The organism is Microbacterium sp., assembly GCF_035554235.1.
Lineage (GTDB): Bacteria > Actinomycetota > Actinomycetes > Actinomycetales > Microbacteriaceae > Microbacterium.
In genome coordinates this window covers 1-51,520 of the sequence record NZ_DATMIO010000255.1, presented here as the reverse complement: position 1 = coordinate 51,520, position 51,520 = coordinate 1, and the positions used below count along the sequence as shown (strand labels likewise).

Sequence of the window (51,520 nt, the reverse complement as noted above, 5' to 3'; positions counted from 1 at the left end):
CGGCGGGCACCGAGTCGCCCGACCCCGAGCAGCAGCGCCTGCTGCTGCTCTCGGTCAGCGGCGTGGCCGCCGGCCTCCAGAACACCGGCTGACCCGCCCCCTCCCTCCCTGCGCGAAACTTCACTTGCGCACCTTCATCGGGCTCGGGAAGGTGCCTAAGTGAAGTCTCGCGCAGGACGTCAGCGGATCTGGTGGTCGGTCGCGTGCCGCGCGAGACTGCGACCGTAGCGCTCGGTGAGCTGAACCATGAGGTCGGGCGTGTCGCGGTCGATCCCGAAGACATATCCGGGGAAGTCGAGTTCCTTCTGCGCCGCCCAGATCTCGTCGTGCCGATCGGGCGACAGCAGCTGCACCGGATCGCCGACCGCGACCCAGCCGATCGGGACGACGGTATCGGGCGCAAGCACCGTCCGCAGGTGCACGACGCTGTTGATGCGCACTTCGCAGCGGTCGCCGATGCGGGCGCCGTTGAAGACCCGCGTGCCCGTGGCGAGGAAGACCTCCTCACCCACCGTCGCGCCGCTGATCGTGGCGCCGGGCCCGACGAGCGTGTGGTCGCCGATGTGCACCGGGTTCGCAGCGCTCCCCCGGATGACGGCGTTCTCCATCACGATGACGTTCTCGCCGAGCGTGATGGGTCCGCCCTCGGCCGTCACGACGGCGCCGTGCAGCAGCTGGCAGTCCGCGCCGATCGTGACGTCGCCGCTCACGACGGCCGTCTGCGCGACCACCGCGTCGCGATGGATGCGGGGCCTGGCCCCGAGGTGCTCGAACTCCACTGTTCCTCCTCGATCAGCGTCAGCGTAGCGCGCAGGATGCCGCGGCGTTCACTCTCCGCCGGCGGGCGCCGGGGTCGGTGCGGGCTCGGGGAACAGCTGGTCGAGAAGCTGCAAGACCCACGCGATCAGCGCGGCGTCGCCCAGCGGCTCGCCGTCCGGCCGCGGCATCGGCACCACCAGCGCCTCACCCCCGGCCAGCAGCTTCGCCGCGGGGTACAGCCGCTGCAGGCGCACCCGCAGCGAGTCGGCGAGCGGTGCGGGCGCGACCCGGAGGTTCTGGCCCATCGCCACGAGGTCGGCGAGCCCGGCCCGCGCCGCGCGCCGGCGCAGCCGCGCCACCGCGATGAGCCCGTCGACCTCCGCCGGCGGATCGCCGTAGCGGTCGGTGAGTTCGTCGACGACCAGGTCGATCGCGTCGTCCTTCGCGGTGGCGGATGCTGCGCCCGAGAGCTTCTGGTAGGCCTCGAGGCGCAGTCGCTCGCTGTCGATGTAGGTCTCGGGGATGCGCGCGTCGACGGGCAGCTCGAGCCGCAGCTCGGTCGGCCCCTCGACATCCTCACCCCGGAAGGTGGCGACCGCCTCGCCGATCATCCGCAGGTACAGGTCGAAGCCGACGCCCGCGATGTGGCCCGCCTGCTCGGCACCGAGCAGGTTGCCCGCGCCGCGCAGCTCGAGGTCCTTGAGCGCGACCTGCATGCCCGATCCGAGGTCGTTGTTCACCGCGATCGTCTGCAGACGATCGGCCGCGGTCTCGGACAGCGGCTTGTTCTCGTCGTACACGAAGTAGGCGTACGCACGCTCGCGGCCGCGGCCGACGCGGCCCCGCAGCTGGTGCAGCTGGGCGAGCCCGAACTTGTCGGCGCGGTCGATGATGATCGTGTTCGCGTTCGAGATGTCGAGACCGGTCTCGACGATCGTGGTGCACACGAGCACGTCGAACTTTCGCTCCCAGAAGTCGTCGACGACCTGCTCGAGGGCGTGCTCCCCCATCTGCCCGTGCGCGACGGCGATGCGCGCCTCGGGCACGAGTTCGGCGATGTGCGCGGCGACCCGCTGGATGGACTGCACCCGATTGTGCACGAAGAAGATCTGCCCCTCGCGCAGCAGTTCGCGGCGGATCGCCGCACCGATCTGCTTGTCGTTGTTCGGGCCCACGAACGACAGGATCGGATGCCGGTCCTCCGGCGGGGTCTGCAGCGTCGACATCTCGCGGATGCCGGTGACCGCCATCTCGAGCGTCCGCGGGATCGGCGTCGCGCTCATCGCGAGGATGTCGACGTTCGTCTTGAGCTTCTTCAGCGCGTCCTTGTGCTCGACACCGAAGCGCTGCTCCTCGTCGATGATCATCAGGCCGAGGTCCTTGAACACGATCCCCTCGGTGAGGATGCGGTGCGTTCCGATCACGAGGTCGACGGTGCCCTCGCTCAGCCCGTCGAGGGTGTCGCGGGCCTCCTTGTCGGTCTGGAAGCGCGAGAGCGCCTTGACCTTGACGGGGAACCCGGCGAAACGCTCGGTGAAGGTCTCGACGTGCTGCTTCACGAGCAGGGTCGTGGGAACGAGCATGGCGACCTGCTTGCCGTCCTGGATCGCCTTGAACGCGGCCCGCACCGCGACCTCGGTCTTGCCGAACCCGACATCGCCCGAGAGCAGACGGTCCATCGGGATCGGCCTCTCCATGTCGGCCTTGATCTCGTCGATGGTCTGCAGCTGGTCGGGGGTCTCTGCGAACGGGAACGCCTCTTCGAGCTCACGCTGCCATGGCGTGTCGGGGCCGAAGGCGTGGCCCTTGGCGGCCATCCGCGCGGAGTACAGCTTGACGAGCTCGACCGCGATGTCGCGCACCGCCTTGCGCGCCCGGCCCTTCGCCTGAGCCCAGTCGCTGCCGCCCATCTTGGAGAGCACGGGAGTCTCGCCGCCGACGTACTTCGAGAGCAGGTCGAGCTGATCGGTCGGAACGAAGAGCTTGTCGCCCGGGTACCCACGTTTGGAGGGCGCGTACTCGATCACGAGGTAGTCGCGCACGGTCTTCACCGCGTTGCGTCCGCCGGTGGACACCTCGCGCTGCGTCATCTCGACGAAGCGGCCGATGCCGTGCGTCGCGTGCACGACGTGATCGCCGGATTTCAGCTGGAGCGGGTCGACGACGTTCTTGCGGCGCGATGCCAGCTTCTTGACGACCCGGCTGTCGCCGCCGATCGTGCGTCCGTAGAACTCCGCCTCGGTGAGCACGGCGAGCCGCGCGTGCTCGACCTGGAACCCCTCCTCGATCGTGCACTGCACGACGACGGCGATGCCCGGCTCGGGTGCGGCGGTCAGGTCGTCCTCGATGCGCGCGGCGAGACCCCGCTCGGAGAGCACGTCGCGGGCGCGCTCCACGAGACCCGCTCCGGATGCCGCGACCACGACACTCCAGCCGCTGCGGAGCAGGCTTCCGACGTGGGCGGTCGCCCCGTCGACGTTGCCGTGGAACGAGGGCACGGCGGTGCCGGGAACGCGGACGGCGGCCGTCTCACCGGGCGCCTGGTCGGTGTCGGCGGCGCCGCTGTCGAAGGGGTTGAGGGTCCACCACACCGCCCCCCGCTCGTGCGCGTCGTCTCGGAGGCGCGGGATCGTGAGGAAATCGCCGGCGCCGAGGTCGATCGGCGCCTTGGCGCCCGACGTCGCCGCACTCCACGCGGCTTCGAGGAACTCGCGGTTCGTGTCGCCGAGGGTGATCGCCCTCGAGACCGAGCGCTCCGGGTCGACGAGCGCGACCGCGGCCCCCTCGGGAAGGTAGTCGGCGAGCGAGACCAACGGCCCCGCGACGGCGGGAGTCAGGGACTCCATGCCCTCGACGGCGATGCCCTCGCCCATCCGCTCGAGCATCCCCGCGATCGCCGGAAACTCGTGGCGGAGTTCCCGAGCGCGCTGCCGCACCTCCGGCGTGAGGAGCAGCTCGCGACTCGGCGCGAGCTCGACCGAGGGGATGTCGCCGGGGAGGGAGCGCTGATCGGCCACCTGGAACGCACGGATCTGATCCACCTCGTCGCCGAAGAACTCCACCCGGCAGGGGTGGTCGGCCGTCGGCGGGAAGACATCCAGGATGCCGCCGCGCACGGCGAACTCGCCGCGGCGGGACACCATGTCGACGCGCGTGTACGCGAGCTCGACGAGGCGGTCGGAGACCTGCGCGAGATCGTGCCCCCGTCCCCCGACCGACAACCGGATCGGGACGATCTGCGACAGCCCCCGCGCGAGCGGCTGCAGCGCCGAGCGCACGGAGGCGGTGACGATGAGGGGGGACTTCCCGTCCCACGAGCCGATGGCGCTGAGGGCGGCGAGTCGGCGGCCGACGGTCTCGGCGCTCGGGCTCAGCCGCTCGTGGGGCAGGGTCTCCCACGCCGGGAAGTGCAGGAGCGTCGCTTCGGGGACGAGGGCCGCCAGGGCCGGACCGAGCGATTCCGCGCGGCGCCCCGTGGGGGTGATGGCCAGCAGGACCGGCGGACGGCCCGACTCCGCGCGCCGTCTCAGCAGGGCGGCGAGCAGCGGAGCGTCGAGCCCGTCGACGAGCGCGAACTCCGCATCGACGGATGCCGCGGTCAGCGCGTCGCGGAACGATTCTGCCCTCTCGAGCCCACGCACGATCCCCGAGACAGTCACCGAACGAGTCTAGACACTTCAGCCCGTCGCGCCGTGCCCGGGGCCGCGTCGGGCCCCCACCTAGGATGGGACCCGTGAGCGACCCGCAGCCCCCCTACGGCCATCCGGGATCGCCCCCGCCCGCGCACCCGTACGCCGCACCGTACGTCGTGCCGCAGCATCCGCAGTTCGCGGCCGCGGCGACCTACTCCGCCCCGCCCTCGCGCGCGCTCGGCGTCGTGGCCCTCGTGCTGGCCCTCGTGACCCTCGTCGCGGCGCCCCTCGTCGCGGGCATCGCCGCGTTCCGGATCGGCCTGGGCACGGGGCGCGATGTCGCGCTCCTGCCCGCGACGGCCGAGTGGAACTGGCGCGTCCTCTCACCCGTGCGCGACTGGGTGCTGCTCGGCGAGATCTCGTTCTGGGTCGGGACGGTGCTCGGCACGTGGGCGCTCATCCAGGGCATCGTCGCGATCGCGAAGCGACGCGGCCGCGGCCAGGGCATCGCGGCGGTCGTGATCGCCGTGGTCGCGCTGGGCGCCTTCGTCGTCGTGGCCTGGACCGCGCTGTTCCTCGGCTTGACCTCCGGCGCGTCGATCGGCGCCTAGCGCGAGTGCGCCCGCCCCGGATCAGACGCGTGGGGCGTGGAACCGCTGCTGTGCGGCCACGAGCCCCTCGCCGATCAGCTGTTCGACGGCATCCGCGGCCTCGCCCACGATGATGGGCAGCGACGCACGCTCGGCCGATCCGAAGGGATGGAGCACCCAGTCGGCGGGATCCTGACGACCGGGCGGCCGCCCGATGCCGACGCGCACGCGCGGGAACTCCGGAGTACCGAGCGCCTTGGCCACGTCGCGAACGCCGTTGTGTCCGCCGGGGCCGCCGCCCACCTTGAGCTTGATCGTGTCGAAGGGGATGTCGAGTTCGTCGTGAACGATGACCACGCGCGCGGGCGAGACGTCGAAGAAGCGCGCGAGCCCGGCGACGGGGCCGCCCGAGACGTTCATGAAGGAGTTCGGCTTGGCGAGCACGAGCTTCGCGGACCCCGGTCGCAGCCACGTCTCGGCTATGCGGGCGTTCGCCTTGTGCGATGTGAAGCCCTCGCCACGACGAGCCGCGAGCTCGTCGACGACGAGCTGTCCGACGTTGTGCCGGGTCGCCTCGTATCGCGGTCCCGGATTGCCGAGGCCGACGACGAGCCAGGTCTCCGCCACGCGCGTGCCCTTTCTGCATCGTCCGCCGGCCGAGGCGCCGTGGCGGACAGGGCCCGCCCACGACGAAGCCCGCCCCCACACTAATGCGGGAGCGGGCTTCGAGGGCGAAGGCCGATTACTCGGACGCGCCCTCCTTGGCCTCTTCGGATTCCTCTGCCTGCTCGGCGGCGACCGCGGCATCGGCCTCGGCGATCTCGTCCTCGGCGGCGAGGGTGTCGGTCGGCACCGAGATGGCGACGATCAGCGTCTCGGGGTCGACGACCAACGATGCGCCCTTGGGCAGCGTGAGGTCGGCGGCGGTGATGTGCGTGCCGTCCTCGAGACCGTCGACGTCGACCTCGATGCGCTCGGGGATGTGGGTGGCCTCGACCTCGAGAAGGACGGTGTTCGCATCCTGCGCGGCGATCGTGCCGGGGGCGGACTCACCGATGAGCGAGACGGGCACGTCGACCTGGATCTTCTCGCCCTTCTTCACGACGAGCAGGTCGATGTGCTCGATGACCTGGTGCACGGGGTCCTTCTGGACGTCCTTGACGAGCGTGAGCTCGTGCGAGCCGGCGACGTCGAGCTCGAGCACCGCGTTAGCGCGACGGATGAGCAGCGACACCTGGTGGCCGGGCAGCGCGACGTGCTTGGGCTCGGTGCCGTGGCCGTAGATGACGGCGGGGATCTTGCCTGCCGCGCGGAGGCGGCGGGCGTAGCCCTTGCCGAAGTTCTCGCGAAGCTCGGCGTGGACCTTGTTGTCGTCAGACATGGGGTTCTCCTTATGGGCGTGCAGCAGAAAATGCGCCGCACCGTGGTCTATGGGGTTTCGACTCGAACGCAGACGCGTGAGGAAAGCCTGGAAGCCCACTTCACCGCGTCGATAACGGATGCCGGAGCCGACGGTTTCGTCTTGTTCCGGATCCCTCGCCGAGGGTCGATCTCCTATCCTACCCGACGGCGCTTCTGATACCCGACCGCGCGTGGACGAGGCGCCGCGCCGCCGACGCGGTAGCGTGAAGTCACGCGCTAACGACCCAGGAGGACACATGTTCGACGACGCGCTTCTATCGCATCTGCTCGTCTGGGCGATCGGCGGCCTCGCGGCCCTCGGCGGCCTGCTCACCGTCGCCGCATTCTGGTCGATGGGCCGAGCGGCTTACCGCAAGGACTGAGCGCTCGCGCGGTGCGCGTCGTTTGCGTCGTCACACCGCAGCGTCGTCACACCACTGCGTCGTCACACCGCAGTGTCGTCACACCACTGTGTCGTCACACCGCTGCGTCGTCACACCGCTGCGTCGTCACACCGCAGGGGCTGCGCTCCGTGACGCGATAACCTGGGAGCATCCCCTGCGATGATCCGAGGAGTTTGCGCGTGCCCGAGAACGACCTTCCCACCGAGGAGCCGAACCACACGACGGGGACGAACGTCTCCACCGATCGTGCGGACGCCCCCGATTCCGCCCCCGCCCATGAGGGCGCCCCGGCGCCCGAGGATGTCCCACGTCCGGCGCCGGAGCCGACCGGTCCCGACGCCGCGGCGCAGTCGGTCGCGAACATCGGTGTCGTCGGCCTCGCGGTGATGGGCTCGAACCTGGCCCGCAACCTGGCGAGCCGCCAGGGCAACACGGTCGCGATCTTCAATCGCTCGTACGAGAAGACCGATCACCTGGTCTCCGCGCATCCCGAGGCGGGCTTCGTGCCGGCCGCGTCATACGACGAGTTCGCGGCGTCGCTGCAGAAGCCGCGCACCGCGATCATCATGGTCAAGGCCGGCGCCGGCACCGACGCGGTGATCGATGCGCTCGTGGACGTGTTCGAGCCCGGGGACATCATCGTGGACGGCGGGAACGCCTTGTTCACCGACACGATCCGCCGCGAGAAGGCGGTGCGCGAGACCGGCATCAATTTCGTCGGCGCCGGTATCTCCGGCGGCGAAGAGGGGGCGCTCACCGGTCCCTCGATCATGCCCGGCGGCTCGGATGAGTCGTGGGTCACGCTGGGTCCGATCCTGCGCTCGATCGCGGCGGTCGCCGAGGGTGAGCCGTGCGTCACGCACGTGGGTCACGACGGCGCCGGGCATTTCGTGAAGATGGTGCACAACGGCATCGAGTACGCCGACATGCAGCTGATCGCCGAGGCGTACGATCTGATCCGCCGCGGCACCGGGAAGACCCCCGCCGAGATCGCCGACGTCTTCGCCGAATGGAACAAGGGCGAGCTCGAGTCGTATCTGATCGAGATCACCGCCGAGGTGCTCCGCCAGCAGGATGCCGGAACGGGACAGCCCCTGGTCGATGTGATCCTCGACCAGGCCGGCGCCAAGGGCACCGGCGCCTGGACCGTGCAGACCGCGCTCGATCTGGGTGTGCCCGTCTCCGGCATCGCCGAGGCCGTGTTCGCCCGTTCGCTGTCGAGTCATCCCGAGCAGCGCGCCGTCGCCGGCGATCTGCCCGGCCCCAGCGAGGAGCTGACCGCTGACGACGTCGACGCGTTCATCGAGGACGTCCGGCTCGCCCTGTACGCGTCGAAGATCGTCGCGTACTCGCAGGGGTTCGACGAGATCCGCGCCGGCGCCGCCCAGTACGGCTGGAGCATCGACCTCGGCGCGGTCGCCAAGATCTGGCGCGGCGGCTGCATCATCCGCGCCCAGTTCCTGAACCGCATCTCGGATGCCTACGCAGCGACCCCCGACCTGCCCGTGCTGCTCACCGCCCCGTACTTCGTCGAGGCCCTGCAGCGCGCCCAAGGCGCATGGCGACGCACCGTGTCGACGGCCACGATCGCCGGCATCCCCGCCCCCGCCTTCTCCTCATCGCTCGCGTACTACGACGGCCTCCGCGCCCGGCGCCTTCCCGCCGCGCTCGTGCAGGGTCAGCGCGACTTCTTCGGGGCGCACACCTACAAGCGCATCGACAAGCCCGGCACGTTCCACACACAGTGGTCGGGCGACCGCAGCGAGATCGAAGCCGAAGACACCCACTGAGGCGAAGTGACGCTGACGTGCCGCCGGGCTTCCCCGGCGGCACGTTGCGTTTCAGGCCGGCGCTACGTTGTGGTTGCGTGAGAAGACGTTGCCCGGATCCCACTCGCGCTTCACTTTCGCGAGGCGCGCCGACGTCTCTGGCGAGTACATCTTCGCCACGACCGATCCGTCGACCGCCTGCGTGAAGTTGCCGTAGACACCACCGCCGCGCGCCTCGATCCGCGCCCACTCGTCCTCGACGGCCGCCCGCTGCTCCGTCGTCGTGCCGGGGAGGTCGAACGCCCCCGCCATTGCGAACCACGTTGCGCCCCGCGGGGAGAACGCGGTGGCATCGTCTGGGACGTCACCGTACGCGCCGCCGAGCGATCGCAGGAACAGCACGGAGGCAGGGTTGCTCTCGCGGAATGTCGCAAGCGCGTCGAGCACGTCGTCGTCGGCGTCCGTCAGGAGCGTGTTGCCCCCGATGAAGCCGGGCATGGGCTGGTTCGGATCGAACTCCGGCATCTCGAGCAGGATGTCGGGGTACGGCCGCACACCGAGGTCGTTGACCTCGACGCCGGACAGCGCGAGCACCGGGCCGAGGGCGGCGCGGGCAGCGTCCACGTCGTCGCCGATCCAGCATGCGGTGATCGTCGCGCCCGCGGGCGCGCTCGGATCCATCGCGGGCACATCAGCATAGGTCACGGTGAGTTCGCGGGGCGCGCCCCGCAGGGTGTCGCGGAGCGCACGAAGCACGGGCCGGGCGTCTCCCTGCAGCGAGAGCTCGCCGAAGACCACCGCCGGCAGCTCGTGCGCGCGGTAGTCGAAGCGCGTGACGACCCCGAAGTTGCCGCCGCCCCCGCGCAAGGCCCAGAAGAGCTCGGGGTGGCTGGCGGCGGAGACCTCGACCACGTCGCCGGCGGCGGTGACCAGCTGCACCCCCGTGAGCTGGTCGGCGGCCAGCCCCCAGGCGCGCACCATCCAGCCGATGCCCCCGCCGAGCGTGAGGCCGCCGACGCCGACCGACGCGGTGTCACCGGAACTCACGCCGAGCCCCGCCTCCGACAGGGTCCCGGCCACGGCGCCCCACGTCGCGCCGCCACCGACACGCACGAGGGTGCCGTCGATCTCGATGTCGGTGAGTTCGCCGAGGTCGATCGTGAGGCCGCCCGCGACCGTGCCCCACGCACTGTGACCGCCGCCGCGAACGGCGACCGCCACCCCCTCCGCGCTCGCCCATCGGACGGCGGCCGCGACATCCGCCACCGACGCGGCGCGCACGATGAGCGCCGGCTCGCCGATTCCCGAGTGGAAGAGGCGCGCGGCATCCCATCCGTCCTCCGCCGGGGCGATGACGCGCCCCGCGACCTGTTCTCGCAGTTCTTCGATTCGCATGGCGAAGAAACTACTCCCCTCCGCCGACGTCAGAGCCAACCCCTCCTCTTGAACACCACGTAGAGGGTCACACTCGTCGTCGCCATCAGCAGAAGCGCGAGCGGATAGCCGAACCCCCAGTGCAGTTCGGGGATGTTGTCGAAGTTCATGCCGTAGATCGTCCCGACGAGGGTCGGGGCGAACAGGATGGCCGCCCAGCTGGAGATCTTCTTGACCTGATCGTTCTGCTGCAGCCCGAACTCCGTCATCCGCCGCATCTCTTCGTTGCTCTGCTGCTCCACGAGGGTCGCGTGCACGGTGAGGGCGCTGCCCAGGGTCTGCCGGAAGGCCTCGACCTTTTCGACGACGCGCCGCGCATGATCGTCCACGTCGCGAAAGGCAGGCGCCTCGGGCTTGCCGGTCGATTCCACGACGATCGCCTGCATCCGCTCGAACACGTCGACGAGCGGGGAGGTCGCGTGCTGGAGTTCGATGACCTCCCGCTGCAGGCCGAAGATGCGCTTGGACACATCGGGATCGCCCGAGAAGAGCTCGTCCTCGATCTCATCGATGTCGTTCTCGAGGCCGACGATGACCGGAGCGTACTGGTCCACGACGTCGTCGCACACCGCCCAGACGACGGCGAACGGACCCTGCGCCAGCACCTCCGGCTTCGCCTCGAGCCGCCGGCGCACCGCGGCGAGGTCGGGGTTCTCCGCGTGCCGCACGGTGATGACGAAGCCGGGACCGAGGAAGACGTGGACTTCCCCGAACTCGACGGTCTCGGTGTCATCGAGGTAGCGTGCCGGCTGCAGCACCAGGAACGTCTTGTCGCCGTAGCGCTCGAGCTTCGCCCGCTGATGGCCCGTGAGTGTGTCCTCCACCGCGAGCGGGTGCAGATCGAGGAGCGCGGCGATCTCGCGCATCTCGCCTTCGGTCGGGCGGTACAGGCCGATCCACGCCATGCCGCCACGGGCCCGCGCATCCGTAACGGTGTCGACGACAGATCCGCTCGACACCCGCTTTCCCTCGACATAGACCGCGGCATCGACCAGTGGCATGAGCCCACCATAGATGCGCGCGGGACCGTAGATGCGCGCGGGGCCGCGCGTTCACAGCGGAGCCATAGCCGTCTCCATAGGAATCTCATAGGAAAGCCCGCACAATGGGCTCATGGCATCGTCTCCCGCCCTGCATCGCCCCGACGGCTCCGCCCTCCGCATTCTCGTCGTCGACGACGAGCAGATGCTCACCGACCTGCTGTCGATGGCGCTGCGGATGGAGGGGTGGGAGGTGCGCACCGCGGGGTCGGGCTTCGAGGCGCTGCAGGGCGCGCGCGAGTTCGCACCCGATGCCCTCGTGCTCGACATCATGATGCCCGACCTCGACGGCATGGCCGTGCTGCAGCGCCTGCGGCAGTCGGGCAACGACGTTCCCGTGCTGTTCCTGACGGCGAAGGATGCCGTGAGCGACCGCGTCGCCGGACTCACCGCGGGCGGCGACGACTACGTGACGAAGCCGTTCAGCCTCGAGGAGGTCGTCGCGCGCCTGCGCGGCCTCATGCGCCGCGCGGGATCGGCGTTCTCGAGCGATGCCGAGCCGATCCTCCGTGTGGGGGACCTGAGCCTCAACGAGGACAGCCACGAGGTCGAGCGCTCCGGCGATGCCATCGAGCTGACGGCCACGGAGTTCGAGCTGCTCCGCTTCCTCATGCGCAACCAGCGGCGCGTCGTGTCGAAGGCCCAGATCCTCGACCGTGTCTGGAACTACGACTTCGGTGGGCGCTCCAGTGTCGTGGAGCTCTACATCTCGTACCTGCGGAAGAAGATCGACCACGGGCGCGAGCCGTTGATCTCCACGGTGCGCGGCGTCGGGTACATGATCAAGGGTCCCCAGTGACCGAGGCGCGCGCGGCTCGTGGACGCCCCGCCTGGACGCTGCAGACGCGCCTGATGGTGACCGTCATCGGCATCGTCTCCGTCATCCTCGTCATCGTCGCCGTCGCGACGAGCGCCATCCTGGGGCAGGTGCTCGAGACCCGCCTCTCCGAGCAGCTGCGCTCGACGATGGATCGCGTCAAGATCGCGGGCGGGCCCGGCGGCGCGTTCGAGGGACCCGATGTCAACGCGAAGACGATCCTGGAGTCCTCGCCCCAGCAGGCCGGCTTCCTGCTGATCGTGAAGCCCTTCCTCACTCCCGCCAGCGGCGCGTTCGTCGCGGACGACCTGACCGTGACCGCGCTGACCGACGAGCAGCTCCAGGCCCTGGCCGACGGCCTCGACGGCCCCGGACCGACCACGGTGGAGATCGACGGCGTCGGCTCGTACGTCGTGCTCGCCGATGCGATCGATAACACCGTGGCGGTCGTGGGCCTCGCGCGCACCGAGGTGCAGCAGACGATCGCCCGCATGCTCACCACGATCGGGCTGCTGACGGCGGGCGGGCTGCTCGTGCTCGCCGCCGCGACGGCGTTCGTCATCCGGGTCGGTCTTCGTCCCCTCCGCTCCGTGGCCGACACCGCCACGCGCGTCGCGAGCGTCCCCATGGACCAGGGCGCCGTCTCCATCTCGGCGCGCGTGCCCGCCGACCAGGCGGATGATCGCACCGAGATCGGGCAGGTGGGCGCAGCTCTGAACACCCTGCTCGATCACGTGGATGCCTCGCTCGATGCGCGTCAGCGCAACGAAGAGCGGATGCGGCGCTTCGTCGCCGACGCGAGCCACGAGCTGCGCACTCCCCTGGCCTCGATCCGCGGCTACTCGGAACTCTCGCTGCGAGCGCTTCGGCGGGCGGAGGGACCGGTCTTCGAGGGCAGCGAGTCGGCGCTCGAGCGCATCCAGGCGCAATCGATCCGCATGACCCGGCTGGTCGAGGACCTCCTTCTGCTCGCCCGCCTCGACGAGGGGCAGGACCTCGTCTACGGCTCCGTGGACCTGACTCAGCTCGCCCTCGAGGCGGTGGGCGATGCCCGGCCCGCGGGACCGGATCACAGCTGGCGCGTCGAGGTCTCGGACGAGCCGGTCGTGCTCGCGGGCGACGCCGCTCGGCTTCATCAGGTCGTCGCGAATCTTCTCGCGAACGCCCGCATCCACACGCCAGCGGGCACCGAGGTGACCGTCCGGGTGTTCCGCGACGGCGCCGACGCCGTGCTCACCGTGCACGACGACGGGCCGGGCGTCGATCCCGCCGTCCAGGCGGATCTGTTCGAGCGCTTCGCGCGCGGGGACCGCTCCCGCGCACGGCAGACGGGGGGCACCGGACTCGGGCTCTCCATCGCGAAGGCGATCGTGACCGCGCACCACGGCACGATCGAGGTCGACAGCGCACCCGGCGACACGACCTTCACCCTGCGGCTGCCGGCCCGGCCGCACGCGCCCGTCGTTCCCTGAGGGCCCGCCCGCGGACTCAGTACCCGGCGAACGCGTCGGTCGTGAGCGACCGGGCCTTCTCCAGCGCGGGGGCGAGCTCGGCGATGAGCCCGGGAGGGCCGGAGATGTACGCGTGCCGGGCAGACAGGTCGGGGACGACCCGCTGCAGGCCCTCGGCGTCGAGACGCACGCCGCGGGCCCAGTGCCAGTTCGACGGCAGGTTCTCCGGCTCGTCACGGGTGAAGACGACGACCGGGATGCCGGCGGCCGCGATGTCGTCGCGGAAGACGAGCTCCGACGCCTGCGACGCGACGTAGACGAGGACGATGTCGCGATCCTCCTCGGTCAGCAGCATGCGCCGCAGCTGTGACACGAACGGCGTCACCCCGATGCCCGCGGCGACCATGAGCACGGGCGCGCCGGTGTTGTGCGGCAGCAGGAAATCGCCCCACACGCCCGTCACGGCGAGATCGCCCCCGGGGGTCACCGCGGCGAGGGCCTTCTTGTAACTCGAGGGATGCTTCGCCCCGCCCTCGCGGAAGGCGATGCGCAGCATCGGCAGGTCTTCGGGTGCCGAGGCGATGCTGAACTCCCGCCGTGTGCCGCGGGCATCCGGCCGCCGGTGCGGCACGTCGAGCTCGAGGTACTGCCCCGGGGTGAAGCGGACGGGCCGCTTCGTCGTGAATTCGAGCTGCTGCACGGTCGGCGACAGGGCGCTGCGACCCGACAGCGTGAGGCGCACGGCGCCGCGCACGGCGAACGCGAATGCGAGCAGGTTTCCGATGAGCAGCGCGCGCTCCTGGCCGAGCGTGAAGGGACCGAGGTCGATCGGCCAGCCCACCAATACGCCGACGAAGCAGGCGACGGCGAGCTGCTGCCACCGGCGCGGCGGCATCGTGAGCGGCTCCGACAGCATGAACGCCCCGAGAAACAGCACCGGCGATTGCAGCAGCGCCAGCGACAGCAGGTCGGGGGTCGAGATCTCGAACTGCGCGGCCTGGGCCTGGGCGGACAGCCGGAGCACCGTCACCGCAACCGCGACGACGACGAAGAGCGTGATGACCCGGAGCTTCTCGGTGCGGATGAGAACGAGCAGTCCCAGCACGACGACGGGCCCGGCGAGGTACGGCGTGCCCACCCACCACGCCGATGCGCCGAGGCCGGAGATGGTGAGGATCGCCGCGCCGAACGCCGCGGGGTTGAAGATGTGCCGTCCGCGCCAGGCGAGCAGGTACTTCGAGAGGGATGCCACGGCGCCGGCGAGCGCGATGCCCAGGAGCGCGGGCACCTCGATGCTCGGGCGCAGCACGAAGAGCAGGATGGCCGCGGTGATGAGCGAGGATTCGATGCGGTGCGGGAGCCGGATCACGCGCTGCGCGATCGCGTCGACCGCGTAGCACGAGGCCGAGAGCACCGCGAGCGTGGCGACCAGCTCGAGGGGGCCGGGCGCGAGAACCCCGAAGAACGACACGACGAACGCGACGGCCGCGAGAGTGCCCAGCGACAGGAGCACCAGCCGGTACATCGAGAAGCGGCCGAGCGCCTGGAGCACGCGGTTCCAGACCGCGGTGAGGGCGGAGATCACGTCACACCGGCCCGAGGGCCTGACGCGCCCGCGATCAGGGTGATGGAGTCTCGCGTGGGGTTGCTGAACGGGTGGGCGTCGTCGCCGGGGACGGCGAGACGTCCGGCGAGGGATGTGGCGCTCATGACTCCACGGTAGCGGGGCCCGAGAACAGCTCGGCCGCGCTGCCCGGGGAATACTCGACGCGACCGTCGGTGAGCATCCGCACCCACTGCACCCCCCACTCGTGCGCGAGCCGCGGACCACCGTCGAAGAAGAGGGCCGTCGCGACGGCGTCGGCGTGCATGGCGTCGGGGGCGATCGCCCACGTGGCCGAGATCGTGCGCACCGGCATCCCCGTGCGGGCGTCGAGCACGTGATGCAGGCCGTCGCCCCACGTGCGGCGGTTCGTCGCCGAAGCGCACAGCGCGGCATCCTGAATCGTCACGACGCCGATCGCGCGGGTCGCATCGAAGGGATGCTCGAGGCCGATGCGCACGGGCACCCCGCGCACGGCGAGGTCGCCGCTCGCATCGACCACGACGTCTCCCTCGACATGGGAGGTCACCACATCGAGCACGCGGTCGACGAGGCGGCCCTTGCCGAGCGCGCCGACGTCGATCGTCGCGGGCTCGCTCAGCGAGAGCCGCCTCAGGTCCCACGACACGATGTCCCGCCACGCGGCCGGGACCGATCGCGCGGGCTCTCCGGCCTCGGCCAGGCGGTATCCCGGCCCGTAGCCGAGGCGGTCGAGCGCCGCGCCGACGAGCGGATTGACCGCACCCCCGGTCGCGTCCGAGAGCTCGCCGTACGCAGCGAGCATGGCGTCGGTGTCGGGCGGTGCGAGGACGGACCGCTCCCCGCGGGCCAGTCGGGCGACGAGCGAGTCGGGGCGGAACCTCGACCAGGCGGCGTCGAAGTCGGCGATGAGGGTCGTCACCTCCGCGCGGGCGATGGGGCGGAGAGGCGTCGGGGTCTGGATCTCCCACGGCGTGCCGATCGCCTCGAACCGCCAGGACGCCGGCGCGGACTCGGGCACGCTCGACCCCGCGGCTCAGGCCGCGGCCTCGCTTTTGATCTCCTCGATCGCTTTGTTGAAGCCCCCGCTTGTCAGCGAGGAGCCGGCGACGCGGCTGACATTGATCTCGTCGATGCTCTTCCCTACGACTTCGTCCGAGATGCCGCCGATGAACTTGCCCTGGTACTCCTCGGTCTCGGGCTTCGTCGGGTGGCCGACCACCCCGACGTCGGTGATGACGCCGTCCGCGAGGGTGACCGTGACATCGATCGTCTCGATCGACTCCGGCGTCTGGTAGGAGCCCTCCGCCGTGTACGTGCCGTCGGTGTACGAACCGGTCGCCGCGGAGCCGGTGTCGGACGCGCCGGTATCGGTGCCGTCGTCGGCGCCGGCCGTCGAGGGGGAGGCGCCGCATCCGGCGAGGAGGAGCACGCCGGCGACGCCCGCGAGGGCGGCCCCGGCGCGGAGCGGGTTCGGGCGGAGGGGGTGCGGGAGAAGAGTGTTCGTGCGGATCATGTGTCCTCCTTCGTCGGGGCCTCGCTGGGGGGTGAGCTGTGCGCTACGAGGCATCCTTACAGCATTCTCCCCGCGTGCCCTATGAAGCGGCTTGGAGATGCGCAGTCGGCCCGACCGATCAGGCCGCGCCGTCGAACATGCTCGTGACCGAGCCGTCCTCGAAGACCTCGAAGATGGCGCGCGCGAGCAGCGGGGCGATCGGCAGGACGGTCAGTCCGGGGAAGCGGCGGTCCTCACCGACCGGAAGCGTGTCAGTGACGACCACTTCGTCGATCGCCTCGGTGTCGAGGATCTGCGGAGCCGGGTCGCTGAAGATCGCGTGCGTGGCGGCGACGATGACCCGCTTGGCGCCGCTGCGCTTGAGCGCCTCGGCCGCCTTCACGATCGTGCCGCCGGTGTCGATCATGTCGTCGACGAGCAGGCACACGCGGCCATCGACCTGGCCGACGATCTCGTGAACCGTCACCTTGTTCGCCACGGTGGGGTCGCGGCGCTTGTGGATGATCGCCAGCGGGGCATTGAGTTTGTCCGACCAGTTGTCGGCGACGCGCACCCGGCCCATGTCGGGCGAGACGACCGTGAGCAGCTCGCGGTCCTCGATGATCTTCCGCTCGAAGTAGTCCAGCAGCACGGGCTGGGCGAAGAGGTGGTCGACGGGACCGTCGAAGAAGCCCTGGATCTGCGCGGCGTGCAGGTCGACGCTCATGACGCGATCGGCGCCGGCGGTCTGCATGAGGTCGGCGATCAGACGCGCGCTGATCGGCTCGCGTCCGCGGCCCTTCTTGTCTTGGCGCGAGTACGGATAGTACGGCGCGACGACCGTGACCCGCTTCGCCGACGCCCGTTTGAGCGCGTCGAGCATGATGAGCAGCTCCATGATCGATTCGTTGATCGCGCCGCCGAAGGTCTGCACGACGAAGACGTCGCATCCGCGTACGCTCTCGCTGAAGCGCGTGTAGATCTCGCCGCTCGCGAACGTGCGATGCTCGGTGGGCAGCACTTCCGAATCGAGGGCCTTCGCGACCTCCGCGGCCAATGCGGGATGCGAGCGGCCCGAGACGATGACGAGCTTCTTCTTCGTCCGGGTGACGATCGTGTGGGGACCGCCCTTACCGTTCTTGGCCTTCTTCGCCATTGCTCGCCTTCTCTGCGGCTTCGGCCGCGGCCGTGCCCGGTCGGTTCTTCGCGACCCAGCCTTCGATGTTGCGCTGAGGGGCGACCGAGAGCGCGAGCGCCCCGGGCGGTACATCCTTGCGGATGACGGCGCCTGCACCGGTCTTGGCCCCTGCTCCTACCCTAACGGGAGCCACGAAGACGTTGTGCGACCCGGAATGCACGTGGTCCCCGATCTCGGTGCGGTGCTTGGCGATGTCGTCGTAGTTGGCCGTGATCGCGCCGGCGCCGAGGTTCACGCCCTCCCCGATCGTCGTGTCGCCGACGTACGAGAGGTGCGGCACCTTGCTGCCCTCCCCGATCGTCGCGTTCTTCGTCTCGACGAAGGTGCCGATCTTGCCGTCCGCCGCGAGATAGGTGCCCGGTCGCAGATATGCGAACGGGCCGACGCTCGCCCCCGCGCCGATCACCGCGAGGGTCGCATCGGCGCGCTTCACCGTCGCCCGCTCCCCCACCTCGCAGTCCACGAGGGTGGTGTCGGGGCCGACGGTGGCGCCCTCCGCGATCGTCGTCGCGCGCAAGATCTGAGTGTTGGGCAGGATGGTGACGTCGCGGGCGAGCGTCACCGTGTCATCGATCCAGGTCGTGGCGGGGTCGAGGATGGTGACGCCCTCCAGCTGCCAGCGGCGCACGATCCGGGCGTTCAGGATGCCGGCCGCCTCGGCCAGCTGCACCCGGTCGTTCACACCGAGAGCCACGCGAGGGTCTGGCGCTGCGGTCGCGGCGACAGCGTGGCGCGAGTCGCGCAGCAGCGCGATGACGTCGGTGAGGTAGCGCTCGCCCTGGGCGTTCGCCGTGCCGACCAGCTCGAGGTGCGCGCGCAGCGGCGCGGCCCGGAAGACGTACACGCCGGCGTTGATCTCGCGGACGGCGGCTTCGACATCCGACGCGTCCTTCTGCTCGACGATCTTCTCGACGCCGCCGTCCGCACCGCGGATGACGCGGCCGTACCCGGTCGGGTCATCGAGCAGCGCGCTCAACAGGGTCGCCGCAGCGCCGGACGCGCGGTGAGCCGCGAGCAGCTGCGAGAGCGTGTCGGCCGACAGCAGCGGCACGTCTCCGCTCAGCACGAGCACGTCGCCCGCGTATCCTTCGGGCAGCTGGGCGAGCGCGACCTGCACCGCGCGGCCGGTGCCGGGGATCTCGTCCTGGTCGACGACCTCGACCTCGGGGGCGTCGGCGTGGATCGTCTCGACGACCGCGTCGCGCTCGTGCCGCACGACCACCCGGATATGGGTGGCACCGAGGGTCTGCGCGGTGTGGATGACGTGACCCACGAGCGGGCGCCCGCCGATCCGGTGCAGCACCTTCGGCAGGGCGGATTTCATGCGCGTTCCCTGGCCCGCGGCCAGGATGACGATGGCGAGGCTGTCGTCTTCGTTGATGTCGGTCATGCTCCGCCGCCAGGATTCGAACCTAGACCTAACAGCTCCAAAGGCTGTCGTGCTGCCATTACACCACGGCGGATCACGGTCGCCACCGGCATGGGGCGCCCGCCCGACAAGTCTGCCAGACGGCCGCGCCGGCCCTGCCCCGCTTCCCGTGTGCGGGGTCGCGCCTTCGATAGAGTGCGGTTCATGACGGATGGCGAGGGGGTCCGCGGGCGCCGCACCGACGAGGTCGACCGCATCGTCGGCGCGTGGGGCGTGCAGCGACCAGACCTCGACTTCTCCCCGCTCGAGGTGCTCTCGCGCGTCGACCGCCTCTCGCGTCACCTCGACCGTTCCCGCCGCGAGGCGTTCCGGCGCAGCGACCTCGAGCCGTGGGAGTGGGACGTGCTCTCCGCCCTCCGGCGGGCGGGCGAGCCGTTCCAGCTCAGCCCGAAGCAGCTCCTCCAGCAGACCCTCGTCTCGAGCGGCACGATGACGAACCGCATCGACCGCCTCGTCGCGCGCCGGCTCGTGCGCCGCGAGGCCGACCCCGACGACGGGCGCAGCATCCTCGTCGTCCTCACCGCCGACGGACGCCTCCGCGTGGACGCGGCCATCACGCGCCTGGTCGATGCCGAGGCGCTGCTGCTGGGCACGCTGTCCCGCTCCGACCGAGAGCGCCTCGCCGGGCTGCTGCGCAAGCTGAGCCTCGGCTTCGACTCCTGAGGCGCGACGCCGGGAAGGGCTTGCTGACGCGCGCCTAGGCTAGAGGGATGGTCCACCTCCTCGGCGGCGAGCGTCTGCACGTCGAATTCCCCGCGAAAGTCGTGCTCGACGATGTGACCGTCGGGGTCGACGGCGGGGACCGGATCGGCATCGTCGGCCGCAACGGCGACGGCAAGTCGACGCTCATGCGGGTGCTCACCGGGCGCCTTGCGCCGGACGACGGACGCGTGACCCTCCGCGGCGGCGTGCGCGTCGGGATGCTCGCCCAGGACGACGACCTGCCGGATGACGAGACCGTGCGTCACGCGATCGTCGGCGACCGCCCCGAGCACGAGTGGCTCGGCGACGCCCGCGTGCGCGACGTGCTCGACGGCCTGCTGCGGGACGTGGCGCTCGACACCGTCGTGTCAGGCCTCAGCGGCGGCCAGCGACGACGCGTGGGCCTTGCCCGTCTGCTCGTCGGGGAGTGGGATGTCGTCGCGCTCGACGAGCCCACGAACCACCTCGACGTCGAGGGAATCGCATGGCTCGCGCAGCACCTCGCCGACCGCTGGCCGCGCGGTGGGGGCGGCCTGCTGCTCGTGACGCACGACAGGTGGTTTCTGGATGCCGTCTGCACGCGCATGTGGGAGGTGCACGACGGCATCGTCGACCCGTTCGAGGGGGGCTACGCCGCGTACGTGCTGCAGCGCGTCGAGCGGCAGCGCCAATCGGCCGTCGCCGAGACCAAGCGCCGCAACATCCTGCGCAAGGAGCTCGCGTGGCTGCGCCGCGGGGCCCCCGCGCGCACGTCGAAGCCGAAGTTCCGCATCGACGCGGCGACCCAGCTGATCGAGGACGAGCCCCCGCCGCGCGATTCCGTCCAGCTGTCGCAGCTGGCCACCGCCCGCCTCGGCAAGGACGTCGTCGATCTGCTCGACGCCGGCGTGGACTACGGCGCCGGTGCCGTGCTCAAGGACGTCGAATGGCGTATCGCGCCGGGCGAGCGCACCGGCATCCTGGGCCCCAACGGCGTCGGCAAATCGACCCTGCTCGGACTCGTCGCGGGCACCGTCGAACCGACCTCCGGGCGCGTCAAGCGCGGCAAGACGGTGCAGGTCGCGGTGCTCAGCCAGCGCCTGACCGAACTCGACCAGTACGCCGACGAGCGGGTCCGCGACGTGCTCGCGCTGCAGAAGACGTCGTACGTCGCCGGCGGCAAGGAACTCACGCCGTCGCAGCTGCTGGAGCGCCTGGGCTTCCGCTCCTCCGAGCTGTCGACACCCGTGCGCGACCTCTCCGGCGGGCAGAAGCGACGGCTCCAGCTGCTGCTCGTGCTGCTCGGGGAGCCCAACGTCCTGATCCTCGACGAGCCGTCGAACGACCTCGACACCGACATGCTCGCGGCGCTCGAGGACCTGCTCGACTCGTGGCCCGGCACGCTGCTCGTCGTGTCGCACGACCGCTACCTCATCGAGCGGGTCACCGACCAGCAGTACGCCATCGAGGCCGGCGGGCTCCGGCATCTGCCCGGCGGCGTCGACGAGTACCTCCGTCGACGAGCCGCCGCCCGGGATGCCCCCGTCTCCCCCGCCCCCGCGCCATCCTCGCGCGCGAGCGCGGCGATGACGGGCGCCGATCGGCGCAGCGCCGAGAAGGAGCTCTCGTCGATCGACCGCCAGCTCGAGAAGCTCGCGAAGCGCATCGCGGCGGCACACGACGACCTCGCGACGCACGACCAATCGGACTACAGCGGCATCGGACGGCTGCACGCCCTGCTGCAGGCCATGGAGTCGGATGTCGCCACGCTCGAGGAGCGGTGGCTCGAGGTCGGCGCGCTGCTGGACTGAGCGCCGCAGGATTGAGCGCGGAAGGGCGGTGGATGCCGAGGCATCCGCCGCCCTTCCGTCACCGGGCTTCCCGGTCGGGAGGCCGCTAGATCAGGTCATTCTCGGTCAGCCACTGCGTCGCGATCTCTTCCGGCGACAGCTGGTCGACGGTGCTCTGCACATTGAGCGCGACGAGCGCCTCCGGCGTTAGGGCGGCGCTGACGGCGTTGATGACGTCGGCGATCTCGTCGGCGACGTCCTCATTCACCAGCGGTACGACATTGGATGCGAGAAAGAGGCCCTCGGGATCTTCGAGCACGACGAGGTCGTCGGTCTGGATGGCGGGGTCTGCCGTGTAGACGTTGGCGACCTGAATCGTGTTCGCGAGGAGGTCTTCGACCGTGGTGTCACCGGTGGCCGAGAAGGCCACCTGTACGCCATAGGTGTCGAGCAGGCCGGAGGGTCCGTAGGGCCGCTCCTCGAGCTCGGGCGGGCCGCCCAGGGTGAGCGGCTCGGTCACGTTCGCGAGGTCGCCGATCGTCGTGAGCCCGTTCGCCTCGGCGAACTCCGCCGTCACCGTGTACGAGTCCTGATCGCTCGCGGTCGCCTGGTCGAGCACGGTGAGCCCGTCCGGGAGGGCGTCGCCGAGGGCGGCGTACACATCGTCGGGCGTACGGGCCTCGGTGTCCTCGTCGAACCACTGCAGCAGGTTGCCCGTGTACTCGGGGAACAGCGTGATCTCGCCGCTCTCGATCGAGGGCATGTAGACGTCGCGCTGCCCGATGTTGAACCTGCGCTCAACGTCGAAGTCGGCGTTCTCGAGGGCCTGGGCGTAGATCTCGGCGATGATCTCGTTCGAGTAGTAGGCCTGCGAGCCGACGACGATCGTGTCTCCGCCGCCCTGAGGGCTGCCGGTGTCGGGCGCGAGCGGGTCGGCGGATGCGCACCCGGATGCCACGAGGGCGATTCCGGCGATGAGCGCCGTGCCCAGCGCGAGCGTGGACTTCTTTGCTGTGAACATGACTTTCTCTTCCTGTGGGGTGGATCGGTCAGGGCGACGCCGTGGCCGGAATGCGGACTGCCGTCGTTCTCTTCGGGGCGGAGGGAGGATCGGGGGTGCCGGCGCGGATGCCCGCGGGCACCGACGCGCGCTGCAGTACGGCGAAGACGCCGTCGAGCACGAGCGCGAGTGCCGCGACGAGGATCGCACCGCCCAGGATCTCGTCGTACCGCCGCAGACTGAGTCCCTGGAAGATGTACTGGCCCAGGCCGCCGAGATTCACATAGGCGGCGAGTGTGACGGTGGCCACGACCTGCAGGGTCGCCGAGCGCAGCCCCCCGACCAGCAGCGGCAGGCCCAGCGGCACCTCGACGCGCCAGAGCACCTGCCACGGGGTCATCCCCATCGCCTTCGCGGCATCGACGACGCGGCGATCGATGGCCTCGAGGCCGGTATAGGCGCCCGCCAGGATGGAGGGGATCGCGAGCAGCACGAACGCCGTCATCGCCGCTTCGGGCTTGTTGAGCACGCCGAAGAGCAGCACGAGCAGCAGGATCAGGCCGAAGGACGGAATCGCCCGCGCGGCCCCCGAGATGCCGACGGCGATCTCGCGGCCGCGACCGGTGTGCCCGATGAGCCATCCCGCCGGGATCGCGATCGCCGAGGCGATGAGCATCGCCACGAACGTGTAGGCCAGGTGCACGAGCACGGCGATCGGGATGGACGACGGTCCCTCCCACTGCTCGGGGGCGAAGATCCAGGCGAATGCCTGCAGGAATACGTTCACGCGGCAGCCCTCGCGACCAGCGGACGCACGGCCGCGCTCTTGGTCGGGATCTTGCGCGTCCACGGCATCAAGCCGCGGCCCGCGAGCATGAGGAGCAGGTCGATGATCAGCGCGAGGAGCATCACGGTGATGACGCCGGCCAGGATCTCGGGGATGATGCGCCGCTGATACCCGTTGGTGAAGAGGTAGCCGAGGTTCGTCACGCCGATGAAGACGCCGACCGTCGCGAGCGCGATCGTGCTGACCGCGGTGACGCGCAGCCCCGCGAGCAGCACCGGCCCCGACAGGGGGAAGTCGACGGTGAAGAACCGGCGAACGGCCCCCATCCCCATGGCGGTCGCGGCCTGCCGGACCGCCGGATCGACCGATGACAGGCCGTCGGTCACGGAGCGGACCATGATCGCGATCGCGTAGATCGTGAGGGCGATCGTGAGGTTCAGTTCGCTGAGGGCGCTGATCCCCAGGATGCCGGGCAGCAACCCGAGCAGCGCGATGGACGGAATCGTGTAGAGCAGGCCGGTCGATGTCAGCACGACGCCGCGGAACCGCCGGTACCGGAACGCGAGCCAGCCGAGCGGCACCGACAGGATGAACCCCAGCACGATCGGCAGGATGCTCTGCCGAAGGTGCTCGAGGCTGAGCGCGGCGATCAGGTCGAGGTTGTCGAGGATCCAGGTCACCGGGCCTCCCCCACGATCGCGCCCTGGGTGCGCCCCGCGCCGTCGACCACCACCGTGCCGCGCTCGGTCTGTTTCAGCGTGAGGGCCCTGGTGCCGCGATCGGTGCCGATGAAGTTCGCGACGAAGTCGTCGACGGGACTCTCGATGATCTCGCTGGGCGAGCCGACCTGGGCGACCCGGGCGCCCTTCTGCAGGATGACGACCTGATCGCCGAGGAGGAAGGCCTCGTCGATGTCGTGCGTGACGAAGACGACCGTCTTGCCCAGCTCCCTCTGCAGGCGGATGAGCTCCTGCTGGAGGTCGGCGCGCACGATCGGGTCGACGGCCCCGAACGGCTCGTCCATCAGCAGGATGTTGGGGTCGGCGGCGAGCCCGCGGGCCACCCCGACGCGCTGCTGCTGGCCGCCGGAGAGCTGGCTCGGGTACCGCGACGCGAGCGATCGGTCAAGGCCCACCGTGTCGAGCAGCGCGAGCGCCTGCTCGCGCGCCGTCTTCTTCGGGACCCCGCTGAGCACGGGCACCGTGGCGACGTTGTCGATCACGGTGAAGTGCGGCATCAGCCCGGAGTTCTGCATCACGTAGCCGATGCTGCGGCGGAGGGCCACGGGGTCGCGGCCCTGGATGTCGTCGCCGTCGATCTCGATCTGCCCGCCGGTCGCATCGACCATGCGGTTGATCATGCGCAGCAGGGTGGTCTTGCCGCACCCCGACGAGCCGACGAAGACGGTGGTCTTGCGGGACGGGAGCACGAGGCTGAAGTCCTCGACGGCGCGCGTGCCGTCGGGGAACTCCTTCGTGACCGCGCGGAACTCGATCATTGATCCAGGCTATAAGACGCCTGCGACACCGCGCCGGGATTGCACGATCAGCCCACGATGCGTGCGCCGGGAACCGGCCCGTGCACGTGCAGAGCGGTCAGCCCCGCGGCGCTCAGGGTGACTCGCAGGTCGAGCGCCTCGTGCTCGCCGGCCGCGAGGAATGCGAGCGTAGGCCCGGAGCCGGACACGATGCCGCCCAGCGCGCCGGAGTTCTCGCCGAGGAAGAGGATGTCGGCAAGCGCGGGGCGCAGAGCGAGCGTCGCGACCTGGAGGTCGTTGCGCAGGCAGTCGGCGAGAAGGGCGGGGTCGCCCGCCCGGAGCGCCTGCAGCACGGCCGTCGCCACGACCGGCGTGCGCGCGGCGGGCATGATGTCGGTCACCGTGCGGGCGCGGTGCGCATCGAGGCCCGCATAGACCTCGGGCGTCGACATCCCCTCGTCGCTCGTCACGATCACCCAGTCGAACCTGCCGCGCGCGAGGGCCGCGCTCAGCTGGTCGCCGCGTCCGGTGCCGACAGCGGTGCCGCCCATGAGCGAGAAGGGCACGTCGGCGCCGAGCTGGGCGGCGAGCTGCAGCAGCTGCCCGGTCGGCATCTCCGTGCCCCACAGCGCGTCGCACGCGACGAGGGCGGCCGCGGCGTCCGCCGAACCGCCGCCCATACCGCCTGCCACCGGAACGCCCTTGCGGATGTCGAGGTGCACCCCGCCCCGGAAGCCGGTCTCGCGGGCGAGCAGCCGGGCCGCGCGCAGCGCGAGGTTGCGGTCATCGAGCGGCACTTCGGAGACATCGACCGAACCGGTCACCGCGATCGTGAAGTCGTTCGAGTCGGACGCGAAGACGTCCTCGAAAGCGGAGACCGCCTGGTAGGCAGTCGCGACATCGTGGTAGCCGTCATCCTGCACGTCCCCCACCTCCAGGAAGACGTTGATCTTTCCCGGTGCCCGGACGTGCACGCCGCCTGCGGCCGCTCTGAGCGTCACCTCGGATCCCGGCTCAGGCCTCTGCCGATTCGGCCCAGAGATCGACGTCGATCGACTCGGAGAGGGTGTCGATCTGCTGGAGCTCGTCGACGTCGAACGCCGGGCCGTTCAGGGCGGCGACGTTCTCGTCGAGCTGCGCCGGCCGCGATGCGCCGATCAGCGCGGAGGTCACCACCGGGTCTCGCAGCACCCACTGGATCGCCATCTGGGCGAGCGTCTGCCCGCGCTGCTTCGCGATGACATCGAGCGCACGCAGTGCCGAGAGAGCGCGCTCCGAGAGCTGTTCGCCGGGGAGCGACCGGCGCTTCTGCGCGCGCTCCGCGGTGCCGTCGCCGAGGTACTTGTCGGTCAGCAGGCCCTGGGCGAGGGGCGTGAACGCGATCGCACCCATCCCCTCCTGCTTCAGCACGCCCGTCAGCCCGTCCTCGACCCAGCGGTTGAGGATCGAATACGACGGCTGGTGGATGACGAGAGGCGTGCCGAGCGAGCGTGCGACCGCCGCCGCCACCGCGGTGCGCTCCGCGCTGTACGACGAGATGCCGACGTAGTGCGCCTTGCCCTGGCGCACGAGCGTGTCGAGCGCCCCGATGGTCTCCTCGATCGGCGTGACCGGGTCGACGCGGTGGGAGTAGAAGATGTCGACATGGTCCAGGCTCATGCGCTTGAGCGACTGCTCCGCGCTCGCGAGGATGTACTTGCGCGAGCCGAGGTCGCCATAGGGGCCGGGCCACATGTCATACCCAGCCTTGGATGAGATGATCAGTTCATCGCGGTAGGGGGCGAAGTCCTCCCGCATCATGCGGCCGAAGTTCGTTTCGGCCGAGCCATAGGGCGGTCCGTAGTTGTTTGCGAGATCGAAGTGCGTGATCCCGAGGTCGAAGGCGTGCCTCAGCACGGCGCGCTGACGATCGAAGGGGATGTTGTCTCCGAAGTTCCACCACAGTCCGAGTGAGATCGGCGGCAGAAAGAGCCCGGACGACCCGACCTGCCGGTAGTCGGTCGTGGCATAGCGCTCCTCGGCCGCGGCATAGGGGCGGTGCAGATCTGAGACATCGGGGCGGAAGCGCGGTGCGTCGGTCACCCACCGAGCCTATTGCCCAGGTGGGAAATATGCCCGAAACGACCGCCGCATAGACTCGCCATCCGCTCTTCGAAAGGGGCTGGCCCGCGCAGCGCCAGCGACTTAAAATGACGGCCGCGCAAAGAAAGAGGTTGCATGACCCAGCTCTCGGCACTCCCGCCCACGACCCATCCCTGGACGACCCTCGTCGCCCGCGACGACGTTGTGCTCGATGATGGACTGCTCCGTCTCGTCCACGACGACGTCACCCCCGATGGCGCCCTCGAGGCCGACCTGGGATTCGTGGCCGATGTGCTCGAGCAGGCGGGCATCGAGCTGACGCTCGTGCGCGATGAGCGGTTGCGGCCGGTCATCGTGGTGGATGCCGCGGCCCGCGCGGGAGCGATCGAGGCGCTCGCGGTCTCATCCACCGCGGAGCCGTTCTACGCGAAGCTCCGCCAGAGGGCGCCCGAGCCCCTCTTCGAGTTCGTGGGGCCCGCTGCCGAGGTGTGGGCGGTGACGCTCTTCCGTCCGCGTGTCAGCACCAACGGCTCGCTGCGCTACGGCGCCGAGTTCGGTGTGCGGCTGGAGTTCTGGCGCTTCGGCGCCGAGCTCGTCGAGGCACCGCGAGCCAACGCCTTGACCCGTCGCGTCATCGCGACAGAGGACGTCGAGTTCACGCGCATTCAGCGCTACGGCCGCTCCTGGCGCACGATTGCGGGCATGTTCGAGCGTCACCCGCGCGAGGTCACCGACGAGATCGACATGGTGTTCTCGTGGGTCGACGGCTCCTCGAGCGACTTCCAGCGACAGCGTGCCCTGCAGATGCAGGAGTATGTCGTCGGCGAGGGCGATGACGGGCCGACCCGCTACCGCCACGTCGATGAGCTGCGCTACGCGCTCCGCAGCGTGCACATGTACGCCCCGTGGGTGCGCCGCATCTTCATCGCCACCGATTCGGACCGCCCGGACTGGCTCGCCGATCATCCGAAAGTGACGATCGTGCGCAGCGAGGAGTTCTTCGCCGACCCGAGCGTGCTGCCCACGCACAACTCGCACGCGGTGGAGAGCCAGCTGCACCGCATCGACGGGCTCGCCGAGCACTTCCTCTATTCGAACGACGACATGTTCTTCGGTCGGCCGGTCACGCCCGACCTGTTCTTCACGTCGGGTGGCCTCAGCACGTTCGTCGAGGCGCCGGTGCGCATCGGCGCGGGTCCCGCGCGGGCGCACCGCAGCGGCCATGACAACGGGCTCCGCGTCAACCGGGCGCTGCTCCAGCAGCGCTTCGGTCGCATCATCACGCGCGACCTCCAGCACTGCGCGGCGCCGATGCGCCGCAGCATCGCCGCGGAACTCGAGAACGAGTTCGCCGACGACTACGCCCGCACGGCGGCCTCGCGCTTCCGATCGGCGACCGACATCTCGGTGACGAACAGCCTGTACCACTACTACGCGCTGCTCACGGGGCGTGCGCTGCCCACGACCCAGCCCCGCGTGCGCTACATCCAGACCACGCTGCGCGAATCGCTCGGGCAGATGGAGAAGCTCCTGGAACGCCGCGACGCCGACATGTTCTGCCTCAACGACGGCAGCGTTCCCGAGATCCCCGAAGAGGTGCGGGTGCCCATCCTCCGCGCGACCCTCGAGCGGTACTATCCCATCCGTGCGCCGTGGGAGCTGCCCGCGGCGGAGCGGGTCGGCGCGGCTTCGGATCGCGTCAGTGCAGCACCGAGATGGGAGTCGTCGGCGGTTCGCTCGGGAGGACGGAGCTGAGCGAGGGCGGGATCGTCACGCCGGCCTCGTCGAGGCGGCGCCGCGTCTCGTCGGCGTCGACGAAGTCGAGCGGCTCGGACACGTCGACCGGCACGACCGAGTGGACGATCGTCTCGTCGTAGACGTGCACGAGGTTGTACGCCTGGGCGCCGTCGCGCCCGCGTGTGCCGCCCTGCGGCACGGTGAGGTCTTGCGTGTAGCAGGTCGCCGAGGCGACCGAGACGGGGATTCCGGCGAAGGTGGCGAACGTCGAGTAGTGCAGGTGCCCGGCGAGGATGGCGCGCACGTCCGTGCCGCGCAGCACCGCCGCGAGGCGGGACTGCTCGCGCAGCTCGACGGTCGCGGCCAGATCGAGCACGCACGGCACCGGCGGGTGGTGCATCGCGAGGATCGTGCCGTACGGCGCCGGAACGGCCAGTTCACGCTCGAGCCAGGCCAGCTGGGCGTCGCTCACCTCACCGTGGTGATGGCCGGGAACGCTCGTGTCGAGGGTGATGAGGCGGAGCCCATCGATCTCGTCCACGCGGTCGATCGGGTCGAACGGATCGCGGGGCGCGGGCTCGTCGAGCAGCGCGCGGCGGAACGCCGGACGGTCGTCGTGATTGCCCATCACCCAGAACACCCTGGCCGCCAGGCGTGCGGCGAGCGGCTCGATCAGGTCGCGGAGCGCCTCGTACGCGGCCGCCTCGCCGCGATCCGCGAGGTCGCCGGTGAAGACGAGCGCCTGCGGGCGTACGCCCGACGCCTCGATGCCCTCGATCGTGCGACGCAGATACGACTCGGAATCGACCCGGTCGTACAGCTTTCCGCCCGCGTCGCGCAGGTGCGTATCGCTGATGTGCAGGAGCACACGTTCGGGTCTCGGGTGCTCCGCCTGGCGAGGTGTCACGTTCGAAATGTTACCGGCATGTTTCCTGAACGCATGATGAACGCGGCGGCACGTTTCGAAGCCGGATCGTCGTCAGAGCGAGGGCAGGGCGCGCGCGATCGCGAAGAACTCGGCGACTCCGAGCTCTTCGCCGCGCGCGGTGGGAGCGACCCCGGCGGTCTGCAAGACGGCGGATGCCTCGGCGGCGCTGCCGCCCAGCACCGCCGAGAGCGCCTGTCTCAGCATCTTGCGGCGCTGCTGGAACGCGGCATCCACGATCTGGAACGTGCGCGTGCGCTCGTCTTCCGAACCGAACGGCGCGGCGGCCCGCTCGAAAGCCACGAGCACGCTGTCGACGTTGGGCACCGGCCAGAACACCTGCCGCGACACGTTGCCGGCGAGCCGCCACGGTCCGTACCAGGCGGCCTTGACACTGGGAGCGCCGTAGGTCTTCGATCCCGGCGGGGCGGCGAGCCGCTCGCCGACCTCCGCCTGCACCATGACGACACCTCGCTGCAGGCTCGGGAACGTCTCGAGGAAATGCAGGAGCACGGGCACCGACACGTTGTACGGCAGGTTCGCGACGAGCACCGTCGGGTCGCCCGGCAGTTCGGTGACGCGGAGCGCGTCGGCATCCACGACGCGCAGCGCGTCGGATGACGCGCCGTGGGCGGCGGCGGTGTGCGTGAGCCGCTCGGCGAGGCGGTGGTCGATCTCCACCGCGGTGACGGAGGCGCCGGCCTCGAGAATGGCGAGGGTCAGCGACCCGAGCCCCGGGCCGACCTCGACGACGCTCTCTCCCGCCCGCACGCCCGCGACCTGAACGATGCGGCGCACGGTGTTCGCGTCGACGACGAAGTTCTGCCCGAGCTTCTTGGTGGGAATCACATCGAGATCCGCCGCCAGACGCCGGATCTCGGAGGCGCCGAGCAGTGTCACCGCCATGCGTCCTCGATCCCGTTCATCCGCGGCTGCGCGCGAGGCTGTTCCCCCGGTGCCGGCTGCGTGCGGGAGGACCCGGTTCATCGTATCGGCAACCGCTCCGCCGTCCCGGCACGGGCACCGGCGGGGAACGACGGCGGTGCGGCCGGACCGCGCGGCCGCTTGACACGTCCCGGGCACGTCGGGAGGATGTGCCGCACGCGCACGCACGTGCGCACCGCGATCGAGGAGGACCGCATGACATCGTCACCGGCACCGTCGTCAGAGGTGACCGTTCCCATCGCGAGGGTCGTCCTGGTCGCCGCCACCGCCGCCCTGGGCGGCTTCCTGTTCGGCTACGACACCGCCGTCATCAACGGAGCGGTCGCCGCGGTCGGCGAGCAGTTCAACGCGGGGCCCGTCCTGCTCGGCTTCGCCGTGGCGTCGGCCCTGCTCGGGTGCGCCGTCGGCGCCTGGTTCGCCGGCCGGATCGCCGACCGGTACGGACGCATCCGCGTCATGCTGATCGCCTCCGCGCTGTTCATCGTGAGTTCGATCGGATGCGGGCTGGCCTTCAGCATCTGGGATCTGTCCTTCTGGCGCATTGTCGGCGGCCTCGGGATCGGAGCCGCGTCCGTGATCGCCCCCGCCTACATCGCCGAGGTGTCGCCTCCTGCCTACCGCGGACGGCTGGGCTCCCTTCAGCAGCTGGCGATCGTGACCGGCATCTTCGTCGCGCTCCTGACCGACGCCGGCATCGTCGCGGCGGCCGGCACGGCGACGGCGCCGTGGCTGCTGGGCCTGGAGGCCTGGCGGTGGATGTTCCTCTCCGCCCTCGTGCCGGCGGTGATCTACGGGGGCCTCGCCCTCACGATCCCCGAGTCCCCTCGCTTCCTCATCGCGAAGGGCGATATGTCGCGCGCACGCGACGTGCTGACGCGCTACGTCGGCGGGAACGTCGAGAAGACCACGACGGACATTCTCAAGACCGTGCAGGGCAAGCCGGACCGCGTCCGGCTATCGATCCTCAAGGGACCGAAGTTCGGCGTCCTCCCCATCGTCTGGGTCGGCATCGGGCTCTCCGTTCTGCAGCAGTTCACGGGGATCAATGTGATCTTCTACTACTCCACCGTGCTGTGGCAGGCGGTGGGATTCACCGAATCGGACTCGCTCACGATCACGGTCATCACATCGGTGACGAACATCGTCACGACCGTCGTCGCGATTCTGCTCATCGACAGGGTCGGGCGCCGGCCGCTTCTGCTCGTGGGCGCGATCGGCCAGTTCCTCTGCCTGGGAGCGCTCTGCGTGATCTTCGCGACGGCTCCCGTCGTGGGCGGCGAGCCGGTCCTGGACGGAGCCGTGGGCACGACCGCGCTCATCGCCGCGAACCTCTACGTCGTCTTCTTCGGGGCGTCCTGGGGTCCCGTGGTCTGGGTGCTCCTCGGCGAGATGTTCAGCAACCGCATCCGCGCCGTCGCGCTCTCCGTCGCTGCGGCCGCGCAATGGGTGGCCAACTTCATCATCTCGACGACCTTCCCCTCGCTCGCCGCGGTCGGGCTCGGTCTCGCCTACGGCGTCTACACGTTCTTCGCGCTCGTCGCCATCCTCTTCGTCATCAGGTTCGTACGGGAGACGAAGGGTCGCACCCTCGAGTCGATGTCGGAATAACCGCCGCTCAGGCGTCGAAAGCGCCGTAGACCGCGAGCGTGTTCGCCGCGAGCTGGGCGCAGAACTCATCGAGCGGAACGTCGACCTGTGCGGCCATGAAGCGCACGGTGTGGGGAATGAGGTACGGCGCGTTCGGCCGCCCGCGGGTCGGCTCCGGCGTCAGGAACGGGGCATCCGTCTCGACCAGGATGCGCTCGCGCGGCGTGGCCTTCAGCGCGTCACGCAGGTTCTGAGCGTTCTTGAACGTCACATTGCCCGCGAAGGAGAGGTAATAGCCCGCCTCCGCGCACACGCGCGCCATCTCCGCGTCGCCGCTGAAGCAGTGGAACACCGTGCGGGCGGGTGCCCCGACGCGCGCGAGCGTCTCGAGCACGGCGTCATGGGCGTCGCGGTCGTGGATCTGCATGGCGAGCTCGTGCTTCTTCGCCAGCGCGATGTGCGCCTCGAAGCTCTCGAACTGCGCCGGAAGGCCTTCCGCGCCCGTGCGGAAGAAGTCGAGGCCCGTCTCGCCGATCGCGCGCACGCGCGGGCGCGCGGCGAGCTCGTCGATCACCGCGATCGCGTTCGCCAGCTCGCCGGCCGCCGCGTACGCGGGCGCCTCGTTCGGGTGGATCGCGACGGCGGCGAGAACGCGGGGGTGGGATGCCGCGGCATCCGCCGACCAGCGCGACGACTCGATGTCTCCTCCCGCCTGCACGACGCCGTGCACGCCGACCGCCAGCGCACGATCGAGCTGCTCCGCCAGACTCAACCCCCCGGTCCCTGAGCCCGCGCCGTCCTGAGCCTGTCGAAGGGTCGAAGGGCCGTCGGCGATCTCGAGGTGCGCGTGGTTGTCGTACAGCGGCACCGGGAGGGGTTCGGGCGCGGCGGGGTAGCGCACGTCGCGTCCCTCTTTCGAGCGCTCGCGGACGTACTGGCTGGGATCGCCGGTCACCGGATCAGACCGTGGCTTCCACACGGGGAAAGAGCGGGGCGAGCCCGTTGACGCTCGTGCCCGGGCGGAGGATCCCCCACGTCCCCGCGTCGCGGATCGGCTGCTCGTGGAGGCGACCCAGCGTCTCGGCCGCGCCGAGGGCGATCCACAGCTTCTCGGTCGAGACCGGCATGAAGGGCGAGAGCAGCACGGTGAGCGCGCGGAGGCCCTCGGCGCACGTGTAGAGCACGGTGCCGAGGCGGCCGCGCTGGGTGTCCCCCCCTTCGGAGCCGCCCCCTTCGACAGGCTCAGGACGGCGCCCTTCGACAGGCTCAGGACGGCGCTTGGCGAGCGCCCACGGCTCGTTCTCCGTGATGTAGCCGTTGAGGGCGTCCACGATCGTCCAGATGCGCTCGATCGCATCCTGGATCGCGAAACGCCCGATGGCGGCGTCGGCGCCGGATGCGGCATCCGCGACGATCTTCTGTATCTCGAGGTCGCGCGCCGTGTACTCCCCCGCCGGCGGCACGAGCCCCGAGAAGTACCGCTCGATCATCGCGACCGTGCGCGAGGCGAGGTTGCCGAAGCCGTTCGCGAGCTCCGCCTGGTAGCGGGCCGACAGGTCTTCCCACGAGAACGAGCCGTCCTGGCCGAACGCGATCGCCGAGAGGAAGTAGAAGCGGTAGGCGTCGGAGCCGAAGACGTCGGTGATCTCGGCCGGGGCGATGCCGGTGAGCTTCGACTTCGACATCTTCTCGCCGCCGACGAGCAGCCAGCCGTGGGCGAACACGGTGCGGGGCACGTCGAGGCCCGCGGCCATCAGCATGGCGGGCCAGATGACGGCATGGAAGCGCAGGATGTCTTTGCCCACGACGTGGACCGCCGGCCAGCGCCGCTCGAACTGCTCGGGGTCGGAGCCGTAGCCCACCGCCGTCGCGTAGTTGAGCAGGGCGTCGATCCACACGTAGATGACGTGGGACTCGTCCCACGGCACGGTGATGCCCCAGTCGAACGTCGACCGCGAGATCGACAGGTCTTTGAGCCCCTGCGAGACGAACGAGACGACCTCGTTCTTCGCGGACTCGGGGCGCACGAAGTCGGGCACGTCCCGGTACAGCGCGAGCAGCCGGTCCTGGAACTCGCTCAGCTTGAAGAAGTAGTTCTTCTCCTGCAGCAGCTCGAGGGGCTTCGAGTGGATCGCGCACACCTTGAGGCCTTCGAAGGCGCCCGTGCCGTCGACGATCTCGTTCTCGGGCTTGAACTCCTCGCAGCCCACGCAGTAGAGCGCCTCGTACTCGCCGGCGTAGATGTAGCCGCGGTCGTAGATCGCCTGCACGAAGGCGCGCACGCGCTCCTCGTGGCGCGGCTGCGTCGTGCGGATGAAGTCGTCGTTCGCGATGTCGAGGGTCTCGAGCAGCGGATGCCACGACTCGGCGACCAGGCGGTCCACCCACTCCTGGGGCGTCGCGCCGTTCGCCGCGGCGGCGCGGATCATCTTCTGGCCGTGCTCGTCGGTGCCCGTCAGCATCCAGGTGTCATCGCCTGCCTGGCGGTGCCAGCGCGCGAGCGCGTCCACCGCCACGGTCGTGTAGCCGTGGCCGATGTGGGGGACGTCGCTCGGATAGTAGATCGGCGTCGTGATGTAGAAGGATTCGCCGTTGGGCATGCGCTCGATTCTACGGCGGGCGGATGCCGCCTCCGGCACGTGTGTCGGCGCCGCGCGGTCGTTGAGCGAGCCGACGGCGAGACGAAGCGCGCTCAGGGGCCGGTGGCGGGCGCGCGCGCGGTGAGGGCGGCCTGGTAGAGCTCGCGGCTCGGGTGGCCGGTCTGGCGAGCGACCTCCGTGGCGGCATCCTTCAGGCGCGTCCCCTCGCGCACGAGATCGAGCACGTGGGTCACCGCGTCGGGGAAGACGACCTGGGCGGCGACCGCGCCCTCCACGACGATGCAGATCTCGCCCCTCACGCCCGCTTCGGCCCACGCGACGAGCTCGGCGGCGGTCCCCCGGCGCACCTCTTCATAGAACTTGGTGAGCTCCCGGCACACCGCGACGCGGCGCTCAGCGCCCAGCGCGCCGGCCATGTCGGCGAGGGATGCCGCGAGACGGGCCGGCGATTCGAAGAACACCATCGTGCGCGGCTCGCGCGCCAGTGCGGCGAGCGCCGCCCGGCGCTCGCCCGGCTTGCGGGGCAGGAACCCCTCGAACGTGAAGCGGTCGGTCGGCAGGCCCGACACGGCCAGGGCGGTCACGACCGCGCTCGGCCCGGGGATCGCGGTCACGGGAACGCCGCGCTCCGCCGCCGCGGCCACGACGCCGAACCCGGGGTCGCTGACCGTGGGCATGCCGGCGTCGCTCAGCACGACGACATCCGTCGTCTCGGCCAGCTCGGCGATCTCCGCCGCCTTCTGCTTCTCGTTGTGGTCGTGCAGGGCGATGAGGCGCGGCCTGTTCACAACGCCGAGGCCCGCGAGCAGCCGCTGGGTCGTGCGCGTGTCCTCGGCGGCGATGATCTCGGCCGCCTCGAGCGCCGCGACGAGGCGGGGCGAAGCGTCGCCCAGGTTGCCGATGGGGGTCGCCGCGAGGATGATCACGGGCCCCAGCATAGGCTTGACCCCGTGACATCGACCTCCGAGCAGCAGGTGCCGGACCCCCTGCTCCCGGAGCGCGGTACGGTCTGGGAACGCTGGCGTGACGCGCTGCTCGCCGATCCCCGTCGCCACCGGCTGGTCGCGTGGCTCGTGCCGGCGCTCATCACGGCGTTCGCGGGGGTTCTGCGACTCGCGAACCTCGCGCATCCGCACGAGCTCGTCTTCGACGAGACGTACTACATCAAGGATGCCTGGACCCTCCTGAACCTCGGGTACGAGGCATCCTGGCCCGATCAGGCCAACGAGAGCTTCCTCGCCGGCGACGTCGACGTCTTCCGCACCGATGGCAGCTTCGTCGTGCACCCGCCGCTCGGCAAGTGGCTGATCGCGCTCGGCATGGTGGCGTTCGGGCCCGGATCGGGTTTCGGATGGCGCGTCACGACCGCGCTCGTCGGCACCGCGGCCGTGCTGGTGCTGTACTTCGTCGCGAAGCGCCTCGGCGGCTCGACCTTGTTCGCGGCCATCGCGGCGTTCCTGATGGCGATCGACGGTCTGGCGATCGTGATGAGCCGCGTCGCGCTGCTCGACAATGCGCTCATGCTCCTCGTGCTCGTCGCCTTCTGGTTCGTGCTCCTCGACCGCGAGCGAATGCTCACCCGCATCGCCGCCACGGTCGGCGCGCGCAGCGCACGCCATGAGGTGCGCTGGGGCCCCGTGCTGTGGAATCGCCCCTGGATCCTCGCGGCGGGCGTCGCGCTCGGCGCGGCGACGGCCGTCAAGTGGTCGGGGCTCTACGCGCTCGCGGGGCTGGGTGTCTACCTCGTGGTGACCGACGCGGTGGCCCGCCGCCGCGCCGGGATCGCGTACTGGCCGACCGACGCCATCCTGCGCCAGGGCCCGGTCACCTTCCTGCTGCTCGTCCCCCTCGCGGCCGTCGTGTACCTCGCGTCGTGGACCGGGTGGCTCGTGACATCGGGCGGCTATGCGCGAGACGGTGACCCCAATCCGTTCGTGGCGCTCTGGAAGTACCACGAGGCGATCTACGCCTTCCACGTCGGGCTCACGACGGGACACGGCTACGCGAGCCCGGCGTGGCAGTGGCCGTTCCTGGTGCGCCCGACGTCGATGTACTGGCACAGCGTGCCCTTCGGCGAGGACGGATGCGGCGCGCCGAGCAGCTGCGTGCAGGCGATCTCGAGCGTTCCCAATCCGCTGATCTGGTTCGCCGGCGTCGCGGCGGTGCTCTACCTCGTCTACCGGTTCGTCCGCTCGAGGGACTGGCGGTACGCCGCGGTGCTGACCGGGGTCGCCATCACCTACGTGCCGTGGCTGCTCTACCCCCAGCGCACGATCTTCCAGTTCTATACGATCGCGATCCTCCCGTTCATGCTCCTCGCGCTCATGTTCGCCCTGCGGGACGTGGCCGGCGCGCCCGGCGCGCCCAGGTACCGGCGCGCATCCGGACAGGGCGTCGTGGTCGTCTTCCTCGCGGTCGTGACGCTGGTCTCGGCGTTCTACTACCCGGTCTGGACCGGGATGGAGGTGCCGTACGACTTCTGGCGCCTCCACAACTGGACGCCGACCTGGATCTAGGCCGCGCCCTTCAGCCGTCGAGCTCCGCCGGGTCGGTCGTCGGGAGGCGGCACGCGAACGACCGGCAGTCGTACGCCGTCGGCGCTCCGTGCCGCGACGCCTTCTCCTCGAACAGCGCGAAGCCCTCGCGCGCGAATTCGGCAGCGGCGGCGTCGGTCACGATCGCGGTGACATCGGTGCGCGCACGGCGAGCGGGCTCCAGCACGCTCGGCACATCGAGCGGATGCCGGGAGTCGGGCGTCACGACGACCAGCTGTCGCGGCGCCGTCGCGAGGGCACAGGCGACCCGCAGCAGCGATCCATGCGCGATCGGCTGGGCGAGGGATGCCGCGGCGCCCTGGCGCACGAGCGCGTCGGCCACCGCCCGGTACCGTTCGCCGGCACCGAGGAGCCAGAGTCCGAGCGCGGCTCCGGCCAGCGCCGACCGGCCCGAAGGGTGGTCGCCGTCGCTCTCGTCAGCCGGAGCACGGAGGCCCTGCGCTGCGAGCACCGGGTCGCGCGACACTTCGTCTGCTCCGTGCGCGGGGGCGTCGCGGCCTGCGGTGCTTTCGGAGCCCTGCGCGGCGCCCGGGGCGACGGCATCCACGATCGCCCTCGCGCGCACCGCGTACGCGGGCTCCCCCGCCGCGACCGCCAGCGCGAGCAGCCCGTCGGCGAGCAGGGCGTAGTCCTCGAGGGTCGCGGGAGCGCGTGATGCGATCTCGTCGAGTGAGGCGCGGATGAGCCGGCCGTCCGGCGCGACGTTGTTCTCGAGCACGGCGTCGGTGGCCCGCCGCGCGGCGTCGATCAGCGCGTCGTCCCCGAGGCGCGTGCCCGCGCGCGCGAGCGCGCCGATCGCCATACCGTTCCAGCCGGTGATGACCTTGCCGTCGACGGCCGGCGGCTGCAGCGGCTCGCGGCCCGCGGCATCCCGTGCGTAGTAGCCGCCCTCGCTGCGCGCGCCGTCGATCCACGACTCGGAATCCTGTGCGGCCCCGAATCCTCCGGAGGGCTGCTGCAGGGAGTCGATGAGGAAGCGGGCGATGGCGGCGGCCTCGGCATCCTTTCCCGCGTCGAGAGCGACGTCGATGAGGCCGGCGTTGTCGGTGAGCATGCGCTCGTAGTGCGGCACGGTCCAGTCGCGGCGGGTCGCGTACCGGAAGAACCCGCCGTCGACGGGGTCGCGAAGCGGTGACGCGATCATCGCCGAGAGCGCGCGCCCCGCGACGGCGGATGCCTCGGGTGCGGCATCGGCGAGTGCCGGGGCCTGGAGGAAGCGCAAGGCGGGCACGGTCGGGAACTTGGGTGTCTCGACCGGAGCCCCGGGGGTGGCGAAGCCGCCGAACTCGGCATCCTCGACCTCGGCGAGCCTGCGGGCGGCGGTCGCGAGCTGATCGAGTGCCGGGGCGACTTCGGTGCCGCCGGTGGGCTCCCCGAGGGTGGCGAGCGCGCCGGCGAGCTGGGCGGACGTGCCCTCGACGTCGGCGCGCCGCTCGGTCCAGGCCGCGACGACCGCGTCGAGCACCTGCGTGAAGGACGGCAGCGGCGGCCGCTGTTGCGGTGGCCAATAAGTGCCCGCGAAGAAGGGGTGGCCGGCCGGTGTCGTGAAGACCGTGAGGGGCCAGCCGAGGTTGCGTGTGAACGCGCCGGCGGCGGCCATGTAGGCCGCGTCGACCTCGGGATGCTCCTCCCGGTCGACCTTCACCGCCACGAATCCGCGGTTGATGGCATCGGCCGTGGCGGCGTCGGAGAACGACTCGCGAGCCATGACATGGCACCAGTGACACGTCGAGTAGCCGATCGAGACGAGCACCGGCACGTCGCGGCGCGTGGCCTCGGCGAACGCCTCGGGGCCCCACGGGAACCACGCCACCGGATTGTCCGCGTGGGCGCGCAGATACGGACTCGCGGATGCGGCCAGACGTGACGCCATCCGTCCAGGCTACGCGCCCCTGCGCAGGGCGTCTCGGCGCCGGTGCGTCGCCACGGTGAACCCGTCGGGATGCTTGCCGCGCAGCCCGCGCCGCGTGCCGCGCGATGGCTCGGTGTGGATGTAGGGCAGCATGCCCGCCGTGGCCGGATCGCCGGGAAGCCGCCATCCGAGCCGGTTCTTCCAGAGCCGCCGCAGGCGCTTGACGTCACGGGAGAGGCTGCGGATGCCCGACTCGGACAGCACGTAGAGCCGCTGATTCTCGTCATGACGCACGTCGACCCAGCCGTTCTCGCGGAGGACGCGCAGGTGGTGGGACACGGCTGCGGACGTGACCGTGAACTCCTGCCGAATCGCATCGATGATGACGGTGGACGGATGCTCGCCCACCGCGACGATCTCCACGATGCGGCGGCGAATGGGTTCCGCCATGACTTCGAACGGATGCATGCGCCGACGCTACCCCGAAGGGTGGGCGGGTTTCGGGACCCGCCCGAGGTTGGGGGTTCTCCGTGGTCGGCGGGTGCCTGTGGAGGATGCGCCGGTCCAGGAGGACCTGCGTGCCGCCCGCTCTCCCGAACCCCCGCTCTGCCGAACCTGAGAGCCGCCGCTCCGCTGTCGACGATTTCGCTTCTCAAGTCTGCGCGAACACACACGCAGACTTGAGAACCACGCAACGCAGACTTGAGAACGACGCAACGCAGACTTGAGAACTGCGCATCAACGCCGTGCTCGAGTCTGCGTGTGCACAGACGCAGACTTGAGTACGTGAAACGGGAACACGGAAATCCCGACTCTCAGGTTCGGCGGCGGGGCCACCGGGAACGCGACCCCGCAGCCCTCAGTTCACTTCGTCGGGGTGGGCGCTCACGCGGCCCGAGCCGTCGCCCGGGTCGAGGTCGTCGATCGCCGCGACCTCGCGCGAAGAGAGCTCGAAGTCGAAGACATCCAGATTCTCGCGCAGCCGCTCGACGCGCACCGACTTCGGGAACACGATGTTGCCCTTCTGCAGGTGCCAGCGCAGCACCACCTGAGCGGGCGACTTGCCGTGAGCCGACGCGGCCTCGTCGATCGCCGGGATGCCCGCCAGATCGTACTTGCCCTGACCCAGCGGCCCCCACGCCTCGATGAGCACGCCGTGCTCGTGCGCCCACGCGACGACCTCGCGCTGCTGGTACCGCGGGTGCAGCTCGATCTGGTCGACGGCGGGGGTGACGCCGGTCTCGGCGACGATCCGCTCGAGGTGCGGAACGAGGAAGTTCGACACGCCGATCGTGCGGGCCAGGCCCGCGTCGCGCAGGCCGATGAGCGCCTCCCACGCGTGCACGTAGTTGTCCTTCGCGGGAGTCGGCCAGTGCACGAGGTAGAGATCGACGCGATCGAGCCCGAGCTTTTCGAGGCTCTCGCCGATCGCGGCGCGGGGCTCGTCGCCCTCGTGCCGGTCGTTCCACAGCTTGGTGGTGATGAAAAGCTCGTCGCGCGGGATGCCGCTCGCGCCGATCGCGGCGCCGACACCCTCCTCGTTGCCGTAGATCGCGGCGGTGTCGATGTGGCGGTAGCCGACGCTCAGCGCTTCGGTCACCGCCCGCTCGGTGGCGGCCGGCGGCACCTTGAATACGCCGTATCCAAGCTGAGGGATGTCGAAGCCGGAGTTCATCGGAAGTGCGGGGATGCTCATCCCACCACCCTACGACGGCGCCGTGCGGCACTCGCGGTCTTACGATGGAGGGCTATGCCTTCGCCCGCGCCCCTCATCACGTACCCTCCGGAGCTGCCCGTCAGCGCCCGGCGGGACGACATCGCGCGCGCCATCCGCGAGCACCAGGTCGTGATCGTGGCCGGGGCGACCGGGTCGGGCAAGACGACCCAGCTGCCGAAGATCTGCCTCGAACTCGGCCGCGAGCGCATCGCGCACACGCAGCCGCGGCGACTCGCGGCGCGCACGATCGCCGAGCGCATCTCCGACGAGCTCGACGTGCCGCTCGGCGGCGTCGTCGGCTACAAGGTGCGCTTCACCGACAAGGTCACCGAAGACACCCGCGTCACGCTCATGACCGACGGCATCCTGCTCAACGAGATCCACCGCGACCGTCTTCTGCGCCGCTACGACACGATCATCATCGACGAGGCGCACGAGCGCTCGCTCAACGTCGACTTCCTGCTCGGGTACCTCCGCCGCATCCTGCCCGAACGCCCCGACCTGAAGGTCGTGATCACCTCCGCAACGATCGACCCCGAGGCCTTCGCACGGCACTTCGCAGCCTCCGATGGCGCCCCCGCGCCGATCATCGAGGTGTCGGGGCGCACATATCCCGTCGAGATCCGCTACCGCGGGCCCGCCGATTCGGCGGACCCGGCCACCGAGCGGGCGAAGCGGGACGAAGCGCCCGACGACGTCGACGCGATCGTCGCCGCACTCCGCGAACTCGACCGAGAGGCCCGCGGCGACGTGCTCGTCTTCCTTCCGGGCGAGGCCGAGATCCGCGACGCGGCGGATGCCGTGCGCGGCGCCTACGCGAAAGACACCGCCCCGACCGAGGTGCTGCCGCTGTTCGGCCGCCTGAGCGCCGCAGAGCAGCATCGGGTCTTCGAACCCTCGAAGCTCGCGGGCGTGCGCCGCCGCGTCATCCTCGCCACCAACGTCGCCGAGACGAGCCTCACCGTCCCCGGCATCCGCTACGTCATCGACACGGGCACGGCCCGCATCTCGCGCTACAGCAGCCGCTCGAAGGTGCAGCAGCTCCCCATCGAGGCGATTTCGCAGGCCTCGGCGCAGCAGCGATCGGGTCGCGCGGGGCGCACGAGCGACGGCATCGCCATCCGGCTGTACTCCGAGGAGGACTTCGAGCGCCGTCCCGAGTTCACCGAGCCCGAGATCCTGCGCACGAGCCTGGCCTCCGTCATCCTGCAGATGCTCGCCCTCGGCTTCGGCGACATCACCGAATTCCCGTTCCTCACACCGCCCGACTCGCGGGGAGTGAAGGCCGCCTTCGACCTGCTCACCGAACTCGGGGCGATCGCGCCCGGACGCGGCACACCGCGCCTGACGAACATCGGCCGCGACCTGGCACGCCTGCCCATGGACCCCCGGTTCGCCCGCATGATCCTCGAGTCCGCGACGAATGGCACGCTTTCCGAGGTGCTGCCGATCGTGGCGGGGATGTCGATCCAGGACGTGCGGGAGCGGCCCGAGGAGCGCCGCGAGGAGGCCGATCGCCTGCACGCGCGCTTCGCCGACCCGACGAGCGACTTCCTCACCCTGCTGAATCTCTGGAACCACCTGCAGGAGAAGCAGTCCGAGCTGGGCTCGAGCGCCTTCCGGCGCCTGTGCCGCGCCGAACACCTCAACTACGTGCGTGTGCGCGAATGGTTCGACGTGCATCGCCAGGTGCGCTCCCTCGCGCCGAAGGGTGCGGGTCATCGTCGCCCTGCGGCCGGCTCCGAGTCCGGCGCGGCCGACCCCGACGCCGTCCACAAGGCGATCCTTGCGGGCCTCCTCTCGCACATCGGCCTGCTCGACGAGCGTGCCGCCGCGAGCGCCGCGAGCGGCCGGTCGAGCGCGCGCGGCGCGCGGGACCGCGCCGAATACCTCGGCGCGCGCGGCATCCGGTTCGCGATCTTCCCCGGCTCCGTGCTCAAGAAGAAGAAGCCGGCCGCCGTGATGGCGGGCGAGCTCGTCGAGACCTCCCGCCTCTATGCGCGCACCGTCGCCGCGATCGATCCCGCGTGGGCCGAGTCGCTCGCGGGCGAGCTCGCGAAGACGCAGGTCAGCGAGCCGCACTGGTCGAAGGATGCCGGCGCCGCCGTCGCCTTCGAGAAGGTCACGCTCTTCGGCGTGGAGCTCGTGCCGCGGCGCCGCATCCAGTTCGCGCGCATCGACCGCGCCGGCGCACGCGAGCTGTTCATCCGCCACGCGCTCGTCGAGGGCGAGTGGGACCCGTCGCGGATCGACCAGCGCCTCACGGCGTTTCTGCGGGCCAACCACGAGCTGCGCCGCCGGCTCGAGAAGCTCGAGGAGCGGGAGCGCCGCCGCGACATCCTCGTGGGCGACGAAGCCGTCTTCGACTTCTACAACGCGCGCATCCCGGCAGACGTGTTCGACGTGCGCTCGTTCGAACGCTGGTGGCGGGATGCCGAGCCCGAGACCCCGAAGCACCTCACGATGCGCGAGGCCGACCTCGTCGCCGACGACGCGCGGGCGGATGCCCGGGAGTTCCCCACCCGGTGGCGCCAGGCCGACCAGACGCTGCAGCTTGCGTACCGCTTCGAGCCGGGCGCCCCCGATGACGGCGTCACCGTGGTGGTGCCGCTCCCCCTCTTGGCGGGCCTGCGCCCCGACGGCTTCGACTGGCAGGTGCCGGGCCTGCGGGACGAGCTCGTCACCGGGCTCCTCCGTGCCCTGCCCAAGGCGATCCGGCGGCACGTCGTGCCCGCGGCCGACTGGGCGGCGCGCTTCTCCGAAGAGCTCGCCGGACACGGTCCCGAGCACCACGACGGCCTCCCCCGGCAGAGCCTCGCCGAGGCGCTCGCGCGCCTCGTCCAGCGCACCGCGAATCAGCCGGTGAGCGCGTCGGACTTCGAACTCGATCGGGTTCCCGGTCACCTGCTTCCCTCGTTCCGCGCCGTCGACGGCCGAGGGCGCGCGGTCGGCAACGACCGCGACCTCGCCGCCCTCCAGAGGTCCCTCTCTTCGCGGGCGCGGGACTCCGTCGCCTCCTCCATCGAGCGCGCCGTCACGCAGGAGCGTTCGGGCCCGCCGTCGGGGCCGGATCGCGTCGCCGGCGCGCGCTCGTCGCTGGAGCGCGCGGGCATCACGACCTGGGATTTCGGCGAGCTCCCCGAACTCGTCGATACGAAGGTCGCCGGCGGCGTCGTGCGCGGATATCCGGCGCTCATGGACGAAGGGCCGAGCGTCGCCCTGAGGGTCGAGTCCACGCCCGAGGCCGCCGCACGCGCGTCGCGGGCGGGCATCCGCCGCCTCGTGCTGCTCGCGGTCGCCTCGCCGACGGCCTACGTGCAGGAGCACCTGACCTCCGCCGAGAAGCTCGCGCTCGCGACATCCCCTTACCCGTCCGCTCGCGCGCTCATCGAGGACTGCCGCGTCGCGGTCGCCGATGCGATCATCGCCCGCACCGCGCCGACCGGGATCGTGCGCACTCCGGACGAATTCGCCCGCGTGCGCGACGCGGTCTCGGCCGGCGTGGTCGATGAGACCTTCGCCGCCGTGTCGCTCGTCGCCCGCATCCTGACGAAGGCGCGGGATGTCGAGCGCTCGCTCAAGGAGGGCACCTCCATGTCGCTGCTCGGCGCCCTGAACGATGTGCGCGGGCAGCTGTCGGGGCTCGTGCATCCGGGATTCGTGTCGCAGACGGGTCTCGCCCGGCTCGCGCACTTCCCCCGCTATCTCGACGGCGCGCTCGCGCGCCTGAACGCACTGCCCGAGAACCCCGGCCGCGATCGGGCGTGGATGACGGAGTTCGAGCGCGCGAGCGCCGCCTACGTCGAGGCGGGCGGTGCGATCCCCCTCCCGCCCGACGCCTCCGCTGTACTCGAGCGCACCAGGTGGCTTCTCGAGGAGTACCGCGTGAGCCTGTTCGCCCAGCGCCTCGGCACGGCCGAGCCCGTCTCGCTGCCCCGGGTGACGAAGGCCCTGCGGGGGGAATAGACCGACCGGCCGCGTTCGTTGGCCCCGGTATGGCTTACGCGATCACCTATACAGAGTTCGGCGGACCCGAGGTCCTGACGTACACGGAGGTGCCCGACCCCTCACCGGGGGCCGGCGAGGTCACGGTCCGGGTCGAGGCCGCGGGGGTCAATCCGGTCGACGGAAAGCTCCGCAAGGGCCTCCGTGCCACCGGCGACATCACCGAGCCGCGCCGCGTCGGCGCCGACGGTGCGGGCGTCGTGACCGCCGTCGGCGAGGACGTCGACGGCTTCCGACCCGGCGATGCGGTCGCCTTCTTCGGCGCGACCGGAGCGTACGCGACGGATGTCGTCGTGTCGGCCGCCCGCGTCTTCCCGAGGCCCGCGAACGTCTCGGCCGCCGAGGGCGCCGCCGTCGGCGTTCCCGCCGGCACGGCCTACCAGGCACTCCGCTCGCTGGGAGTGCGCACGGGTGACACCGTGCTCGTGCACGCCGGTTCGGGCGCCGTGGGACAGGCCGCGATCCAGTTCGCCGTGCTGTGGGGCGCGACGGTCATCGCGACGACGAGCGACCGCCGCGCCGAGCGCGTCCGCGCGCTGGGGGCCACGCCGGTGCGGTACGGCCAGGGGCTCGTCGAGCGTGTCCGCGAGTCCGCCCCGGGCGGAGTGACCGCAATCCTCGACGCTGCGGGCACCGACGAGGCGATCGAGGCATCGCTCGCACTCCTCGCCGATCGCACCCGCATCGCGACCATCGTGCGCGGGCGGGATGCGGCGGGATGGGGCATCCGCGCCTTCGGGGGCGGAGTCGTGACGCCCCTGAGTGCGCAGCAGCTCGCCTGGCGTTCCGAGGCCGTGCCGGTGACGCTCGCCCTGATCGCCGCCGGGGCGTTCTCGGTCGAACTCGGGCCGAGCTTCGCCCTCGCCGACGCCGCCGCCGCGCACGGCGCCCTCGAAGCGGGAGCCGACGGCAAGGTCACGCTCGTCGCGTAGGCCCGGGTCCGGCCGAAACAGTTCGACACACGGGAATGAAGAGTGGGGCCGCTCCCGCGAGAATGGCCGGATGCCCGAGAACTCCGTCACGCGCGCGTTCGCAACCGCGCAGGTCCAGGCGGGATACACGCCCGGAACCACGCAGAACACCGCCGTTCCTCCGATCTATCAGTCGAACGCGTTCGAATTCGCCTCCCTCTCGGATGCGCGGGACCTGTTCGCCCTGCGTCGCGACGGCAACATCTACAGCCGCGCCGCGAACCCGACCGTGCTCGTCTTCGAGGAGCGCATCGCCGCGCTCGAGGACGGCATCGCGGCCTCGGGTGTCGCGTCGGGCCAGGCTGCGGTCGCGCTCGCGCTGCTCGCCCTCGCCAAGCAGGGCGAGCACATCGTCGCCGCGAAGCAGCTGTACGGAGGCACGATCGATCTGCTGCAGGACACGTTCGCGGATTGGGGCATCGAGGTCGCCTTCGTCGACCAGGACGACCTGAGCGCGTGGCGCGCGGCGATCCGCCCCCAGACGCGGGCGCTCTTCGCCGAGTCCATCACGAACCCGCTCGCGCAGGTGCTCGACGCGCGCCCGATCGCCGACCTCGCCCACGAGGCCGGCGTGCCCCTCGTCATCGACAACACGGTCGCGACCCCCTACCTGCAGCGGCCGAAGGAGTTCGGCGCCGACATCGTCGTGCACTCCGCGACCAAGTTCCTCGGCGGACACGGCACGTCGCTCGGCGGCGCCGTCGTCGACCTCGGCACGTTCGACTTCACGCGCGACCCGGAGCGCTGGCCGCAGCTGAACGCGGAGTATCCGCGCGTGCCTGGTGGCAGCCTCGTCGATCGGTTCGGTCAGGGCGGCTCGCCCTACATCGCGCTCGTCAAGACGAAGTACGTGCACGACCTGGGCCCGTCGCTCTCGGCCTTCAACGCGTTCCAGATCCTGCAGGGCATCGAGACCCTCGACCTGCGCATGGAGCGCCACACCGCGTCGGCGCTGACCGTCGCGCACTTCCTCGCGGGGCACCCGGCCGTCGCGCGCGTGCATCACCCGGGACTGCCATCAAGCCCCTGGCACGATGCCGCTGCGGCCTACCTGCCCCGTGGCGCATCATCCGTCTTCTCGTTCGACCTGCACGCGACGTCAGACCCGGTCGGCGACTTCACCCGGGTCGAGTCGTTCATCGAGAGCCTCGACGTCGTGCGCCTCGTGGCCAACATCGGCGACGCCCGGAGCCTCGTGGCGCACCCCGCGTCGATGACGCACAGCCACATGACCGAGGCGCAGCTCGCCGAGGCGGGCATCACCTCGACCACCGTGCGGCTCTCGATCGGGCTCGAAGATCCGGCCGACATCGTGGCCGATCTGAGCGCGGCGCTCGCCACGATCGCCTGAGCTCGACGCGCGCCACGATCGCCTGAGCTCGACGCGCGCCCGCCGCGCACGAGGGAGGGCCGAAGGGAATCCCCTTCGGCCCTCCCTCCTTCTGCGTCGCGGGTCAGCGGCCGCCCGAGCGGCGCTTGTTGTAGACGTCGAAGGCGACGGCCAGCAGCAGCACGAGGCCCTTGACGGCTTGCTGCCACTCGATGCCGATGCCCATGATCGACATGCCGTTGTTCAGCACACCGATGATCAGACCACCGATGATGGCGCCGCCGATGGTGCCGACGCCGCCCTGCACCGCGGCCCCACCGATGAAGGCGGCCGAGATGGCCTCGAGCTCGAATCCGGTTCCGGCCTTCGGACCCGCGAGGTTCAGGCGAGCCGTGAACATGAGACCCGCGAGGGCCGCCAGGAAGCCCATGTTGACGAACAGCCAGAAGTCGACGCGGCGCGTCTTGACGCCCGAGAGCTCGGCCGCGTGACGGTTGCCGCCGATCGCGTAGATGTGCCGTCCGAACACCGTGCGGTTCATCACGATGCCGTACACGAGCACGAGGACGGCGAGGATGATCAGGGTGACGGGGATGCCCTTGTAGCTGGCCAGCGCGTACGTGAAGAACCCGATCGCGACGGCGACGAGCGCGAGCTTGATGACGAACCATGTGAGGGGTTCGACCTCCTGGCCGTACTTGGCGCGCCCGTTGCGCGTGCGCAGCTGCTGCACGATCAGCAGCACGATCGCGGCAGCCCCGATGGCCAGCGTGAACAGGTCGGGATCGGTCTCACCGAACCAGCCGGAGATGAACCCGTTTCCGATGCCCCGGTACTCCGTGGGGAACGACCCGATATTGGCATTGCCCAGCACCACGAGGGCGAGCCCCCGGAAGATCAGCATGCCCGCCAGCGTCACGATGAAGGCCGGGATGCCGACATAGGCGATCCAGAATCCCTGCCAGGCTCCCACCAGCGCGCCGATGCCGAGCGAGAGGATCACGGCGAGCCACCAGGGCAAGCCCCAGTTCACGGCGAAGACGCCGGAGCAGGCTCCGATGAATGCCGCTACCGACCCGACCGACAGGTCGATGTGACCCGCGATGATGACCATCACCATGCCGATGGCCAGCACCAGGATGTAGCCGTTCTGCACGACCAGGTTGGAGATGTTCTGCGGGCGCAGAAGGATGCCGTTCGTCAGCACCGTGAACAGCAGCACCACCACGATCAGGGCGATGAAGATGCCGTTCTTGCCGAGGTCGCTCAGCACGTGGCTGAGCCAGCTCGTGAACTTGTTCTCGGTGGGGTTGATGTTCGATCCGACGGCTGTGGACTCGGTGGTGTTCGTCATGTCGCTCCTTGTGCCGCCGCTAGCGGGGCTTCTCCATTGTCATCAGCTTGAGGACCGCCTCCGGCGTCGCGTCCTCGACGGGCAGCTCTCCCGTTATGCGTCCCTCCGAGATCGCGTAGACGCGATCCGAGATGCCGAGCAGCTCCGGCAGCTCCGACGAGATCACGATGATCCCCTTGCCTGCAGCCGCGAGCCGATTGATGATCGCGTAGATCTCGTACTTGGCGCCGACGTCGATGCCGCGGGTCGGCTCATCGAGGATGAGCACCTCCGGATCCGAGTAGATCCACTTCGACAGCACGACCTTCTGCTGGTTTCCTCCCGAGAGCTTGCCCGTCTTGACCAGCACGCTCGGCGCCTTGATGTTGAGGTCCTTGCGGTACTCGTTCGCGACCTTGAACTCCTCGTTGTCGTTGACGAGACCGCCGGATTCGAGCTTCTTCAGCGAGGCCATCGAGATGTTGCGCTTGATGTCCTCGATGAGGTTCAGCCCGTAGGTCTTGCGGTCCTCGGTTGCGTAGGCGAGGCCGTTGTCGATGGCTTCCGAGACCGTGCGCGTCTTGATCTCCTTGCCGCGAAGATAGACCTTGCCCGAGATCTTCGAGCCGTAGCTTCGCCCGAACAGGCTCATCGCGAACTCGGTGCGCCCTGCGCCCATGAGCCCGGCGATGCCGACGATCTCCCCCGCCCTGACGTTGATCGACACGTTGTCCACCATGACCCGCGTGGAATCCTGCGGGTGATACGCGGTCCAGTCCTCGACGCGCAGCAGCTCCTCCCCGATGTCGGGGGTGTGGTCGGGGTAGCGGTGCTCGAGATCGCGACCCACCATGTCGCGGATGATCCGGTCTTCGGTGACCTCCGCCTTCGCGATCGTCTCGATGGTCTTGCCGTCGCGGATGACCGTGACGGAGTCTGCGACCTTCTTGATCTCGTTGAGCTTGTGGCTGATGATGATCGACGTGATGCCCTGCCCCTTGAGGTGCAGGATCAGATCGAGCAGGTGATCGGAGTCCTCATCGTTGAGCGCCGCCGTCGGCTCATCGAGGATCAGCAGCTTCACTCGCTTCGACAGCGCCTTCGCGATCTCGACGAGCTGCTGCTTGCCCACGCCGATGTTCTGGATCTTGGTCGTGGGGTTCTCCCGCAGACCGACGCGGGCGAGGAGCTTGCCGGCCTCGAAGTTCGTCTTGTTCCAGTCGATCAGGCCACCGCGGCCCTTCAACTCGTTGTTGAGGAAGATGTTCTCGGCGATCGACAGGTGCGGGCTGAGCGCCAGCTCCTGATGGATGATCACGATGCCCTTCGCCTCGCTGTCGGTGAGGTTGCGGAACTCGACGATCTCGTTCTCGAAGAGGATGTCCCCTTCGTAGGTGCCGTGGGGGTACACCCCGGAGAGCACCTTCATGAGCGTGGACTTTCCGGCGCCGTTCTCACCGCAGATCGCATGGACCTCGCCCCGGTCCACTCCCAAGCTCACGTTCGAGAGTGCCTTGACGCCGGGGAACGTCTTGGTGATGCCGCGCATCTCGAGGATGTGCTCGGTCATAGTGCCTCCTGCTTCAGTGCGGGGACGAGGACGAGCGGCGGATCCGCCGCGTATCGCGGTCGTGGGTGGAGCGTACTCCCTGCACGACCGCGACACGCGGCGTCACCGCTGCCTAGCCCTCATCGATGACGGACGGTGTTCAGCCGTCGATCTCTTCCTGCGTCCAGTAGCCGGTGTCGACCAGCTGCTCGGTGATGTTGTCCTTGACGACGATCACCGGGTCGAGCAGGAACGACGGGACGACCTTCACGCCGTTGTCGTAGTCCTTCGTGTTGTTGACCTCGGGCTCCTCGCCGTTCAGCAGTGCGACCGCCATGTCCACGGCAACCTGGGCGAGCTGACGCGTGTCCTTGAAGATGGTGGCGTACTGCTCGCCGGTGTTGATCGCCTTCACCGAGTCGATCTCGGCGTCCTGACCCGAGATGACCGGCCAGCCTTCGCCGACGCTGTAGCCGGCGTCGGTGAGCGCGGAGATGATGCCGCGCGAGATGCCGTCGTAGGGCGAGAGCACCGCGTTGACCGTGGTGCCGTCCGAGTAGTTGGCGGTCAGGATGTCCTCCAAGCGGCTCTGTGCGGTCTCACCGTCCCAGCGGAGCGTGGCGACCTGCTCGATCTCGGTCTGACCCGACTTGACCACGAGCGTTCCGTCATCGATCAGCGGCTGAAGCACGTCCATGGCGCCGTTGAAGAAGAAGAACGCGTTGTTGTCGTCGAGCGAACCGGCGAAGAGCTCGATGTTGAACGGACCCGCGGGAGCACCCTCGATGGGCGTTCCGTCGAGCTCGGTCAGTCCGAGGCCGTTGAGCACCGACCACGCCTGCTGCTGACCGACGAGGAAGTTGTCGAACGACGCGTAGTAGTCGACGTTCTCCGAGTCCCGGATCAGGCGGTCGTAGGCGATGACGGGGATGTCGGCGGCAGCCGCATCCTCGAGCACCTGCGAGAGCGTGGTGCCGTCGATCGCCGCGATGATGAGCGCCTCGGCGCCCTTCGTGATCATGTTCTCGACCTGCGAGACCTGGGTGGGGATGTCGTCCTCTGCATACAGCAGGTCGACGGTGTAGCCCTGCTCCTCGAGCGCCGCCTTGACGGCGTCGCCGTCCTGGATCCAGCGCTCCGAGCTCTTGGTCGGCATGGCGACGCCGATGAGGCCGCCGTCTCCGCCGCCCTCGCCACCGTCGCCTCCGCCGGAGCCGCCGCCGGAGCAGGCGGACAGGAACAGCGCACCCGCGGCAACGACCGCGAGCAGTGTCTTCTTGGCTTTCACTGTGATTCCTTTCGTGTTACGGACATCGTCGTCTTGGTAGCGATGTTCGGTTGTGGCCTGGTCGGCGAGATCCCGTGGGGAGCCGTCAGTAGGCCTGGTTCCCGCGGGGTTCCCGCGGGAAGTGCGTGGACTCGCTCGGGCGGGTCATCGGATGGCGCCCTGCTTGTGGTTCGTGCGGCGGTCGTCGGTGGTTTGTCCGTAGACGTTCTGGTACCGGTCATAGAGCGCGTCTATCGCGTCCTGCGGGATCGGGATCAACGGACCCGCCTCCCGCGCGAAATGCACCGTACGGGCGACATCCTCGACCA

At 70.1% G+C, this 51,520-nt stretch carries 42 protein-coding genes, 1 tRNA gene and 1 pseudogene; 13 read left to right on the top strand and 31 right to left on the bottom strand.

The features are described from left to right. Window positions 1–179: 179 nt before the first annotated feature. Window positions 180–779 (bottom strand): gamma carbonic anhydrase family protein, encoded by a 600-nt coding sequence (locus tag VNT50_RS12910; RefSeq protein WP_325485513.1) that lies wholly within the window; start codon window positions 777–779, stop codon window positions 180–182. Window positions 780–827: 48 nt separating this feature from the next. Further along, the gene (gene mfd / locus VNT50_RS12905) at window positions 828–4,418 is read right to left on the bottom strand and encodes a transcription-repair coupling factor (RefSeq protein WP_325485512.1); all 3,591 of its coding nucleotides are present in this window, start codon (window positions 4,416–4,418) and stop codon (window positions 828–830) included. Window positions 4,419–4,492: 74 nt separating this feature from the next. On the opposite strand from mfd, the gene VNT50_RS12900 reads away from it, so the two are divergent. After that, the gene (locus VNT50_RS12900) at window positions 4,493–5,002 is read left to right on the top strand and encodes a hypothetical protein (RefSeq protein WP_325485511.1); all 510 of its coding nucleotides are present in this window, start codon (window positions 4,493–4,495) and stop codon (window positions 5,000–5,002) included. Window positions 5,003–5,023: 21 nt separating this feature from the next. On the opposite strand, the gene pth is transcribed toward VNT50_RS12900, so the two are convergent. Then, complete coding sequence (gene pth, locus VNT50_RS12895; RefSeq protein WP_325485510.1) at window positions 5,024–5,608, bottom strand: aminoacyl-tRNA hydrolase; 585 nt, start codon at window positions 5,606–5,608, stop codon at window positions 5,024–5,026. A 115-nt stretch (window positions 5,609–5,723) separates the two neighbouring features. Further along, window positions 5,724–6,362 (bottom strand): 50S ribosomal protein L25/general stress protein Ctc, encoded by a 639-nt coding sequence (locus VNT50_RS12890; protein ID WP_325485509.1) that lies wholly within the window; start codon window positions 6,360–6,362, stop codon window positions 5,724–5,726. A 277-nt stretch (window positions 6,363–6,639) separates the two neighbouring features. On the opposite strand from VNT50_RS12890, the gene VNT50_RS12885 reads away from it, so the two are divergent. Next, window positions 6,640–6,765 (top strand): hypothetical protein, encoded by a 126-nt coding sequence (locus VNT50_RS12885; RefSeq protein WP_325485508.1) that lies wholly within the window; start codon window positions 6,640–6,642, stop codon window positions 6,763–6,765. A gap of 383 nt (window positions 6,766–7,148) precedes the next feature. Continuing rightward, entirely contained in the window at window positions 7,149–8,576 is a 1,428-nt protein-coding gene (gene gnd / locus VNT50_RS12880; protein WP_325485514.1) for an NADP-dependent phosphogluconate dehydrogenase, read from the top strand. A 51-nt stretch (window positions 8,577–8,627) separates the two neighbouring features. Here gnd and VNT50_RS12875 read toward each other — a convergent pair whose 3' ends face one another. Beyond that, complete coding sequence (locus tag VNT50_RS12875) at window positions 8,628–9,950, bottom strand: FAD-binding oxidoreductase (protein WP_325485507.1); 1,323 nt, start codon at window positions 9,948–9,950, stop codon at window positions 8,628–8,630. Between the two features lie 29 nt (window positions 9,951–9,979). Further along, complete coding sequence (locus tag VNT50_RS12870) at window positions 9,980–10,990, bottom strand: magnesium and cobalt transport protein CorA (RefSeq protein WP_325485506.1); 1,011 nt, start codon at window positions 10,988–10,990, stop codon at window positions 9,980–9,982. Between the two features lie 112 nt (window positions 10,991–11,102). Between VNT50_RS12870 and VNT50_RS12865 the strand changes: the two genes are divergently transcribed. Together VNT50_RS12865 and VNT50_RS12860 are read left to right on the top strand one after the other, a co-directional pair. Beyond that, window positions 11,103–11,828 (top strand): response regulator transcription factor, encoded by a 726-nt coding sequence (locus VNT50_RS12865; protein ID WP_325485505.1) that lies wholly within the window; start codon window positions 11,103–11,105, stop codon window positions 11,826–11,828. Further along, window positions 11,825–13,318 carry a sensor histidine kinase gene (locus VNT50_RS12860; protein WP_325485504.1) on the top strand — a complete coding sequence of 498 codons (1,494 nt, stop codon included), beginning with the start codon at window positions 11,825–11,827 and terminating at the stop codon, window positions 13,316–13,318. Before VNT50_RS12865 ends, VNT50_RS12860 begins: the two co-directional genes overlap by 4 nt. A gap of 16 nt (window positions 13,319–13,334) precedes the next feature. On the opposite strand, the gene VNT50_RS12855 is transcribed toward VNT50_RS12860, so the two are convergent. The 7 genes from VNT50_RS12855 to VNT50_RS12825 form a co-directional block, all read right to left on the bottom strand. Further along, window positions 13,335–14,882, bottom strand: a complete 1,548-nt coding sequence (locus VNT50_RS12855) for an FAD-dependent oxidoreductase (RefSeq protein WP_325485503.1) — start codon at window positions 14,880–14,882, stop codon at window positions 13,335–13,337. Beyond that, the gene (locus VNT50_RS12850) at window positions 14,879–15,007 is read right to left on the bottom strand and encodes a hypothetical protein (RefSeq protein WP_325485502.1); all 129 of its coding nucleotides are present in this window, start codon (window positions 15,005–15,007) and stop codon (window positions 14,879–14,881) included. The genes VNT50_RS12855 and VNT50_RS12850 overlap by 4 nt, the downstream gene beginning before the upstream one ends. After that, entirely contained in the window at window positions 15,004–15,900 is an 897-nt protein-coding gene (locus VNT50_RS12845) for an FAD:protein FMN transferase (RefSeq protein WP_325485501.1), read from the bottom strand. Before VNT50_RS12845 ends, VNT50_RS12850 begins: the two co-directional genes overlap by 4 nt. Window positions 15,901–15,915: 15 nt before the next feature. After that, window positions 15,916–16,395, bottom strand: a complete 480-nt coding sequence (locus tag VNT50_RS12840) for an FMN-binding protein (protein ID WP_325485500.1) — start codon at window positions 16,393–16,395, stop codon at window positions 15,916–15,918. A gap of 118 nt (window positions 16,396–16,513) precedes the next feature. Then, window positions 16,514–17,530, bottom strand: coding sequence for a ribose-phosphate diphosphokinase (locus tag VNT50_RS12835; RefSeq protein ID WP_325485499.1), 1,017 nt, complete (start codon window positions 17,528–17,530; stop codon window positions 16,514–16,516). Next, on the bottom strand, window positions 17,505–18,962 hold the full coding sequence (glmU, locus tag VNT50_RS12830) for a bifunctional UDP-N-acetylglucosamine diphosphorylase/glucosamine-1-phosphate N-acetyltransferase GlmU (protein ID WP_325485498.1): 1,458 nt from the start codon (window positions 18,960–18,962) through the stop codon (window positions 17,505–17,507). The genes VNT50_RS12835 and glmU overlap by 26 nt, the downstream gene beginning before the upstream one ends. A gap of 1 nt (window position 18,963) precedes the next feature. Continuing rightward, a tRNA-Gln gene (locus tag VNT50_RS12825) sits at window positions 18,964–19,035 on the bottom strand. 110 nt (window positions 19,036–19,145) lie between these two features. Between VNT50_RS12825 and VNT50_RS12820 the strand changes: the two genes are divergently transcribed. Both VNT50_RS12820 and VNT50_RS12815 read left to right on the top strand, forming a co-directional pair. After that, a complete protein-coding gene (locus VNT50_RS12820) occupies window positions 19,146–19,664 on the top strand; it encodes a MarR family winged helix-turn-helix transcriptional regulator (protein ID WP_325485497.1) in 519 nt (172 codons plus the stop codon). 47 nt (window positions 19,665–19,711) lie between these two features. Continuing rightward, window positions 19,712–21,493: an ABC-F family ATP-binding cassette domain-containing protein gene (locus VNT50_RS12815; protein WP_325485496.1), complete on the top strand. Its 1,782-nt coding sequence runs from the start codon at window positions 19,712–19,714 to the stop codon at window positions 21,491–21,493. Between the two features lie 85 nt (window positions 21,494–21,578). Here the strand turns inward: VNT50_RS12815 and VNT50_RS12810 are convergent, their stop codons facing one another. From VNT50_RS12810 to mgrA, 6 genes are read right to left on the bottom strand one after another with little or no spacing between them, the layout of a single operon-like run. Further along, window positions 21,579–22,493 carry an ABC transporter substrate-binding protein gene (locus tag VNT50_RS12810; protein ID WP_325485495.1) on the bottom strand — a complete coding sequence of 305 codons (915 nt, stop codon included), beginning with the start codon at window positions 22,491–22,493 and terminating at the stop codon, window positions 21,579–21,581. 28 nt (window positions 22,494–22,521) lie between these two features. Further along, window positions 22,522–23,259, bottom strand: a complete 738-nt coding sequence (locus VNT50_RS12805) for an ABC transporter permease (RefSeq protein WP_325485494.1) — start codon at window positions 23,257–23,259, stop codon at window positions 22,522–22,524. Beyond that, entirely contained in the window at window positions 23,256–23,939 is a 684-nt protein-coding gene (locus tag VNT50_RS12800) for an ABC transporter permease (RefSeq protein ID WP_325485493.1), read from the bottom strand. The genes VNT50_RS12805 and VNT50_RS12800 overlap by 4 nt, the downstream gene beginning before the upstream one ends. Beyond that, entirely contained in the window at window positions 23,936–24,757 is an 822-nt protein-coding gene (locus VNT50_RS12795; RefSeq protein ID WP_325485492.1) for an ABC transporter ATP-binding protein, read from the bottom strand. The genes VNT50_RS12800 and VNT50_RS12795 overlap by 4 nt, the downstream gene beginning before the upstream one ends. A gap of 47 nt (window positions 24,758–24,804) precedes the next feature. Next, window positions 24,805–25,737: a 4-(cytidine 5'-diphospho)-2-C-methyl-D-erythritol kinase gene (locus tag VNT50_RS12790; RefSeq protein ID WP_325485491.1), complete on the bottom strand. Its 933-nt coding sequence runs from the start codon at window positions 25,735–25,737 to the stop codon at window positions 24,805–24,807. A gap of 13 nt (window positions 25,738–25,750) precedes the next feature. Beyond that, the gene (gene mgrA / locus VNT50_RS12785) at window positions 25,751–26,818 is read right to left on the bottom strand and encodes an L-glyceraldehyde 3-phosphate reductase (protein WP_325485490.1); all 1,068 of its coding nucleotides are present in this window, start codon (window positions 26,816–26,818) and stop codon (window positions 25,751–25,753) included. A gap of 135 nt (window positions 26,819–26,953) precedes the next feature. On the opposite strand from mgrA, the gene VNT50_RS12780 reads away from it, so the two are divergent. Next, a complete protein-coding gene (locus tag VNT50_RS12780) occupies window positions 26,954–28,573 on the top strand; it encodes a stealth conserved region 3 domain-containing protein (protein WP_325485489.1) in 1,620 nt (539 codons plus the stop codon). On the opposite strand, the gene VNT50_RS12775 is transcribed toward VNT50_RS12780, so the two are convergent. Next, window positions 28,518–29,462, bottom strand: a complete 945-nt coding sequence (locus tag VNT50_RS12775; protein WP_325485488.1) for a phosphodiesterase — start codon at window positions 29,460–29,462, stop codon at window positions 28,518–28,520. The two genes, VNT50_RS12780 and VNT50_RS12775, sit on opposite strands and share 56 nt — an antisense overlap. 72 nt (window positions 29,463–29,534) lie before the next feature. Then, complete coding sequence (gene rsmA, locus VNT50_RS12770; RefSeq protein WP_325485487.1) at window positions 29,535–30,386, bottom strand: 16S rRNA (adenine(1518)-N(6)/adenine(1519)-N(6))-dimethyltransferase RsmA; 852 nt, start codon at window positions 30,384–30,386, stop codon at window positions 29,535–29,537. A gap of 234 nt (window positions 30,387–30,620) precedes the next feature. Between rsmA and VNT50_RS12765 the strand changes: the two genes are divergently transcribed. After that, complete coding sequence (locus VNT50_RS12765; protein WP_325485486.1) at window positions 30,621–32,033, top strand: sugar porter family MFS transporter; 1,413 nt, start codon at window positions 30,621–30,623, stop codon at window positions 32,031–32,033. A gap of 7 nt (window positions 32,034–32,040) precedes the next feature. On the opposite strand, the gene VNT50_RS12760 is transcribed toward VNT50_RS12765, so the two are convergent. The 3 genes from VNT50_RS12760 to rsmI all read right to left on the bottom strand — a co-directional run bounded on the left by VNT50_RS12760 (window position 32,041) and on the right by rsmI (window position 35,538). Then, a complete protein-coding gene (locus tag VNT50_RS12760) occupies window positions 32,041–32,967 on the bottom strand; it encodes a TatD family hydrolase (protein WP_325485485.1) in 927 nt (308 codons plus the stop codon). Between the two features lie 4 nt (window positions 32,968–32,971). Then, entirely contained in the window at window positions 32,972–34,612 is a 1,641-nt protein-coding gene (gene metG, locus VNT50_RS12755; RefSeq protein WP_325485484.1) for a methionine--tRNA ligase, read from the bottom strand. Window positions 34,613–34,704: 92 nt separating this feature from the next. Further along, window positions 34,705–35,538 (bottom strand): 16S rRNA (cytidine(1402)-2'-O)-methyltransferase, encoded by an 834-nt coding sequence (gene rsmI, locus VNT50_RS12750; protein WP_325485483.1) that lies wholly within the window; start codon window positions 35,536–35,538, stop codon window positions 34,705–34,707. A gap of 24 nt (window positions 35,539–35,562) precedes the next feature. Between rsmI and VNT50_RS12745 the strand changes: the two genes are divergently transcribed. Beyond that, a complete protein-coding gene (locus VNT50_RS12745) occupies window positions 35,563–37,128 on the top strand; it encodes a dolichyl-phosphate-mannose--protein mannosyltransferase (protein WP_325485482.1) in 1,566 nt (521 codons plus the stop codon). A 10-nt stretch (window positions 37,129–37,138) separates the two neighbouring features. Here VNT50_RS12745 and VNT50_RS12740 read toward each other — a convergent pair whose 3' ends face one another. The 3 genes from VNT50_RS12740 to VNT50_RS12730 form a co-directional block, all read right to left on the bottom strand. Then, window positions 37,139–39,040: a thioredoxin domain-containing protein gene (locus VNT50_RS12740; protein WP_325485481.1), complete on the bottom strand. Its 1,902-nt coding sequence runs from the start codon at window positions 39,038–39,040 to the stop codon at window positions 37,139–37,141. A gap of 9 nt (window positions 39,041–39,049) precedes the next feature. After that, entirely contained in the window at window positions 39,050–39,487 is a 438-nt protein-coding gene (locus VNT50_RS12735; RefSeq protein WP_325485480.1) for an ArsR/SmtB family transcription factor, read from the bottom strand. Between the two features lie 391 nt (window positions 39,488–39,878). Next, entirely contained in the window at window positions 39,879–40,715 is an 837-nt protein-coding gene (locus tag VNT50_RS12730; protein WP_325485479.1) for an aldo/keto reductase, read from the bottom strand. Between the two features lie 54 nt (window positions 40,716–40,769). On the opposite strand from VNT50_RS12730, the gene hrpA reads away from it, so the two are divergent. The 3 genes from hrpA to VNT50_RS12715 all read left to right on the top strand — a co-directional run bounded on the left by hrpA (window position 40,770) and on the right by VNT50_RS12715 (window position 47,063). Beyond that, the gene (gene hrpA / locus VNT50_RS12725; RefSeq protein ID WP_325485478.1) at window positions 40,770–44,702 is read left to right on the top strand and encodes an ATP-dependent RNA helicase HrpA; all 3,933 of its coding nucleotides are present in this window, start codon (window positions 40,770–40,772) and stop codon (window positions 44,700–44,702) included. A gap of 29 nt (window positions 44,703–44,731) precedes the next feature. Next, complete coding sequence (locus tag VNT50_RS12720) at window positions 44,732–45,673, top strand: quinone oxidoreductase family protein (protein WP_325485477.1); 942 nt, start codon at window positions 44,732–44,734, stop codon at window positions 45,671–45,673. Between the two features lie 70 nt (window positions 45,674–45,743). Beyond that, window positions 45,744–47,063 (top strand): O-acetylhomoserine aminocarboxypropyltransferase/cysteine synthase family protein, encoded by a 1,320-nt coding sequence (locus VNT50_RS12715; RefSeq protein WP_325485476.1) that lies wholly within the window; start codon window positions 45,744–45,746, stop codon window positions 47,061–47,063. Between the two features lie 103 nt (window positions 47,064–47,166). Here VNT50_RS12715 and mmsB read toward each other — a convergent pair whose 3' ends face one another. The 4 genes and pseudogenes from mmsB to VNT50_RS12695 all read right to left on the bottom strand — a co-directional run. Next, on the bottom strand, window positions 47,167–48,396 hold the full coding sequence (gene mmsB, locus VNT50_RS12710) for a multiple monosaccharide ABC transporter permease (RefSeq protein ID WP_325485475.1): 1,230 nt from the start codon (window positions 48,394–48,396) through the stop codon (window positions 47,167–47,169). A gap of 19 nt (window positions 48,397–48,415) precedes the next feature. After that, a complete protein-coding gene (mmsA, locus tag VNT50_RS12705) occupies window positions 48,416–49,945 on the bottom strand; it encodes a multiple monosaccharide ABC transporter ATP-binding protein (RefSeq protein ID WP_325485474.1) in 1,530 nt (509 codons plus the stop codon). Between the two features lie 139 nt (window positions 49,946–50,084). Next, complete coding sequence (gene chvE / locus VNT50_RS12700) at window positions 50,085–51,212, bottom strand: multiple monosaccharide ABC transporter substrate-binding protein (RefSeq protein ID WP_325485473.1); 1,128 nt, start codon at window positions 51,210–51,212, stop codon at window positions 50,085–50,087. Window positions 51,213–51,356: 144 nt separating this feature from the next. Further along, window positions 51,357–51,520 (bottom strand): annotated as a pseudogene (locus VNT50_RS12695) (L-ribulose-5-phosphate 4-epimerase); the annotation flags it as partial.

Coding starts and splice junctions, on each gene's coding strand:
- VNT50_RS12890 (WP_325485509.1), bottom strand. CDS start 6,362: ATGTCTGACGACAACAAGGTCCACGCCGAGCTTCGCGAGAACTTCGGC.
- VNT50_RS12885 (WP_325485508.1), top strand. CDS start 6,640: ATGTTCGACGACGCGCTTCTATCGCATCTGCTCGTCTGGGCGATCGGC.
- VNT50_RS12875 (WP_325485507.1), bottom strand. CDS start 9,950: ATGCGAATCGAAGAACTGCGAGAACAGGTCGCGGGGCGCGTCATCGCC.
- VNT50_RS12870 (WP_325485506.1), bottom strand. CDS start 10,990: ATGCCACTGGTCGATGCCGCGGTCTATGTCGAGGGAAAGCGGGTGTCG.
- VNT50_RS12865 (WP_325485505.1), top strand. CDS start 11,103: ATGGCATCGTCTCCCGCCCTGCATCGCCCCGACGGCTCCGCCCTCCGC.
- VNT50_RS12850 (WP_325485502.1), bottom strand. CDS start 15,007: ATGAGCGCCACATCCCTCGCCGGACGTCTCGCCGTCCCCGGCGACGAC.
- VNT50_RS12840 (WP_325485500.1), bottom strand. CDS start 16,395: ATGATCCGCACGAACACTCTTCTCCCGCACCCCCTCCGCCCGAACCCG.
- VNT50_RS12835 (WP_325485499.1), bottom strand. CDS start 17,530: ATGGCGAAGAAGGCCAAGAACGGTAAGGGCGGTCCCCACACGATCGTC.
- glmU (WP_325485498.1), bottom strand. CDS start 18,962: ATGACCGACATCAACGAAGACGACAGCCTCGCCATCGTCATCCTGGCC.
- VNT50_RS12820 (WP_325485497.1), top strand. CDS start 19,146: ATGACGGATGGCGAGGGGGTCCGCGGGCGCCGCACCGACGAGGTCGAC.
- VNT50_RS12815 (WP_325485496.1), top strand. CDS start 19,712: ATGGTCCACCTCCTCGGCGGCGAGCGTCTGCACGTCGAATTCCCCGCG.
- VNT50_RS12810 (WP_325485495.1), bottom strand. CDS start 22,493: ATGTTCACAGCAAAGAAGTCCACGCTCGCGCTGGGCACGGCGCTCATC.
- VNT50_RS12795 (WP_325485492.1), bottom strand. CDS start 24,757: ATGATCGAGTTCCGCGCGGTCACGAAGGAGTTCCCCGACGGCACGCGC.
- VNT50_RS12780 (WP_325485489.1), top strand. CDS start 26,954: ATGACCCAGCTCTCGGCACTCCCGCCCACGACCCATCCCTGGACGACC.
- rsmA (WP_325485487.1), bottom strand. CDS start 30,386: ATGGCGGTGACACTGCTCGGCGCCTCCGAGATCCGGCGTCTGGCGGCG.
- VNT50_RS12765 (WP_325485486.1), top strand. CDS start 30,621: ATGACATCGTCACCGGCACCGTCGTCAGAGGTGACCGTTCCCATCGCG.
- metG (WP_325485484.1), bottom strand. CDS start 34,612: ATGCCCAACGGCGAATCCTTCTACATCACGACGCCGATCTACTATCCG.
- VNT50_RS12740 (WP_325485481.1), bottom strand. CDS start 39,040: ATGGCGTCACGTCTGGCCGCATCCGCGAGTCCGTATCTGCGCGCCCAC.
- VNT50_RS12735 (WP_325485480.1), bottom strand. CDS start 39,487: ATGCATCCGTTCGAAGTCATGGCGGAACCCATTCGCCGCCGCATCGTG.
- VNT50_RS12730 (WP_325485479.1), bottom strand. CDS start 40,715: ATGAGCATCCCCGCACTTCCGATGAACTCCGGCTTCGACATCCCTCAG.
- hrpA (WP_325485478.1), top strand. CDS start 40,770: ATGCCTTCGCCCGCGCCCCTCATCACGTACCCTCCGGAGCTGCCCGTC.
- VNT50_RS12720 (WP_325485477.1), top strand. CDS start 44,732: ATGGCTTACGCGATCACCTATACAGAGTTCGGCGGACCCGAGGTCCTG.
- VNT50_RS12715 (WP_325485476.1), top strand. CDS start 45,744: ATGCCCGAGAACTCCGTCACGCGCGCGTTCGCAACCGCGCAGGTCCAG.
- mmsB (WP_325485475.1), bottom strand. CDS start 48,396: ATGACGAACACCACCGAGTCCACAGCCGTCGGATCGAACATCAACCCC.
- mmsA (WP_325485474.1), bottom strand. CDS start 49,945: ATGACCGAGCACATCCTCGAGATGCGCGGCATCACCAAGACGTTCCCC.